This is a genomic window from Staphylococcus sp. EG-SA-10 (assembly GCF_017151945.1).
GTDB classification, from domain to species: domain Bacteria; phylum Bacillota; class Bacilli; order Staphylococcales; family Staphylococcaceae; genus Staphylococcus; species Staphylococcus aureus.
Window position 1 is genome coordinate 1 of the sequence record NZ_JACVZJ010000010.1, and the last position, 57671, is coordinate 57671.

59 protein-coding genes, 2 tRNA genes, 1 pseudogene and 1 riboswitch (1 of these 63 running past the window's edge) are annotated in these 57671 nt (G+C 31.2%); of the genes and pseudogenes, 41 read left to right on the forward strand and 21 right to left on the reverse strand.

What is annotated here, in order from left to right; translation table 11 throughout:
* Nucleotides 1–198: 198 nt before the first annotated feature.
* From spxA to pepF, 4 genes are all read left to right on the forward strand, one after another.
* Nucleotides 199–594, forward strand: a complete 396-nt coding sequence (spxA, locus tag IDG45_RS08710) for a transcriptional regulator SpxA (protein WP_000258003.1) — start codon at nucleotides 199–201, stop codon at nucleotides 592–594.
* A 380-nt stretch (nucleotides 595–974) separates the two neighbouring features.
* The gene (gene mecA / locus IDG45_RS08715; protein ID WP_001217725.1) at nucleotides 975–1694 is read left to right on the forward strand and encodes an adaptor protein MecA; all 720 of its coding nucleotides are present in this window, start codon (nucleotides 975–977) and stop codon (nucleotides 1692–1694) included.
* Between the two features lie 120 nt (nucleotides 1695–1814).
* Nucleotides 1815–2801 (forward strand): competence protein CoiA, encoded by a 987-nt coding sequence (locus tag IDG45_RS08720; RefSeq protein ID WP_000959278.1) that lies wholly within the window; start codon nucleotides 1815–1817, stop codon nucleotides 2799–2801.
* Nucleotides 2802–2848: 47 nt separating this feature from the next.
* The gene (gene pepF, locus IDG45_RS08725; RefSeq protein ID WP_000082725.1) at nucleotides 2849–4657 is read left to right on the forward strand and encodes an oligoendopeptidase F; all 1809 of its coding nucleotides are present in this window, start codon (nucleotides 2849–2851) and stop codon (nucleotides 4655–4657) included.
* Between the two features lie 460 nt (nucleotides 4658–5117).
* On the opposite strand, the gene yjbH is transcribed toward pepF, so the two are convergent.
* From yjbH to IDG45_RS08740, 3 genes are all read right to left on the reverse strand, one after another.
* On the reverse strand, nucleotides 5118–5924 hold the full coding sequence (gene yjbH, locus IDG45_RS08730; protein ID WP_000896694.1) for a protease adaptor protein YjbH: 807 nt from the start codon (nucleotides 5922–5924) through the stop codon (nucleotides 5118–5120).
* A 22-nt stretch (nucleotides 5925–5946) separates the two neighbouring features.
* Nucleotides 5947–6312 carry a truncated hemoglobin YjbI gene (locus IDG45_RS08735; RefSeq protein WP_000214067.1) on the reverse strand — a complete coding sequence of 122 codons (366 nt, stop codon included), beginning with the start codon at nucleotides 6310–6312 and terminating at the stop codon, nucleotides 5947–5949.
* 103 nt (nucleotides 6313–6415) lie between these two features.
* Entirely contained in the window at nucleotides 6416–7009 is a 594-nt protein-coding gene (locus tag IDG45_RS08740; RefSeq protein WP_000224616.1) for a CYTH domain-containing protein, read from the reverse strand.
* 185 nt (nucleotides 7010–7194) lie between these two features.
* Between IDG45_RS08740 and IDG45_RS08745 the strand changes: the two genes are divergently transcribed.
* The 7 genes from IDG45_RS08745 (at nucleotide 7195) to fabI (ending at nucleotide 14179) form a co-directional block, all read left to right on the forward strand.
* On the forward strand, nucleotides 7195–7542 hold the full coding sequence (locus IDG45_RS08745) for a UPF0738 family protein (RefSeq protein ID WP_001242107.1): 348 nt from the start codon (nucleotides 7195–7197) through the stop codon (nucleotides 7540–7542).
* 16 nt (nucleotides 7543–7558) lie between these two features.
* Nucleotides 7559–8194, forward strand: coding sequence for a GTP diphosphokinase (gene yjbM / locus IDG45_RS08750; RefSeq protein ID WP_001077683.1), 636 nt, complete (start codon nucleotides 7559–7561; stop codon nucleotides 8192–8194).
* A 16-nt stretch (nucleotides 8195–8210) separates the two neighbouring features.
* Nucleotides 8211–9020, forward strand: coding sequence for an NAD kinase (locus tag IDG45_RS08755; RefSeq protein WP_001270834.1), 810 nt, complete (start codon nucleotides 8211–8213; stop codon nucleotides 9018–9020).
* Nucleotides 9017–9871, forward strand: coding sequence for an RluA family pseudouridine synthase (locus IDG45_RS08760; protein WP_031927829.1), 855 nt, complete (start codon nucleotides 9017–9019; stop codon nucleotides 9869–9871). The genes IDG45_RS08755 and IDG45_RS08760 overlap by 4 nt, the downstream gene beginning before the upstream one ends.
* Before the next feature lie 20 nt (nucleotides 9872–9891).
* Nucleotides 9892–11277 carry a magnesium transporter gene (gene mgtE / locus IDG45_RS08765; RefSeq protein ID WP_000062408.1) on the forward strand — a complete coding sequence of 462 codons (1386 nt, stop codon included), beginning with the start codon at nucleotides 9892–9894 and terminating at the stop codon, nucleotides 11275–11277.
* A 9-nt stretch (nucleotides 11278–11286) separates the two neighbouring features.
* Nucleotides 11287–13131: a monovalent cation:proton antiporter family protein gene (locus IDG45_RS08770; RefSeq protein ID WP_000395153.1), complete on the forward strand. Its 1845-nt coding sequence runs from the start codon at nucleotides 11287–11289 to the stop codon at nucleotides 13129–13131.
* 277 nt (nucleotides 13132–13408) lie between these two features.
* On the forward strand, nucleotides 13409–14179 hold the full coding sequence (fabI, locus tag IDG45_RS08775; RefSeq protein WP_000933195.1) for an enoyl-ACP reductase FabI: 771 nt from the start codon (nucleotides 13409–13411) through the stop codon (nucleotides 14177–14179).
* 195 nt (nucleotides 14180–14374) lie between these two features.
* Here fabI and cozEa read toward each other — a convergent pair whose 3' ends face one another.
* Nucleotides 14375–15460 carry a lipoteichoic acid biosynthesis protein CozEa gene (cozEa, locus tag IDG45_RS08780; protein WP_000933105.1) on the reverse strand — a complete coding sequence of 362 codons (1086 nt, stop codon included), beginning with the start codon at nucleotides 15458–15460 and terminating at the stop codon, nucleotides 14375–14377.
* A gap of 341 nt (nucleotides 15461–15801) precedes the next feature.
* On the opposite strand from cozEa, the gene IDG45_RS08785 reads away from it, so the two are divergent.
* The 3 genes from IDG45_RS08785 (at nucleotide 15802) to IDG45_RS08795 (ending at nucleotide 18974) form a co-directional block, all read left to right on the forward strand.
* Nucleotides 15802–17370, forward strand: coding sequence for an alanine/glycine:cation symporter family protein (locus tag IDG45_RS08785; RefSeq protein WP_000570704.1), 1569 nt, complete (start codon nucleotides 15802–15804; stop codon nucleotides 17368–17370).
* Nucleotides 17371–17512: 142 nt separating this feature from the next.
* Nucleotides 17513–18271, forward strand: a complete 759-nt coding sequence (locus tag IDG45_RS08790) for an esterase family protein (protein ID WP_000889177.1) — start codon at nucleotides 17513–17515, stop codon at nucleotides 18269–18271.
* 193 nt (nucleotides 18272–18464) lie between these two features.
* The gene (locus IDG45_RS08795; RefSeq protein ID WP_000600387.1) at nucleotides 18465–18974 is read left to right on the forward strand and encodes a YjcG family protein; all 510 of its coding nucleotides are present in this window, start codon (nucleotides 18465–18467) and stop codon (nucleotides 18972–18974) included.
* A gap of 112 nt (nucleotides 18975–19086) precedes the next feature.
* Here IDG45_RS08795 and ltaA read toward each other — a convergent pair whose 3' ends face one another.
* Both ltaA and IDG45_RS08805 read right to left on the reverse strand, forming a co-directional pair.
* Nucleotides 19087–20277, reverse strand: coding sequence for a lipoteichoic acid biosynthesis MFS flippase LtaA (ltaA, locus tag IDG45_RS08800; RefSeq protein ID WP_181424279.1), 1191 nt, complete (start codon nucleotides 20275–20277; stop codon nucleotides 19087–19089).
* Nucleotides 20255–21430 (reverse strand): diglucosyl diacylglycerol synthase, encoded by a 1176-nt coding sequence (locus IDG45_RS08805; protein ID WP_000258650.1) that lies wholly within the window; start codon nucleotides 21428–21430, stop codon nucleotides 20255–20257. Before IDG45_RS08805 ends, ltaA begins: the two co-directional genes overlap by 23 nt.
* Nucleotides 21431–21862: 432 nt before the next feature.
* Here IDG45_RS08805 and IDG45_RS08810 point away from each other — a divergent pair, with 432 nt between their 5' ends.
* From IDG45_RS08810 to IDG45_RS08840, 7 genes are all read left to right on the forward strand, one after another.
* Nucleotides 21863–23347 carry a UDP-N-acetylmuramoyl-L-alanyl-D-glutamate--L-lysine ligase gene (locus tag IDG45_RS08810; protein WP_000340127.1) on the forward strand — a complete coding sequence of 495 codons (1485 nt, stop codon included), beginning with the start codon at nucleotides 21863–21865 and terminating at the stop codon, nucleotides 23345–23347.
* Nucleotides 23337–23588 carry a YueH family protein gene (locus tag IDG45_RS08815; RefSeq protein ID WP_000247588.1) on the forward strand — a complete coding sequence of 84 codons (252 nt, stop codon included), beginning with the start codon at nucleotides 23337–23339 and terminating at the stop codon, nucleotides 23586–23588. The genes IDG45_RS08810 and IDG45_RS08815 overlap by 11 nt, the downstream gene beginning before the upstream one ends.
* Nucleotides 23588–25150 carry a peptide chain release factor 3 gene (locus tag IDG45_RS08820; RefSeq protein WP_001049957.1) on the forward strand — a complete coding sequence of 521 codons (1563 nt, stop codon included), beginning with the start codon at nucleotides 23588–23590 and terminating at the stop codon, nucleotides 25148–25150. Before IDG45_RS08815 ends, IDG45_RS08820 begins: the two co-directional genes overlap by 1 nt.
* A 119-nt stretch (nucleotides 25151–25269) precedes the next feature.
* A riboswitch (yybP-ykoY riboswitch) is annotated at nucleotides 25270–25377 on the forward strand.
* Between the two features lie 74 nt (nucleotides 25378–25451).
* Nucleotides 25452–26255 carry a MeeY/MeeF family manganese export membrane protein gene (locus IDG45_RS08825; protein ID WP_000928413.1) on the forward strand — a complete coding sequence of 268 codons (804 nt, stop codon included), beginning with the start codon at nucleotides 25452–25454 and terminating at the stop codon, nucleotides 26253–26255.
* A gap of 218 nt (nucleotides 26256–26473) precedes the next feature.
* Nucleotides 26474–28798 carry a S1C family serine protease gene (locus tag IDG45_RS08830; RefSeq protein WP_072357901.1) on the forward strand — a complete coding sequence of 775 codons (2325 nt, stop codon included), beginning with the start codon at nucleotides 26474–26476 and terminating at the stop codon, nucleotides 28796–28798.
* A gap of 16 nt (nucleotides 28799–28814) precedes the next feature.
* On the forward strand, nucleotides 28815–30173 hold the full coding sequence (locus tag IDG45_RS08835; protein WP_000021872.1) for a TrkH family potassium uptake protein: 1359 nt from the start codon (nucleotides 28815–28817) through the stop codon (nucleotides 30171–30173).
* A gap of 138 nt (nucleotides 30174–30311) precedes the next feature.
* On the forward strand, nucleotides 30312–31823 hold the full coding sequence (locus IDG45_RS08840; RefSeq protein WP_000414179.1) for a bifunctional metallophosphatase/5'-nucleotidase: 1512 nt from the start codon (nucleotides 30312–30314) through the stop codon (nucleotides 31821–31823).
* Nucleotides 31824–32004: 181 nt separating this feature from the next.
* Here IDG45_RS08840 and IDG45_RS08845 read toward each other — a convergent pair.
* The 3 genes from IDG45_RS08845 to IDG45_RS08855 all read right to left on the reverse strand — a co-directional run bounded on the left by IDG45_RS08845 (nucleotide 32005) and on the right by IDG45_RS08855 (nucleotide 32881).
* Nucleotides 32005–32093: transfer RNA gene (locus tag IDG45_RS08845), tRNA-Ser, on the reverse strand.
* A gap of 2 nt (nucleotides 32094–32095) precedes the next feature.
* Nucleotides 32096–32170: transfer RNA gene (locus IDG45_RS08850), tRNA-Asn, on the reverse strand.
* A gap of 141 nt (nucleotides 32171–32311) precedes the next feature.
* Nucleotides 32312–32881, reverse strand: coding sequence for a competence protein ComK (locus IDG45_RS08855; protein WP_000287265.1), 570 nt, complete (start codon nucleotides 32879–32881; stop codon nucleotides 32312–32314).
* A gap of 209 nt (nucleotides 32882–33090) precedes the next feature.
* On the opposite strand from IDG45_RS08855, the gene IDG45_RS08860 reads away from it, so the two are divergent.
* Entirely contained in the window at nucleotides 33091–33309 is a 219-nt protein-coding gene (locus IDG45_RS08860) for an IDEAL domain-containing protein (protein ID WP_000876826.1), read from the forward strand.
* A gap of 80 nt (nucleotides 33310–33389) precedes the next feature.
* Here the strand turns inward: IDG45_RS08860 and lplA are convergent, their stop codons facing one another.
* On the reverse strand, nucleotides 33390–34376 hold the full coding sequence (gene lplA, locus IDG45_RS08865) for a lipoate--protein ligase (RefSeq protein WP_000668813.1): 987 nt from the start codon (nucleotides 34374–34376) through the stop codon (nucleotides 33390–33392).
* Nucleotides 34377–34574: 198 nt separating this feature from the next.
* Here lplA and IDG45_RS08870 point away from each other — a divergent pair, with 198 nt between their 5' ends.
* From IDG45_RS08870 to IDG45_RS08905, 8 genes and pseudogenes are all read left to right on the forward strand, one after another.
* Entirely contained in the window at nucleotides 34575–34751 is a 177-nt protein-coding gene (locus IDG45_RS08870) for a YkvS family protein (RefSeq protein ID WP_000214898.1), read from the forward strand.
* Between the two features lie 14 nt (nucleotides 34752–34765).
* Nucleotides 34766–35368 (forward strand): CPBP family glutamic-type intramembrane protease, encoded by a 603-nt coding sequence (locus IDG45_RS08875; protein ID WP_001033867.1) that lies wholly within the window; start codon nucleotides 34766–34768, stop codon nucleotides 35366–35368.
* A 315-nt stretch (nucleotides 35369–35683) separates the two neighbouring features.
* Nucleotides 35684–35746, forward strand: a complete 63-nt coding sequence (locus tag IDG45_RS13895) for a hypothetical protein (protein ID WP_228764722.1) — start codon at nucleotides 35684–35686, stop codon at nucleotides 35744–35746.
* A 538-nt stretch (nucleotides 35747–36284) separates the two neighbouring features.
* Nucleotides 36285–36383 (forward strand): annotated as a pseudogene (locus IDG45_RS08885) (hypothetical protein); the annotation flags it as partial.
* The gene (locus IDG45_RS14085) at nucleotides 36375–36662 is read left to right on the forward strand and encodes a lactococcin 972 family bacteriocin (protein ID WP_000478236.1); all 288 of its coding nucleotides are present in this window, start codon (nucleotides 36375–36377) and stop codon (nucleotides 36660–36662) included. The pseudogene IDG45_RS08885 and the gene IDG45_RS14085, both read left to right, overlap by 9 nt.
* Nucleotides 36663–36705: 43 nt before the next feature.
* Nucleotides 36706–38670 (forward strand): bacteriocin-associated integral membrane family protein, encoded by a 1965-nt coding sequence (locus IDG45_RS08895; protein WP_000870824.1) that lies wholly within the window; start codon nucleotides 36706–36708, stop codon nucleotides 38668–38670.
* 2 nt (nucleotides 38671–38672) lie between these two features.
* Nucleotides 38673–38993 (forward strand): YxeA family protein, encoded by a 321-nt coding sequence (locus IDG45_RS08900; RefSeq protein WP_000668628.1) that lies wholly within the window; start codon nucleotides 38673–38675, stop codon nucleotides 38991–38993.
* Entirely contained in the window at nucleotides 38990–39631 is a 642-nt protein-coding gene (locus IDG45_RS08905; protein WP_000571186.1) for an ABC transporter ATP-binding protein, read from the forward strand. The genes IDG45_RS08900 and IDG45_RS08905 overlap by 4 nt, the downstream gene beginning before the upstream one ends.
* An 87-nt stretch (nucleotides 39632–39718) precedes the next feature.
* Here IDG45_RS08905 and IDG45_RS08910 read toward each other — a convergent pair whose 3' ends face one another.
* On the reverse strand, nucleotides 39719–40009 hold the full coding sequence (locus tag IDG45_RS08910; protein WP_072357895.1) for a hypothetical protein: 291 nt from the start codon (nucleotides 40007–40009) through the stop codon (nucleotides 39719–39721).
* Nucleotides 40010–40350: 341 nt separating this feature from the next.
* Between IDG45_RS08910 and IDG45_RS08915 the strand changes: the two genes are divergently transcribed.
* Both IDG45_RS08915 and IDG45_RS08920 read left to right on the forward strand, forming a co-directional pair.
* Nucleotides 40351–40638, forward strand: a complete 288-nt coding sequence (locus IDG45_RS08915) for a hypothetical protein (protein ID WP_000415394.1) — start codon at nucleotides 40351–40353, stop codon at nucleotides 40636–40638.
* 5 nt (nucleotides 40639–40643) lie between these two features.
* Nucleotides 40644–42125, forward strand: coding sequence for a glycosyltransferase (locus IDG45_RS08920; protein WP_111063829.1), 1482 nt, complete (start codon nucleotides 40644–40646; stop codon nucleotides 42123–42125).
* 88 nt (nucleotides 42126–42213) lie between these two features.
* Here the strand turns inward: IDG45_RS08920 and IDG45_RS08925 are convergent, their stop codons facing one another.
* Nucleotides 42214–42570, reverse strand: a complete 357-nt coding sequence (locus IDG45_RS08925) for a DoxX family protein (RefSeq protein ID WP_000766009.1) — start codon at nucleotides 42568–42570, stop codon at nucleotides 42214–42216.
* Nucleotides 42571–43056: 486 nt separating this feature from the next.
* Here IDG45_RS08925 and IDG45_RS08930 point away from each other — a divergent pair, with 486 nt between their 5' ends.
* Complete coding sequence (locus IDG45_RS08930) at nucleotides 43057–44016, forward strand: ABC transporter substrate-binding protein (RefSeq protein WP_001081355.1); 960 nt, start codon at nucleotides 43057–43059, stop codon at nucleotides 44014–44016.
* A 45-nt stretch (nucleotides 44017–44061) separates the two neighbouring features.
* On the opposite strand, the gene IDG45_RS08935 is transcribed toward IDG45_RS08930, so the two are convergent.
* Nucleotides 44062–44193 (reverse strand): SAR1012 family small protein, encoded by a 132-nt coding sequence (locus IDG45_RS08935; protein WP_078098687.1) that lies wholly within the window; start codon nucleotides 44191–44193, stop codon nucleotides 44062–44064.
* 63 nt (nucleotides 44194–44256) lie between these two features.
* Nucleotides 44257–44472: a TM2 domain-containing protein gene (locus IDG45_RS08940; protein WP_000867357.1), complete on the reverse strand. Its 216-nt coding sequence runs from the start codon at nucleotides 44470–44472 to the stop codon at nucleotides 44257–44259.
* A gap of 164 nt (nucleotides 44473–44636) precedes the next feature.
* Between IDG45_RS08940 and IDG45_RS08945 the strand changes: the two genes are divergently transcribed.
* Nucleotides 44637–45188 carry a GNAT family N-acetyltransferase gene (locus IDG45_RS08945; RefSeq protein WP_000620941.1) on the forward strand — a complete coding sequence of 184 codons (552 nt, stop codon included), beginning with the start codon at nucleotides 44637–44639 and terminating at the stop codon, nucleotides 45186–45188.
* Nucleotides 45189–45238: 50 nt separating this feature from the next.
* Here IDG45_RS08945 and IDG45_RS08950 read toward each other — a convergent pair whose 3' ends face one another.
* Nucleotides 45239–46177: a 1,4-dihydroxy-2-naphthoate polyprenyltransferase gene (locus tag IDG45_RS08950; protein ID WP_000070966.1), complete on the reverse strand. Its 939-nt coding sequence runs from the start codon at nucleotides 46175–46177 to the stop codon at nucleotides 45239–45241.
* Between the two features lie 150 nt (nucleotides 46178–46327).
* On the opposite strand from IDG45_RS08950, the gene IDG45_RS13905 reads away from it, so the two are divergent.
* From IDG45_RS13905 to menB, 5 genes are read left to right on the forward strand one after another with little or no spacing between them, the layout of a single operon-like run.
* Nucleotides 46328–46405, forward strand: a complete 78-nt coding sequence (locus tag IDG45_RS13905; protein ID WP_072357920.1) for a hypothetical protein — start codon at nucleotides 46328–46330, stop codon at nucleotides 46403–46405.
* A complete protein-coding gene (locus tag IDG45_RS08955; RefSeq protein WP_223876175.1) occupies nucleotides 46398–47720 on the forward strand; it encodes an isochorismate synthase in 1323 nt (440 codons plus the stop codon). Before IDG45_RS13905 ends, IDG45_RS08955 begins: the two co-directional genes overlap by 8 nt.
* Nucleotides 47707–49380 (forward strand): 2-succinyl-5-enolpyruvyl-6-hydroxy-3-cyclohexene-1-carboxylic-acid synthase, encoded by a 1674-nt coding sequence (menD, locus tag IDG45_RS08960; protein ID WP_000526675.1) that lies wholly within the window; start codon nucleotides 47707–47709, stop codon nucleotides 49378–49380. Before IDG45_RS08955 ends, menD begins: the two co-directional genes overlap by 14 nt.
* Nucleotides 49367–50170, forward strand: a complete 804-nt coding sequence (gene menH / locus IDG45_RS08965; protein WP_000150207.1) for a 2-succinyl-6-hydroxy-2,4-cyclohexadiene-1-carboxylate synthase — start codon at nucleotides 49367–49369, stop codon at nucleotides 50168–50170. The genes menD and menH overlap by 14 nt, the downstream gene beginning before the upstream one ends.
* Nucleotides 50163–50984 carry a 1,4-dihydroxy-2-naphthoyl-CoA synthase gene (menB, locus tag IDG45_RS08970; RefSeq protein ID WP_000184945.1) on the forward strand — a complete coding sequence of 274 codons (822 nt, stop codon included), beginning with the start codon at nucleotides 50163–50165 and terminating at the stop codon, nucleotides 50982–50984. Before menH ends, menB begins: the two co-directional genes overlap by 8 nt.
* A gap of 236 nt (nucleotides 50985–51220) precedes the next feature.
* Here the strand turns inward: menB and sspC are convergent, their stop codons facing one another.
* The 5 genes from sspC to IDG45_RS08995 form a co-directional block, all read right to left on the reverse strand.
* Nucleotides 51221–51550 (reverse strand): staphostatin B, encoded by a 330-nt coding sequence (gene sspC, locus IDG45_RS08975; RefSeq protein WP_206171594.1) that lies wholly within the window; start codon nucleotides 51548–51550, stop codon nucleotides 51221–51223.
* Nucleotides 51551–51587: 37 nt separating this feature from the next.
* Nucleotides 51588–52769, reverse strand: coding sequence for a cysteine protease staphopain B (sspB, locus tag IDG45_RS08980; protein WP_001089098.1), 1182 nt, complete (start codon nucleotides 52767–52769; stop codon nucleotides 51588–51590).
* 81 nt (nucleotides 52770–52850) lie between these two features.
* Complete coding sequence (sspA, locus tag IDG45_RS08985) at nucleotides 52851–53924, reverse strand: Glu-specific serine endopeptidase SspA (protein ID WP_042908125.1); 1074 nt, start codon at nucleotides 53922–53924, stop codon at nucleotides 52851–52853.
* 527 nt (nucleotides 53925–54451) lie between these two features.
* The gene (locus IDG45_RS08990; RefSeq protein ID WP_000777561.1) at nucleotides 54452–55606 is read right to left on the reverse strand and encodes an aminotransferase class I/II-fold pyridoxal phosphate-dependent enzyme; all 1155 of its coding nucleotides are present in this window, start codon (nucleotides 55604–55606) and stop codon (nucleotides 54452–54454) included.
* Nucleotides 55607–55800: 194 nt separating this feature from the next.
* Nucleotides 55801–56811 carry an acyltransferase family protein gene (locus IDG45_RS08995; RefSeq protein WP_046463039.1) on the reverse strand — a complete coding sequence of 337 codons (1011 nt, stop codon included), beginning with the start codon at nucleotides 56809–56811 and terminating at the stop codon, nucleotides 55801–55803.
* A 152-nt stretch (nucleotides 56812–56963) separates the two neighbouring features.
* Between IDG45_RS08995 and IDG45_RS09000 the strand changes: the two genes are divergently transcribed.
* Together IDG45_RS09000 and IDG45_RS09005 are read left to right on the forward strand one after the other, a co-directional pair.
* Nucleotides 56964–57383 (forward strand): MarR family transcriptional regulator, encoded by a 420-nt coding sequence (locus IDG45_RS09000; RefSeq protein ID WP_111063825.1) that lies wholly within the window; start codon nucleotides 56964–56966, stop codon nucleotides 57381–57383.
* A 26-nt stretch (nucleotides 57384–57409) separates the two neighbouring features.
* A complete protein-coding gene (locus IDG45_RS09005) occupies nucleotides 57410–57520 on the forward strand; it encodes a hypothetical protein (protein ID WP_001788579.1) in 111 nt (36 codons plus the stop codon).
* A gap of 71 nt (nucleotides 57521–57591) precedes the next feature.
* Here IDG45_RS09005 and atl read toward each other — a convergent pair whose 3' ends face one another.
* Nucleotides 57592–57671, reverse strand: the 3' portion of a protein-coding gene (gene atl / locus IDG45_RS09010; protein ID WP_206171598.1) for a bifunctional autolysin. Its footprint extends 3700 nt past the window's final position; 80 of the gene's 3780 nt are visible here — the last part of the coding sequence; the start codon falls outside the window, past its right edge; its stop codon occupies nucleotides 57592–57594.

Here is a 57671-nt window from a genome sequence, read left to right on the forward strand (position 1 = left end):
ACTAACAAAGGGATTAATAATCTTTTTTATAAGTGTAGAAACTTATCTGAAAAATTAGGTTTTTCTCATTTAATTTTAATGTTAGATAGTTATAATAAATAGTAACGATTAAGAATTTTAGAAAAAAATGTTTTTTCTTGATCTATAACTAAATTTTAAGCAATGAATTTTATTCATTCAAATAGGAGAGTGAGATGTATGGTAACATTATTTACTTCACCAAGTTGCACATCTTGCCGTAAAGCGAAAGCATGGTTACAAGAACATGACATTCCGTATACGGAGCGTAATATTTTTTCTGAACATTTAACAATTGATGAAATTAAGCAAATATTAAAAATGACTGAAGACGGTACTGATGAAATCATTTCTACACGTTCTAAAACATACCAAAAATTAAATGTTGATATTGATTCACTACCATTACAAGACTTATATTCAATCATTCAAGATAATCCTGGCTTATTACGTCGTCCAATTATTTTAGATAATAAACGACTACAAGTTGGTTATAATGAGGACGAGATTCGACGTTTCTTACCTAGAAAAGTTCGTACGTTCCAATTACAAGAAGCACAACGTATGGTTGACTAATAACCATTTAACTATGTGTCATACTTTACTAAAAGATATGTCAAGCAACGCTATTTCTATAGTGTTGCTTTTTTGGTTTTAATTTTACAATAATTGCTTAGTATCTTTTAAAGGCTTTTAAATCAAATGTGCAATTGTTAATATAGCTCTATATTAGAGTGTTTTGGATGAAACATTTGCTATGATAAGGTAAAATTAAATTAAGAAAGTGCTTTAATGCTTTAACTGTATAAATCATTTAAATAGTTTTGCTACAACGAATATGTTATTATAAGTTACCAAAATATTTTAGAGAAAGAAATCAAACAAATATATTGTATTTTGTTTGATGCTTTAATACAATGTGGATACTATTCATCGACTGTAAGGAGTGAGATGATATGAGAATAGAACGAGTAGATGATACAACTGTAAAATTGTTTATAACATATAGCGATATCGAGGCCCGTGGATTTAGTCGTGAAGATTTATGGACAAATCGCAAACGTGGCGAAGAATTCTTTTGGTCAATGATGGATGAAATTAACGAAGAAGAAGATTTTGTTGTAGAAGGTCCATTATGGATTCAAGTACATGCCTTTGAAAAAGGTGTCGAAGTCACAATTTCTAAATCTAAAAATGAAGATATGATGAATATGTCTGATGATGATGCAACTGATCAATTTGATGAACAAGTTCAAGAATTGTTAGCTCAAACATTAGAAGGTGAAGATCAATTAGAAGAATTATTCGAGCAACGAACAAAAGAAAAAGAGGCTCAAGGTTCTAAATGTCAAAAGTCTTCAGCACGTAAAAATACAAGAACAATCATTGTGAAATTTAACGATTTAGAAGATGTTATTAATTATGCATATCATAGCAATCCAATAACTACAGAGTTTGAAGATTTGTTATATATGGTTGATGGTACTTATTATTATGCTGTACATTTTGATAGTCATGTTGATCAAGAGGTCATTAATGATAGTTACAGTCAATTGCTTGAATTTGCTTATCCAACAGACAGAACAGAAGTTTATTTAAATGACTATGCTAAAATAATTATGAGTCATAACGTAACAGCTCAAGTTCGACGTTATTTTCCAGAGACAGCTGAATAACGATATTAATTAAGCAACGCACTATGAAAGGAGACTCTTTGGAGTCTCTTTTTTTATTGATTTCAAAAGCTGAAAAAGTAATAGTAGTTAAACTTACGTGTAATATTTTGAGGTGAAGATATGTTAGTAGCTTTAAATGAAGAAAAGGAACGCGTGTTAGCAACTACTGCATTGAGAAAGACACAATATTTTTGTCCGGTGTGTGGCAAGCAAGTTATTTTAAAGCGTGGGCTCAAAGTAATTAGTCATTTTGCACATAAACATTTAGCGGAACAAAAATGTTTTAATAATGAATCGATTAAACATTATAAAAGTAAATTGATTTTAGCACAGATGATACAGCAACAAGGATGTAAAGTAGAGATAGAGCCATTTTTAAAAGAAATAAAACAAATTCCGGATATTTTGATTAATAATAAATATGTTATTGAGCTACAGTATTCGCCAATTCCTTATAAACAGATTCTTCAACGAACGGAAGGTTTAAAGAAAATGGGATATAAAGTAAGTTGGTTATTAAATGATGTTGATTATTGTCATAATAAAGTGAAGTTCAATCATTTTCAAAGTATGTTTATTAATCCAATCACTCGAAAACTTCATACGTTTAATTTAGAGAAAAAACAAATAATGATGTTTCAACAAATACAATATATAGGCGGGCACAAATATGTCGCTGAAAAAGGGAATGCCAAAATTAGTGAGTTGTTTAATGAGGCGCCTTGTGATTATCATGCTGTTTATAAATTATCAAAGTTTGCAATTAATCAATATATCAAATATTGTCGCTGGCAAAATTCTGTTTTAGAACCCACTTTAAGTGCAATGTATCAGTTACAGTTAACTGTTCAAGAAGTAGTGCACAATTATGGTTATATTTTTCCAGAGCAAATTTATATTGAAAATCATCCAATTGAGTGGCAATTACAAGTTGATTTATGGTTAAAGAATGGAAAAAGCAAATTACTAAGTGACAATCTTAATTATTTTAAACTGAAAAAGTTTATTGTTGCTCTAGATAGCAAAACAGCAATTATAGAAAAACTTATTAACAATTATTTAAATATTTGTTCAGATAGAGGTAATGACGTGCAAATTTTGTTCTAAAATGAGAAAATTATATCAATTATATTTTATTAGGAGGTTTACTACATATGAGTCAACAATTATCGAGAGAAGAACAGGAACGTAAATATCCTGAATATACATGGGACTTAACAACAATTTTCAAAGATGATGAAGCTTTTGAGGCTGCATTTAAAGAAGTTGAAAATGAGTTAGGCAAAGAAGAACAATTTAAAGGACACATTGGTGATAGTGCTGAAACATTATACAATGCGTTAGAATTAGAAGATACATTAGGTACTAAATTAGAAAAAGTATATGTATACGCGCACCTAAAACAAGACCAAGATACAACGAACGACAAGTATACTGGTATGGAGTCAAGAGCACATCAATTAATTATTAAATTTAGCTCGGCATGGAGTTTCTTAGTGCCAGAGATTTTACAAATTGATGAAGATAAAATTCAATCATTTGTAAATTCATATGATAAATTACAAAAATTCGCATTTGATTTGAAGTTGATTAATGAAAAACGTCCTCATATTTTAGATGCTGAAACTGAAAAGTTATTAACAGAAGCGCAGGACGCGTTATCAACGCCATCAAATGTATACGGTATGTTTAGCAACGCTGATTTAGTATTTGAAGATGCGATTGATAAAGATGGAAATGCACACCCGTTAACACAAGGTACATTTATTAAGTATTTAGAATCAGATGATCGCAAACTAAGAGAAAGTGCTTTTAGAAATGTATATAAAGCATATGGTGCTCATAATAATACGCTTGGCGCTACGCTAGCAGGTGAAGTGAAGAAAAATGTATTTAATGCTCGTACACACAATTACAAAACTGCAAGAGAAAAAGCATTGAGTAATAATCATATTCCAGAAAATGTATATGACAATCTAGTAAAAACTGTACATAAATATTTACCATTGCTACATAGATATACTGAATTGCGCAAAGAATTGCTAGGTTTAGATGACTTGAAAATGTATGATTTATATACACCATTAATTAAAGATATTAAGTTTGAAATGCCTTATGAAGAAGCTAAAGAGTGGATGTTAAAAGCTTTAGAACCAATGGGTGAAGAATATTTAAATGTAGTTAAAGAAGGCTTAAACAATCGTTGGGTCGATGTCTATGAGAATAAAGGTAAACGTTCAGGTGGCTATTCATCAGGTGCACATTTAACTAATCCATTTATTCTACTTAACTGGTCTAATACTATTTCAGACTTATACACATTAGTTCATGAATTTGGACATTCAGCACATAGTTACTTCAGTAGAAAATTCCAACCGTCAAATTCTAGTGACTACACTATTTTTGTCGCTGAAGTAGCATCAACTTGTAACGAAGCACTTTTAAGCGATTATATGGATAAACATCTTGATGATGAAAAACGCTTATTATTATTAAACCAAGAATTAGAACGTTTCAGAGCTACATTATTCCGACAAACAATGTTCGCAGAATTTGAGCATAAAATTCATGCAATTGAAGAAGCAGGTGAACCATTAACGCCAACTAGAATGAATGAAGAATATGCCAAATTAAATAAATTATACTTCGGTGATTCTGTAGAAACTGATGAAGATATTAGTAAGGAATGGTCACGTATTCCACACTTCTATATGAATTATTATGTATATCAATACGCAACTGGTTACAGTGCAGCTCAAAGCTTAAGTCATCAAATTTTAACAGAAGGTAAGCCAGCAGTAGATAGATATATTAATGAATTCTTGAAAAAAGGTAGCTCAAATTATCCAATTGAGATATTAAAAAATGCTGGTGTAGATATGACAACACCTGAACCAATTGAACAAGCTTGTGAAGTTTTTGAACAAAAATTGAACGCTTTTGAAAAATTAATGAAAGCTTAGTACTATTGTATTCGCTTACATTATGAACAGATTGTGACAATTTAAATTAAGTACTATTAAAAGGTTGAAATGGGAGAGATAGCGTGTTATATTATGAACATGAAATTAATCACATAACAAACATACCCCTTTGTTTGAAGTGAAAAATTTCTCCCATCCCCTTTGTTTAGCGTCGTGTATTCAGACACGACGTTTTTTTTATGTTCTTTTTTAATAAGAGGGAAGTGAAGTTATATAAAAATGTATTAAATATACACTTTTTATACATTAATGATTAATATATGTCTATTATGTACCAAATTCATAATTTGTATAATTTTCGAACCGCTTAAATTCGAAAAACATCACTAATATTTTTAGATCGATGCGTAACATTACGTTCTAATAATTTAATGTTGCAAAATTAAGTGTCAATAAAAAGACCTCGTTACATTTATGGTGTACGAGGTCTTTAAGTTATTTATTTTGATTTGATTTTAGGCATTTTAGATTTCCAGAAATCGCCATCTGGATATTTAAGTTTTTCAATTTTTTGTTGAATAGCTAACTTCTTTAACTCCTTGTTTAAAAGTTTTTCTGGCCATTCATAAATAGTAAGTAATTCTTCCATCGTTACAAGTTGTTGTTGCTGTATATAAGTTTCTAGTTTAGGAGGAAGATTCTTTTCGATAGGTTTACCCATCAATTCATTAATTATATAAGTATAGATGTGATATGGGTATAATCCTTCGACTTTTAAACCTTCTTCATGAACATCTTCGCTAAAGAAAACGAGAGAAGGGGCTTTTTCGATTTCCATTTCTCTTGCAATATGCAAATCAATTTTCAAGCTTTCAGTTAGTTTACTTTTTTGTAAGTCGTCTTTAAATACTTCTAAATCAATACCAGCATTTTGAATACAGTCACAAATCATTGATTCTGTAATAATATCTCTTTTAGGTATGATTTCATTTTGCATTAAATGTATAAATCGTTCGGCACGTACACGACCTTGTAACTCAGCTGCTTTATAAGCTAGGGCGATGTTATCAAAGTTGGATGTACTTTGAGCTTGGCATTTCGTTAATACTTTTAACGAAGGATTTAATATATGTCTGATACGTATATATTGATTATATTCAATTCTTAATTTGGATAAGATTGCTGATAATTTGAAGCAATCGGAGCTAAATGGATCGAAAAATGAATAAATTTCGATTTTACTTACAGGTGATAGATTAATATCTTCACGACTCTTATTTTCCATTATTCGTAATTCTCCAGCCATGTTTATTCACCTACAATTAATTTTAGGAATTCACCATATGATTAGCAGTTAATCTTAAGCGCTCAAATAAATAATCTCCAACACCTTGTGGAAACGCAGCGCGATTAATTGCTGTCTGCATATTTTCTAACCATGCATCTCTTTCAAATTCAGTGATTGTAAACGCCATATGTCTTTTTCTTAGCATAGGATGTCCGTGTTCTTCGGTATAAATGTTTGGACCGCCCAAAAACTGTGTTAAAAATTGTTTTTGTTTACGACTTGTTTCTGCAAAATCCCCTGGAAACAGGTGATTAAGTCGTTCATCTTTTTCTACAAGGGTGTAAAAATAATCAATCATATCGTATAACGCTTCTTTACCAATGATGTCATATGGTGTTGTTGTCATTTAATCACCCATTTTCAAAAATTTACTGTTACGAACTTAAGTTAATATATAACTAATATAACATGATTTTAAACATTTGAAAGAAATATGCATATTTGCCAATTTAATTTATATTGTTTGAAAGTGTTTCTTTTTTCTTAAAAAAACGTTGAACTTTATTTAAAGGTTGATGATGTTCGAGGTTTAGTTCGTTTAATAAAGATTGGAACTTTTGTGAACCTTGATTATAGTCTTTAACTTCGAACTCTAACTCATAATCCGTAGTATCGAAATACTCACTTTTATCTAAAACAAGTAAATCACCTTTATATTTAGTTTCTTGGCGATATGTCGTTAATGCGCCAAGTATTGATAAAGTTGTATCCTTTACACCAAACTGTTCAACTATAATTTGACGAATGTCATCTGGAAGATTGTCGTTTGAAATAATCAAGTTCATCTCTGGTTTAATGTCGACGATATAGTTGTATTCTATTAGACCAACCTTTGCTGGTGTCTTTAAAGTCATTTCATATTGATTGTCTTTAACTCTTATGCGTAGTGCAGAGCGATGTTCCTTTAATTTGAAATCGGGTGTATCAATATAGTAATTGACTTGCTTAAACAGCACACTGTCTTTAAAATATTTCTCTTGCAATTTATTATAGATTGATGCAGTTATCATTTGTTTAAATTCTATTTCATGATTTGTTGCCATGATATGTATACACCTCGTATCAAATTCAATTTATCTTAACTATATTATGAATGACAAAGTTGAATTTTAAAAGTAATTTCCTTTATCTATTATCAATGTTAATTTGACCATTAAAAATAGTGTTCGTAAGTGTTTTGTATTATTGAATTGTGTTAAAATGTTATGGAATAAGAGGAGGATTAAGCATGCGTTTATATATTAATGAAATTAAAATTAAAGATGACACACTTTATTGTTATACAGAAGATTCTATTAAAGGATTATCTGAAGTAGGACAAATGCTCGTTGATAGTGATAATTATGCCTTTGCGTATACATTAGATGATGGTAAAGCGTATGCTTATCTCATTTTCGTACAAGAAACATGGACGATGTTGCATGAAAACATGACTAAAAAAATTATTATCAATGATGAACTAGAATTGACTGAATTCCACCAAGAACTTACTTATATTTTAGACAACATAAAAGGAAATAATAATTATGGTAAGGAATTTGTTGCAACCGTTGAAGAAACATTCGACATTGAATAAAGCGGGGTGAAGCACTATGAATCAATGGGATCAGTTCTTAACACCTTATAAGCAAGCGGTTGATGAGTTGAAAGTGAAACTTAAAGGCATGCGCAAACAATATGAAGTTGGTGAACAAGCGTCGCCAATAGAATTTGTTACTGGTCGTGTTAAACCAATCGCTAGTATTATAGATAAGGCAAACAAACGACAAATACCATTTGATAGGTTAAGAGAAGAAATGTACGATATCGCTGGTTTAAGAATGATGTGCCAATTTGTTGAAGATATTGATGTTGTCGTCAATATTTTAAGACAAAGAAAAGATTTTAAAGTAATTGAAGAACGAGATTATATTCGTAACACTAAAGAAAGTGGTTACCGCTCGTATCATGTCATTATTGAATATCCAATCGAAACATTACAAGGCCAAAAATTTATATTGGCTGAGATTCAGATTCGTACATTAGCAATGAATTTCTGGGCAACGATTGAACATACTTTACGATATAAATATGATGGTGCTTATCCGGATGAAATTCAACATCGTTTGGAAAGAGCGGCAGAAGCAGCGTATTTACTTGATGAAGAGATGTCTGAAATTAAAGATGAAATTCAGGAAGCTCAAAAATATTACACGCAAAAACGTTCTAAAAAACATGAAAATGATTAACGAGGTGTTATAAATCATGCGTTATACAATTTTAACTAAAGGTGACTCCAAGTCTAATGCCTTAAAGCATAAAATGATGAACTATATGAAAGATTTTCGCATGATTGAGGATAGTGAAAATCCTGAAATTGTTATTTCAGTTGGTGGTGATGGTACATTACTACAAGCATTCCATCAGTATAGCCACATGTTATCAAAAGTGGCATTTGTTGGAGTTCATACAGGTCATTTAGGATTTTATGCGGATTGGTTACCTCATGAAGTTGAAAAATTAATCATCGAAATTAATAATTCAGAGTTTCAGGTCATTGAATATCCATTGCTTGAAATTATTATGAGATACAACGACAACGGCTATGAAACAAGGTATTTAGCATTAAATGAAGCAACGATGAAAACTGAAAATGGCTCAACACTTGTTGTGGATGTTAACTTAAGAGGGAAACACTTTGAGCGATTTAGAGGCGATGGATTATGTGTATCAACACCTTCGGGTTCAACGGCTTATAACAAAGCGCTAGGTGGCGCACTGATACACCCTTCACTTGAAGCAATGCAAATTACAGAAATTGCCTCAATAAATAATCGTGTGTTTAGAACGGTAGGATCACCACTTGTATTACCAAAGCATCATACATGTTTAATATCACCAGTTAATCATGATACCATTAGAATGACGATAGATCATGTTAGTATCAAACATAAAAATGTTAATTCAATACAATACCGTGTAGCAAATGAAAAAGTGAGGTTTGCACGTTTTAGACCATTCCCATTCTGGAAACGTGTACACGATTCTTTCATATCAAGTGATGAAGAACGATGAAATTTAAGTATCATATATCACACCAAGAAACTGTTAAAACTTTTTTAGCACGACATGATTTTTCTAAGAAGACAGTGAGCGCCATTAAAAATAATGGCGCTTTAATTGTTAATGATGAACCAGTCACAGTGCGTAAGCAATTAATGCCAAATGATATATTAGAAATTCATTTACCGCGAGAAATACCGAGTGTTAATTTAATACCTTATGCTCGTAAGCTAGAAGTATTGTATGAAGATGCTTTTATCATCATAGTTACTAAACCAAACAATCAAAATTGTACGCCTTCGAGAGAACATCCTCATGAAAGTTTAATCGAACAGGTACTATATCATTGTCAGGAACATGGTGAAAATATTAACCCACATATTGTTACGCGTCTAGATCGTAATACAACTGGTATTGTGATATTTGCTAAATATGGACATATCCATCATTTATTTTCTAAAGGAAACTTGAAAAAAATATATACTTGCCTTGTATATGGTAAAACTCATACATCTGGTATTATTGAAGCTAATATTAGACGGTCAAAGGATAGTATTATAACTAGGGAAGTTGCCTCGGATGGTAAATACGCTAAAACATCTTATGAAGTAATAAATCAAAATGATAAATATAGTTTGTGTAAAGTTCATTTGCATACGGGACGTACACATCAAATTCGTGTACATTTTCAACATATTGGGCATCCAATTGTGGGAGATTCTTTGTATGATGGTTTTCATGATAAAATTCATGGTCAAGTACTGCAATGTACGCAAATATATTTTGTTCATCCAATCAATAAGAACAATATTTATATTACAATTGATTATAAGCAATTACTTAAATTATTCAATCAACTCTAATTCACACAGGGGGTGTAAGTATGTCAATGAACACAGATGAAAAAGAGCGTGTTCAAGAGGAATTATATGATGAGACATTATTAGATCAATACTTAGAAAATGATGATATTGATCAATTTAGAGATGAATTTCTAGCATTACACACATATGAACAAAGTGAGTATTTTGAAGATACTACCGATGAAAATAGACAAAAGATTTTTCAATATTTATCACCTGAAGAGGTTGCAAATTTCTTTGATCAATTAGATATTGATGACGATGAATATGAGTTGCTATTTGATAAGATGAATGCGACATACGCTAGTCACATATTAGAAGAAATGTCATATGATAATGCAGTAGATATTTTAAATGAGTTGACTAAACCAAAAGTTGCTAGTCTTTTAACATTGATGAATAAAGATGACGCGAATGAAATCAAAGCGCTACTTCACTATGATGAGGATACGGCCGGCGGTATTATGACGACGGAGTATTTATCACTTAAAGCGCATACGCCTGTTAAAGAAGCGTTATTATTGGTCAAAGCGCAAGCGCCAGACGCAGAAACAATCTATGTGATTTTTGTCGTTGATGATGTTGGTAAATTAGTAGGTGTTTTATCGCTAAGAGATTTAATTGTAGCTGAAAATGATGCTTATATTGAAGATATTATGAATGAACGTGTCATTAGTGTGAATGTAGCAGACGACCAAGAAGATGTTGCTCAAGTTATGAGAGACTATGATTTCATGGCTGTACCTGTTATAGATTACCAAGAACATTTGCTTGGTATCATCACGATTGATGATATTTTAGACGTTATGGATGAAGAGGCTAGTGAAGACTACTCTCGTTTAGCCGGGGTTTCAGATATTGATTCGACTAATGATTCAATCATCAAAACAGCATTAAAACGTTTACCATGGTTGATTATTTTAACATTTTTAGGAATGATTACTGCGACAATTTTAGGGAGATTCGAAAAAACATTAGAAAATGTAGCGCTACTCGCAGCGTTTATTCCTATTATTAGTGGTATGTCAGGAAATTCAGGTACACAGTCTTTAGCCGTTTCAGTTCGTAACATTACGACAGGGGAAATTAATGAGCAAAGTAAATTTAGAATTGCATTAAGAGAAGCGGGAAGTGGTGTATTATCGGGTGTTGTATGTTCAACAATATTATTTACAATTATTGTTGCAATATATCATCAGCCACTTTTAGCATTAATCGTTGCAGGAAGTTTAACTTGTGCGATGACAGTGGGGACGTTTGTAGGTTCGATGATTCCATTATTGATGAATAAGTTGAATATCGATCCAGCAGTGGCTAGCGGACCATTTATTACAACAATTAATGATATTATTAGTATGTTGATTTATTTTGGTTTAGCTACATCATTTATGGCTTACTTAATTTAAGGAGGAGTTATGGAGTTTTTATCTTTAGTTATTGTTGTTTTAGCAGCGTTTTTAACTCCAATAATTGTCAATCGATTAAATATTAATTTCTTGCCAGTTGTTGTTGCAGAAATTTTGATGGGGATTGTGATTGGAAATTCATTTCTAAATATAGTAGAAAGGGATTCAATTCTAAATATTTTATCAACGTTAGGCTTTATCTTTTTAATGTTTTTAAGTGGTTTAGAAATTGATTTTAAAGCTTTTAAAAAAGATAAACGCGCACGTCAAGGACAAAATGATGATGAATCCTCAATTCCAGGGCATCTTAATCTAGCGTTAACTGTATTTGCATTTATTATGATTATTTCGATTCTTTTAGCGTATGTATTTAAATGGCTTGGATTAGTGGATGATGTGTTATTAATGGTGATTATCATTTCAACTATTTCCTTAGGCGTAGTTGTTCCAACCTTAAAAGAAATGAATATTATGAGAACAACTATAGGGCAATTTATCCTATTAGTAGCAGTACTTGCGGACTTAGTAACTATGATTTTATTAACGGTCTATGGTGCAATCAATGGTCAAGGCGGCAGTACAATATGGTTAATAGGTATATTAGTTGTTTTCACAGCAATTTCGTATATTTTAGGTGTTCAATTTAAAAGAATGTCATTTTTACAAAAATTGATGGATGGTACGACGCAAATCGGTATTCGTGCGGTGTTTGCATTAATAATATTATTAGTAGCCCTAGCAGAGGGAGTTGGCGCAGAAAATATATTAGGTGCATTCTTAGCCGGTGTCGTTGTTTCATTATTAAATCCAGATGAAGAAATGGTTGAAAAGTTAGACTCATTTGGTTACGGGTTCTTTATTCCTATTTTCTTCATAATGGTTGGTGTAGATTTAAACATACCTTCATTAATTAAAGAACCGAAATTACTAATTATCATACCGATTTTAATCGTTGCATTTATCATTTCAAAATTAATTCCAGTCATGTTTATTCGACGTTGGTTTGATATGAAAACAACGATTGCATCAGCATTTTTATTAACATCAACATTATCGCTCGTGATAGCTGCAGCCAAAATTTCAGAAAGATTAAATGCTATTTCAGCTGAAACGTCAGGTATATTAATTTTAAGCGCAGTCATTACATGTGTATTCGTTCCGATTATTTTCAAAAAACTGTTTCCAGTTCCAGATGAGTTTAACCGTAAAATTGAAGTTAGTTTAATTGGCAAAAATCAATTAACGATTCCTATAGCGCAAAATTTAACATCTCAGTTATATGACGTGACATTATATTATCGCAAAGACTTGAGTGATCGTCGTCAATTGTCGGATGATATCACTATGATAGAAATTGCTGATTATGAACAAGATGTTTTAGAACGACTAGGTCTGTTTGACCGAGACATAGTTGTTTGTGCCACGAATGACGATGATATTAACCGAAAAGTTGCTAAATTAGCCAAAGCACATCAAGTTGAGCGTGTCATTTGCAGACTTGAAAGCACAACGGACGATACAGAGTTAGTTGATTCAGGTATTGAAATTTTCAGTAGCTACTTAAGTAATAAAATCTTATTAAAAGGTTTAATTGAAACACCTAACATGTTGAATTTATTAAGTAATGTTGAAACGTCACTATATGAAATCCAAATGTTAAATTATAAATATGAAAATATTCAATTACGTAATTTCCCATTCGGAGGAGACATCATCTTCGTGCGTATTATCCGTAATAATGAGTCGATTGTTCCGCATGGAGATACACAATTGCGATATGGTGATCGCTTAATTGTTACCGGTGCTAAAGAATACGTTGATGAATTGAAGCAAGAGTTAGAATTTTATTTTTAACAATAATGATATTAAAATGCAGGCTTATTTTAGTACGACGTAAAATTAATGATTTTAAAATGCTTGTATGTATATGATTTTGATAAATAAATGCTTTTTACGTAAATCAAGTTTGATACAGAAAGGACTAAATCAAACATTTATCGTTGTAATACGTTTAAATAACTTTATTAAAAAGTCATAATAGTGTTAAAATGTATTGACGAATAAAAAGTTAGTTAAAACTGGGATTAGATATTCTATCCGTTAAATTAATTATTATAAGGAGTTATCTTACATGTTAAATCTTGAAAACAAAACATATGTCATCATGGGAATCGCTAATAAGCGTAGTATTGCTTTTGGTGTCGCTAAAGTTTTAGATCAATTAGGTGCTAAATTAGTATTTACTTACCGTAAAGAACGTAGCCGTAAAGAGCTTGAAAAATTATTAGAACAATTAAATCAACCAGAAGCGCACTTATATCAAATTGATGTTCAAAGCGATGAAGAGGTTATTAATGGTTTTGAGCAAATTGGTAAAGATGTTGGCAATATCGATGGTGTATATCATTCAATCGCATTTGCTAATATGGAAGACTTACGCGGACGTTTTTCTGAAACTTCACGTGAAGGTTTCTTGTTAGCTCAAGACATTAGTTCTTACTCACTAACTATCGTTGCTCATGAAGCTAAAAAATTAATGCCAGAAGGTGGTAGCATTGTTGCAACAACATATTTAGGTGGCGAATTCGCAGTTCAAAACTACAATGTGATGGGTGTTGCTAAAGCGAGCTTAGAAGCAAATGTTAAATATTTAGCATTAGACTTAGGTCCAGATAATATTCGCGTTAATGCAATTTCAGCTGGTCCAATCCGTACATTAAGTGCAAAAGGTGTGGGTGGTTTCAATACAATTCTTAAAGAAATCGAAGAGCGTGCACCTTTAAAACGTAATGTTGATCAAGTAGAAGTAGGTAAAACTGCGGCTTACTTATTAAGTGACTTATCAAGTGGCGTTACAGGTGAAAATATTCATGTAGATAGCGGATTCCACGCAATTAAATAATATCATTCAACAGCTTTGTTCACGTTATTATATATGTGAGCAAAGCTTTTTTTGCTTTTATAATAATCGGACTGATGGAAAATTATTTGATATTTCATCTGACTGATTTTTTATGCACAAAAAAATCGCCTCAAAAGCTGTAGTTTCAACTTTTGAGGCGATAGTATCTTATATTATTAAAAGACATCCACAGAATTAGTCCTTAACATTACTGTTTGCTTTATCAATAATGCGTTGGCGGTATTTGAAAATATTACTAACAACCGTTTTAAGTACAGCATATAATGGCACTGCAATCAGAACTAATGTAAAGCCACCTAAATCTCCTGCTGCTAAAATAACAACGATAATTGTTAAAGGATGGATACTTAAAGATTTACCCATTACATTTGGTGTAATGATATTACCTTCAAGTTGGTGTGCAATTAATGTAATGATACAAACCCATATAAATGTAGTAGGACTATCTATAATACCGAGTATTGCTGCAGGTGCAAATGATAACCATGAACCTAAGAAAGGAATTAAGTTTGCGACACCAGCAAATAGTACTAATAAAGGAATATATGGTAAGTCAATAATTGAATAACCGATATATAAGAATATACCTAAAATAACACTGACAGTTACTTGACCTTGAATGTAAGATTTTAATGTAAAGTTTAAATCAGTTAATAAATCTACGAAAAATACTTTACGTTCACCTTTGAAAAATTTAGCAACAGCTGGGATAAATTTTTCATGGTCTTTTAACATATAAATTAAGAAGAATGGAACCATAATCAATAAGAAGATGGTTGAAATTAATGATGTAATGTACTGCAATGAATTAGATAAAATATTAGTAACGCCATCACCCATTGATTTGACCATATTTGTAATTCTACTTGTTACATCTTCAGGTAATTTATCCATTTGAGCTAGTGCGAATTTAATAATTTGCTCTGCTTCTTTTTGTAGGGCAGGTGTTTGACTAATTAAATTGTTGATATTTGAAATGATGATAGGTGCAACAAACGCAACAATTAAGCCGATAATAGCAAACAAAGCTAACATGATTGTTGTTATACTAGCCCATCTTGGAAAACCGACTTTTTCAAGTAAGTTTTGAAAAGGTAGACAGATATAAAATAAAAAACCACTAATTAAAAATGGAAGAAATACAGAACCGATGATTGTAGCTATTGGAGTAAATACTTCGTGCACTTCCATAAATAGTTTGATGAGAATGAACAGCATAATCAGAGCGATGCCAGTTCGGAACCAAACCTTGTTTAACATAAACGATGTTCCTCCTATTTTTCTAAACTTAGTTATTATTTAGTATATCCTAAATAGCAGTGCTTAAAAAGGTTAATATTTTTTAAATATACTTAAATTAACCATTCACTTTCTATTTTAAGATATTTACTTTCAATTGTTTGTGAGACTTTTCAATGACTCGTAAGTCTGCAAATGGATCAAACATTACCAATTTATATGAATAACTTATTTTAATATTAAACGTGATTAAATAATGAAATGATCATATTATTATTTATAAGAATATTCTGAAAAATATATTGAAGTGTCTCGTGCTTAATCGTATAATATTTTTATGTTTAAACAATAGGGGGAATCTTATGATTGAAAAATTAGTAACCTTTTTAAATGAGGTTGTTTGGAGTAAGCCATTAGTTTATGGTTTGCTAATTACTGGTGTGCTATTTACATTGCGTATGCGATTTTTTCAAGTTAGACATTTTAAAGAAATGATTCGATTAATGTTTCAAGGAGAGAAGTCTCCTAATGGTATTTCAAGTTTTCAAGCGATAGCCATGTCTTTAGCAGGCAGGGTTGGTACAGGTAATATTGTCGGTGTATCTACTGCAATATTTATAGGAGGACCTGGTGCAGTATTTTGGATGTGGATTACTGCGTTTTTAGGTGCAAGTAGTGCTTTTATTGAATCTACACTTGGTCAAATATTCAAGAGAGTTGAAAATAATGAATACCGTGGTGGACCAGCGTATTATATAGAATATGGTATTGGTGGTAAATTTGGTAAAATTTACGGAATTATCTTTGCTATTGTTACGATTATCTCAGTAGGTCTATTGCTTCCTGGTGTGCAATCTAATGCTATAGCAAGTTCTATGCATAATGCGATTCATGTTCCACAATGGTTAATGGGTGGTATTGTTGTAGTTATTTTGGGATTAATTATTTTTGGTGGTGTACGTAGTATTGCCAATGTTGCAACAGCCGTTGTACCATTTATGGCAATTATTTACATACTAATGGCTGTCATTATCATTTGTATCAATATACAAGAAGTGCCAGCGTTATTTGCATTAATTTTCAAATCAGCATTTGGATTACAATCTGCTTTTGGTGGTATCGTTGGCGCAATGATAGAGATTGGTGTTAAACGTGGATTATACTCAAATGAGGCTGGTCAAGGTACAGGTCCACACGCAGCAGCGGCAGCAGAAGTATCACATCCAAGTAAACAAGGTCTAGTACAAGCATTTTCAGTTTATATTGATACATTATTTGTATGTACTGCAACTGCTCTGATTATACTTATTTCTGGTACATATAATGTGACTGATGGTACGGTTAATGCGAATGGCACACCGCATTTAATTAAAGACGGTGGGATTTATGTTGAAAATGCAACAGGCAAAGATTATTCAGGTACTGCGATGTATGCACAAGCCGGCATTGATAAAGCGTTCCATGGCAGTGGTTATCAATTTGATCCTACTTTCTCTGGCGTAGGTTCGTACTTTATTGCATTTGCTTTATTCTTCTTTGCATTTACTACAATTTTGTCGTACTACTATATTACAGAAACAAATGTTGCTTATTTAACGCGTAATCAAAATAATCAAGTTTCATCGGTATTTATTAATATTGCTCGTGTGATTATTTTGTTCGCTACATTTTACGGTGCAGTTAAAACAGCTGATGTAGCATGGGCATTCGGTGATTTAGGTGTAGGTCTAATGGCTTGGTTAAATATCATTGCGATTTGGATTTTACATAAGCCTGCCGTAAATGCTTTAAAAGATTATGAAATTCAAAAGAAACGTTTAGGCAGCGGTTATAATGCAGTTTATCAACCTGATCCGAATAAATTACCTAATGCTGTCTTTTGGTTGAAGACATATCCAGAACGTTTAAAACAAGCACGTGCCAAAAAGTAGTCAACTTTTAGTTATGGTATATGTAGTGATCATTTGATTAAAAAGAAAAAGTATTGAGAATTTTAGGTGCTCAGAAATTTGAATTTTAAAATATAGTGTCTCTTGGTACAATAATAATACAATTACTAGGGGGCACTTTTTTATGTTGGAATTTAAAGCTGGAAAGATTAATAAACATGTTTTATATAGTGATATTTTAAATAGAGATGTCACACTAAGTATTTATTTGCCAGAATCTTATAATCAACTTGTTAAATATAATGTCATTCTTTGCTTTGACGGATTAGATTTTTTACGTTTCGGGAGAATACAACGTACATATGAATCGTTAATCAAAGAAGCGCGTATTGATGATGCGATTATTGTCGGATTCCATTATGAAGACGTTGATAAGCGTAGAGAGGAATTTCATCCACAAGGAAGTCGTTCTCATTTAACTATTCAATCAGTCGGTAAAGAAATATTGCCATTTATTGACTCGACGTTTTCTACACTGAAAGTAGGTAATGCAAGGTTATTAGTAGGGGATAGTTTAGCGGGTAGTATTGCCTTATTAACGGCGTTGACCTATCCAACGATTTTTAGTCGTGTAGCAATGTTAAGTCCACATTCAGATGAAAAAGTATTAGATAAGCTAAATCAATGTGCTAATAAAGAACAATTGACAATTTGGCATGTCATTGGTCTGGATGAAAAAGATTTCACTTTACCAACAAATGGTAAGCGTGCCGATTTCTTAACACCGAATAGAGAATTAGCTGAACAAATTAAGAAATATAATATAACTTATTATTACGATGAATTTGAAGGTGGTCACCAATGGAAAGATTGGAAACCATTGCTGTCAGATATATTATTGTATTTTTTAAGTAAAAACACAGATGATAAACTTTATGAATAATTTACATTAGTAGATTTAGTATGAATTGTCTTCATATAGTCTGGTCTATAATATAATTTATAAAAGATTTTACTGTTTAATTTAATTTAAATTTGTCGAAATTGCAAAAGATGTATAATGAATTATTTTTAATGTAACGGTTTTCAAAGAAATTTGATATAATAGCAATAGGTTAAACAAAGGAGGAATTCAGATGATTTTAGGATTAGCATTAATTCCATCAAAGTCATTTCAAGAAGCGGTGGATTCTTACCGTAAAAGATATGATAAACAGTATTCACGAATTAAACCACATGTGACAATTAAAGCGCCATTTGAAATTGAAGATGGTGATTTAGATTCTGTCATTGAACAGGTTAGAGCTCGTATTAATGGTATACCAGCAGTAGAAGTTCATGCTACAAAAGCTTCTAGCTTCAAACCAACGAACAATGTGATTTACTTTAAAGTTGCGAAGACGGACGACTTAGAAGAATTGTTTAATCGCTTTAATGGAGAAGATTTCTATGGAGAAGCTGAACATGTTTTTGTGCCACACTTTACAATAGCACAAGGGCTATCTAGCCAAGAATTCGAAGATATTTTTGGTCAAGTAGCATTAGCTGGGGTAGACCATAAAGAAATTATCGATGAATTAACTTTGTTACGTTTTGACGATGACGAAGATAAATGGAAAGTTATTGAAACGTTTAAATTAGCTTAAGTAACATAATAGTATTGTTAATCGTAGTATGTTTGAATTAATAAGAAAATGGTCATTTTTATTGAATGTAATAAAAATGACCATTTTCTTTATTTTAAAATACGTTTTAAACTTACTTAGCTTTTTCTCTATTTGCTATAAAGTAGCTTCCATAAAATACAGCTAAGACTAAAAAGATTAATGCCGAGAAATAAAATGTATTGTTTAAATTGTTGGTAAATTGTGTAATTAATCCGCCAAATAATGGCCCGATCATTGAGCCGAATCCTTGGATACTATTAAAAACACCCCAGGTTTCTTCTTGTTCATCTGATTTGATAAATCGTGCCATAAAGGTATTCCATGCTGGTAATAAGATGCCATACATTAGACCGATAGCTAAAGCGATAATCCACACGATGTGAATATTAACAATCATAGATAGAGTGAAAATTAATATCATGTATAAAATAAATCCGCTTAGAATAACACCATACATAAAGTTTCTGCTGCGGTTATCTATTAGTTTCGATAAAAATAGCATCGAAACTGCACAGCCGATACCACCAATAATGATTGCAACAGTATATTCAATTGTGCTTACGTTAATAACCTTAGTAGCATATGTTGGTAATATAGGAACTAGGGCAGCAATTGCGGCACCTTGTAAAAGAATACCAGGGAACAACAATAAATGGCGCTTTGTCACATCAACAATTTGTCTCAATTGAGCTTTAACTGGACGAGTATTATAATTTGTTAACTTTACATCGACAAAATAATATAATATCCATGCAATTAAAACGACTAAAGACATCATGAAGGCAAAGCGTGTTGGGTGCACTTTGATAAGTAGATTCATAAAAACCATACCTATCAATAGGCCTAACAACCATGAAAAATAAACATAGCCCATTTGTTTGCCACGTTTATCTTCTTCAACACTGGATAACATAATGACCCAAATAGGACTAACTGCAATACCGAGCATCATAGCACTAAATATGATTATAAAAGGTGATGCTGGAAACCAAATAACTAAAAATAAACTTGTAAATGCTAAAATAAATCCAGTCGTTAAAACGATTTTTGTGCCGAATTTTTTCAGTAAAAAGCCTATAACAAAGTTTGTAGATGCATCAGCAATAAAATGTATTGAAAATGCTAGAGACGTTATTGCTACAGCAATGGATGTAACTGTTGGCAAGAAATTAATATAGCTTAGGATATACATGCCTCTCGCAAATTCCATTAAAAATAAGATAATAAGCATTAAAATGAAATTTTTATGATTAGCGTAATTATTTAACGAAGAATCTTGCATATAAAGGAACCTTTCCATAAATCTCTTGTGGTTGTGATGAATGACCGATTAAATCAAGTAAGTCCCTACATATTGTCTGTGTAGCATACTTAATTTTATCTTGTTCCATTGTACTAATCATGTTAGTTAATTGCTCATTACCATTCGTTAAACTAGCTACAATTTTTATTGCTTCTTCTGGAGTATCAGCGATTTTACCAAAACCTTTTTCTTCAAAGTAAAGGGCATTTTCAAGCTCTTGACCAGGTGCAGGATTTAGGAAAATCATTGGAATACAACGGGCGAAACCTTCAGTTATTGTGATACCACCAGGTTTCGTAATCATAAGTTGACTTGATGCCATCCATTCATTCATGTGTTTGGTATAACCTAGAATCAATACATTCTCGTTAGATTTAAACTTAGCTGTTAAAGAACGCTTTAGCTCTTTGCTCTTACCACAAATCATAACTACTTGTGCATTTGCACTTTTCGCTAATATATCAGTGATCATCGTGTCAAAACCTTTAGATACACCAAATGCACCAGCTGACATTAAAATAGTTTGCTTATCTGGATCTAAGTTGTTGTCTATTAACCACTGCTTTTGATTAATAGGTGTTTCAAATTTGTTATCAATAGGAATACCTGTCACTTTAACTGTTGAAGGATCAATACCTACGTCTATGAAGTCTTGTTTCGTTTCTTTTGTTGCCACATAATATCTTGTTGAATACGGCGTAATCCAGTTTTTATGTAAGCGATAGTCTGTCATCACTGTAGCAACTGGAATATTAATGTTAAATTGCTCAGTTAGTACCGACATAACTGGTGTAGGAAACGTTAATAATATTAAATCTGGCTTTTCTTTTATCAATAAATTAATTAATTTATTAAGTCCATAGTATTTGTAGAAACATTTGTCTAGTTTATCTGGGCGGCTGTAATAAAACCCTTTGTACATATTTCTAAAATATTTAAAGCTATTGATATACCATTTTTTACAAATAGAAGTCAAAATTGGATGAGCTTCCATAAATAAATCGTGCTCAATGACGCTTAAATGGTCTAGATTCATATCATTAAGTTGATTAACGATACTCTGTGTAACTTGCATATGACCGTTACCGAATGAGCCAGTAATAATCAATATCTTTTTATTTTGAGTAACCATTAATAGCCACCCTCCGTTAGTTTGAAAATTTTATTTAAGTGTAACTTATTTTACGGCATTATAAAAGAAATAAAGACGCAAAGTCGTTACATTTATAGCAATTTTAATCAATAGTTGAATTGATACAAAATAAAACGTTATTTTATAAAGCAATTTATTGTTCTATGTTTTATTTGTATATTTAAAATTATCCAGTATACAATTATAGCATATTTTTGGAAACAATTATGATATTATACCATGTTACAAGATGGTTTTAATAATTTAAGATGAGCCATAATTGTGAAACTAATTCATAATACCTTAAGTTTTATTTTTAATAGTAGAAATTAGAAAATGCTGATTAGTAGGATATATCAGTGAAATTATAAATTTATTAACATCAACAAAACGTGTATAATAAACATATTGTAGAAAAAGGAGCGGTTCAGTTTGGATGCAAGTACGTTGTTTAAGAAAGTAAAAGTAAAGCGTGTATTGGGTTCTTTAGAACAACAAATAGATGATATCACTACTGATTCACGTACAGCGAGAGAAGGTAGTATTTTTGTCGCTTCAGTTGGATATACTGTAGACAGTCATAAGTTCTGTCAAAGTGTAGCTGATCAAGGGTGTAAGTTGGTAGTGGTCAATAAAGAACAATCATTACCAGCTAACGTAACACAAGTGGTTGTGCCGGACACATTAAGAGTAGCTAGTATTCTAGCACACACATTATTTGATTATCCGAGTCATCAGTTAGTGACATTTGGTGTAACGGGTACAAATGGTAAAACTTCTATTGCGACGATGATTCATTTAATTCAAAGAAAGTTACAAAAAAATAGTGCATATTTAGGAACTAATGGTTTCCAAATTAATGAAACAAAGACAAAAGGTGCAAATACGACACCAGAAACAGTTTCATTAACTAAGAAAATTAAAGAAGCAGTTGATGCAGGCGCTGAATCCATGACATTAGAAGTATCAAGCCATGGCTTAGTATTAGGACGACTGCGAGGCGTTGAATTTGACGTTGCAATATTTTCAAATTTAACACAAGACCATTTAGATTTTCATGGCACAATGGAAGCGTACGGACACGCGAAGTCTTTATTGTTTAGTCAATTAGGTGAAGATTTGTCGAAAGAAAAGTATGTCGTGTTAAACAATGACGATTCATTTTCTGAGTATTTAAGAACAGTGACGCCTTATGAAGTATTTAGTTATGGAATTGATGAGGAAGCCCAATTTATGGCTAAAAATATTCAAGAATCTTTACAAGGTGTCAGCTTTGATTTTGTAACGCCTTTTGGAACTTACCCAGTAAAATCGCCTTATGTTGGTAAGTTTAATATTTCTAATATTATGGCGGCAATGATTGCGGTGTGGAGTAAAGGTACATCTTTAGAAACGATTATTAAAGCAGTTGAAAATTTAGAACCTGTTGAAGGACGATTAGAAGTTTTAGATCCTTCGTTACCTATTGATTTAATTATCGATTATGCACATACAGCTGATGGTATGAACAAATTAATCGATGCAGTACAGCCTTTTGTAAAGCAAAAGTTGATATTTTTAGTTGGTATGGCAGGCGAACGTGATTTAACTAAAACGCCTGAAATGGGGCGAGTTGCCTGTCGTGCAGATTATGTCATTTTCACACCGGATAATCCGGCAAATGATGACCCGAAAATGTTAACAGCAGAATTAGCCAAAGGTGCAACACATCAAAACTATATTGAATTTGATGATCGTGCAGAAGGGATAAAACATGCAATTGACATAGCTGAGCCTGGGGATACTGTCGTTTTAGCATCAAAAGGAAGAGAACCATATCAAATCATGCCAGGGCATATTAAGGTTCCACATCGAGATGATTTAATTGGCCTTGAAGCAGCTTACAAAAAGTTCGGTGGTGGCCCTGTTGGTCAATAAAAGACTTATTGATGAAGGTAAAACTATTGATGTTTATTTATTCGAAGCATTAAATGACCAGATAATCATTGCTATACCAGATTGGTTTTGGTCATATCAGATGGCAATGACATTAGATGAAGAAACTTGTTTTGAAGCAATACTCATGCAATTGTTTGTTTTTAAAGAAGAGGAAGAGGCAGAATCGATTGCATCACAACTAACAGATTGGATAGAAACATATAAAAAGGAGAAAGACTAATGAACTTAAAGCAAGAAGTTGAGTCTAGAAAGACTTTTGCGATTATTTCACATCCCGATGCAGGGAAAACAACGTTAACTGAAAAACTATTGTACTTCAGTGGTGCCATTCGTGAAGCGGGTACAGTTAAAGGGAAGAAGACTGGTAAATTTGCGACAAGTGACTGGATGAAAGTTGAACAAGAGCGTGGTATTTCTGTAACAAGTTCAGTAATGCAATTTGATTACGATGATTATAAAATCAATATCTTAGATACACCAGGGCATGAAGACTTTTCAGAAGATACGTATAGAACATTAATGGCAGTTGACAGTGCTGTCATGGTCATTGACTGTGCAAAAGGTATTGAACCACAAACATTGAAGTTATTTAAAGTTTGTAAAATGCGTGGTATTCCAATCTTTACATTCATTAATAAATTAGACCGAGTAGGTAAAGAACCATTTGAATTATTAGATGAAATCGAAGAGACATTAAATATTGAAACATACCCTATGAATTGGCCAATTGGTATGGGACAAAGTTTCTTTGGCATCATTGATAGAAAGTCTAAAACAATTGAACCATTTAGAGATGAAGAAAATATATTACATTTGAATGATGATTTTGAGTTGGAAGAAGATCATGCAATTACAAATGATAGTGCTTTTGAACAAGCGATTGAAGAATTAATGTTGGTTGAAGAAGCGGGTGAAGCCTTTGATAATGACGCGCTGTTGAGTGGAGACTTAACACCTGTATTTTTCGGTTCAGCTTTAGCTAACTTTGGTGTACAAAATTTCTTAAATGCATATGTTGATTTTGCGCCAATGCCAAATGCGAGACAAACAAAAGAAGAGGTTGAAGTAAGCCCGTTTGATGATTCATTTTCAGGATTTATCTTTAAAATTCAAGCCAACATGGACCCTAAACACCGTGATAGAATTGCCTTTATGCGTGTCGTTAGTGGTGCATTTGAACGTGGTATGGATGTTACTTTGCAACGTACTAATAAAAAGCAAAAGATCACACGTTCAACGTCATTTATGGCAGACGATAAAGAAACTGTGAATCATGCTGTAGCAGGCGATATCATTGGACTATATGATACTGGTAATTATCAAATTGGAGATACTTTAGTTGGGGGAAAACAAACCTACAGTTTCCAAGATTTACCACAATTTACGCCAGAAATTTTTATGAAAGTTTCTGCTAAAAACGTCATGAAACAGAAGCATTTCCATAAAGGTATTGAACAATTAGTACAAGAAGGTGCGATTCAATACTATAAAACATTACACACAAACCAAATTATTTTAGGTGCTGTTGGTCAGTTACAATTTGAAGTTTTCGAACATAGAATGAAAAACGAATATAATGTTGATGTTGTTATGGAACCAGTAGGCCGTAAAATTGCACGTTGGATTGAAAATGAAGACCAAATTACAGATAAGATGAACACATCAAGATCGATTTTAGTGAAAGATAGATATGACGATTTGGTATTCTTATTTGAAAATGAATTTGCAACAAGATGGTTCGAAGAGAAATTCCCTGAAATTAAATTGTATAGTTTACTTTAACGGCTCAATTGTATAATCGAATTTGTTACTTTAAAAATAATTGTTTCGTTGAAGAAAAATAAATTGTATATTTTAAAAGAAAAAGGTATACTATGATGTATCAAATGAATAACCTATGGCATTTTGTCAGAGGGGAGTAACTTAAGAATCATGACCGTATAAATGATTCGACACTTTATCGTCATTACGAAGATATCTTCCGGTAAAGTGGGCAATTTAAATTGCTTAGTGAGACCTTTGCTATTTATTTAGCATAGGTCTTTTTGTTTGTACTTAACTTATTTATTTAAAGGAGTTGTACATGTTAATGGATCCAAGTTTGATCTTACCTTATTTATGGGTACTTGTCGTTTTAGTATTTTTAGAAGGCTTATTAGCAGCAGATAACGCGATTGTTATGGCTGTAATGGTTAAGCATTTACCACCCGAACAACGTAAAAAAGCTTTGTTTTACGGTTTGTTAGGTGCATTTGTATTTAGATTTTTAGCATTATTCTTAATTAGTATTATCGCGAACTTTTGGTTTATTCAAGCTGCAGGAGCGGTTTACTTAATTTATATGTCAATCAAAAATCTGTGGCAGTTCTTTAAACACCCAGAAATTGAAAGTCCTGAAGCTGGAGATGATCATCATTATGATGAATCTGGTGAAGAGATTAAAGCAAGTAACAAATCATTCTGGGGAACTGTGTTGAAAATAGAATTTGCAGATATCGCATTTGCCATTGATTCTATGCTTGCTGCTTTAGCTATTGCTGTAACACTTCCTAAAGTTGGTATTCACTTTGGTGGTATGGACTTAGGTCAGTTCGTAGTCATGTTCCTAGGTGGAATGATTGGTGTTATTCTAATGCGTTATGCAGCAACATGGTTCGTAGAGCTATTAAACAAATATCCAGGACTTGAAGGTGCTGCCTTCGCGATCGTTGGTTGGGTAGGTGTTAAGTTAGTTGTCATGGTATTAGCGCACCCAGACATCGCTGTATTGCCTGAGCACTTCCCACATGGCGTATTATGGCAATCTATTTTCTGGACAGTACTAATTGGATTAGTAATTATCGGTTGGTTAGGTTCAGTTGTTAAAAATAAAAAATCGCATAAATAATTGATGTGAAGCGGACAATCTTAATTTAGTTTAAGGTTGTCCTTTTTCATTTAATAGAGTGACTTATGAAAAATGGATTTTGAAGAATATGAATCAAAAGATGCGATATAGCATTAAGAAAATGTGCCTTTTATATTTAGCATTTTTTCAATAGAAATTATATAGATTTTAAAGCAAATTAAGTGTTAATGTGTCATAATGAAAAGTGATTTTATTGAATGGAGTGGACATTAGTGGATATTGGTAAAAAACATGTAATTCCTAAAAGTCAGTACCGACGTAAGCGTCGTGAATTCTTCCACAACGAAGACAGAGAAGAAAATTTAAATCAACATCAAGATAAACAAAATATAGATAATACAACATCAAAAAAAGCAGATAAGCAAATACATAAAGATTCAATTGATAAGCACGAACGTTTTAAAAATAGTTTATCATCGCATTTAGAACAGAGAAACCGTGATGTTAATGAGAATAAAGCTGAAGAAAGTAAAAGTAATCAGGATAGTAAGTCAGCATATAACAGAGATCATTATTTAACTGACGATGTATCTAAAAAACAAAATTCATTAGATTCAGTGGACCAAGATACAGAGAACTCAAAATATTATGATCAAAATACTGAAGCGACTTTATCAACTAAATCAACCGATAAAGTAGAATCAACTGACATGAGAAAGCTAAGTTCAGATAAAAACAAAGTTGGTCATGAAGAGCAACATGTACTTTCTAAACCTTCAGAACATGATAAAGAGACTAGAATTGATTTTGAGTCTTCAAGAACTGATTCAGACAGCTCGATTCAGACAGAGAAAATAAAAAAAGACAGTTCAGATGGAAATAAAGGTAGTAATCTGAAATCTGAAGTAATATCAGACAAATCAAATACAGTAACAAAATTGTCGGAATCTGATGATGAAGTAAATAATCAGAAGCCATTAACTTTGCCGGAAGAACAGAAATTGAAAAGACAGCAAAGTCAAAATGAGCAAACAAAAACTTATACATATGGTGATAGCGAACAAAATGACAAGTCTAATCATGAAAATGATTTAAGTCATCATACACCATCGATAAGTGATGATAAAGATAACGTTATGAGAGAAGATCATATTGTTGACGATAATCCTGATAATGATATCAATACACCATCATTATCAAAAATAGATGACGATCGAAAACTTGATGAAAAAATTCATGTCGAAGATAAACATAAACAAAATGCAGACTCGTCTGAAACGGTTGGATATCAAAGTCAGTCAAGTGCATCTCATCGTAGCACTGAAAAAAGAAATATGGCTATTAATGACCTTGATAAATTAAACGGTCAAAAACCAAATACAAAGACATCGGCAAATAATAATCAAAAAAAAGCTACATCAAAATTGAACAAAGGGCGCGCTACAAATAATAATTATAGTGATATTTTGAAAAAGTTTTGGATGATGTATTGGCCTAAATTAGTTATTCTAATGGGTATTATTATTCTAATTGTTATTTTGAATGCTATTTTTAATAATGTGAACAAAAATGATCGCATGAATGATAATAATGATGCAGATGCTCAAAAATATACGACAACGATGAAAAATGCCAATAACACAGTTAAATCGGTCGTTACAGTTGAAAATGAAACATCAAAAGATTCATCATTACCTAAAGATAAAGCATCTCAAGACGAAGTAGGATCAGGTGTTGTTTATAAAAAATCTGGAGATACGTTATATATTGTTACGAATGCACACGTTGTCGGTGATAAAGAAAATCAAAAAATAACTTTCTCGAATAATAAAAGTGTTGTTGGGAAAGTGCTTGGTAAAGATAAATGGTCAGATTTAGCTGTTGTTAAAGCAACTTCTTCAGACAGTTCAGTGAAAGAGATAGCTATTGGAGATTCAAATAATTTAGTGTTAGGAGAGCCAATATTAGTCGTAGGTAATCCACTTGGTGTAGACTTTAAAGGCACTGTCACAGAAGGTATTATTTCAGGTCTGAACAGAAATGTTCCTATTGATTTCGATAAAGATAATAAATATGATATGTTGATGAAAGCTTTCCAAATTGATGCATCAGTAAATCCAGGTAACTCGGGTGGTGCTGTCGTCAATAGAGAAGGAAAATTAATTGGTGTAGTTGCAGCTAAAATTAGTATGCCAAATGTTGAAAATATGTCATTTGCAATACCTGTTAATGAAGTACAAAAGATTGTAAAAGATTTAGAAACAAAAGGTAAAATTGACTATCCGGATGTAGGTGTTAAAATGAAGAATATTGCCAATCTAAATAGTTTTGAAAGACAAGCAGTTAAATTGCCAGGAAAAGTTAAGAACGGTGTTGTTGTAGATCAAGTTGACAACAATGGTTTAGCAGATCAATCTGGTCTGAAAAAAGGTGATGTAATTACTGAATTAGATGGCAAACTTTTAGAAGATGATTTACGCTTTAGGCAGATTATATTTAGTCATAAAGATGACTTGAAATCAATTACAGCGAAGATTTATAGAGATGGTAAAGAGAAAGAAATTAATATTAAACTAAAATAATGTTGAGGTGAACAACGTGTCAATTTTTAGCCAGTTTTTAAAAAGATCAAGCCCTCAACAAGGTATTGTATTGTACTATATCGTCGCAATTGTCGTTGCATTTTTATTATTAAACTTACCGTATGTTCATAAACCAGGTGTAGAAGTAAATCCAATTGACACATTATTTGTTGCCGTATCCGGAATTAGTGTTACTGGATTGTCTCCGATAAGTATTGTCGATACCTATTCTACATTTGGACAATTAATTATCCTCGTGATATTAAATATTGGTGGAATTGGCGTCATGGCAATTGGTACGATGTTATGGGTGGTACTAGGTAAACATATTGGAATTAGAGAACGTCAGTTAATTATGTTAGATAATAACAAAAACACAATGAGTGGTACCGTCAAATTGATTATTGATATTGTAAAATCAATATTTGTAATCGAACTCGTAGGAGCCATGTTATTAGCATTTTACTTTTATCGAGATAATCCAGATTTAAAATATGCAATCATGCAAGGTGTTTTTGTTTCTATTTCTGCTACTACCAATGGTGGATTAGATATTACAGGTAAGTCATTAATTCCTTATGCACATGATTATTTTGTACAAGCGATAGTTATATTTTTAATAATTTTAGGATCAATCGGCTTCCCAGTATTATTAGAAGTTAAAGCTTATATTCAAAATAGGGTTACTAATTTTAGATTTTCATTATTTACTAAAATTACGACATCAACATATTTATTCCTATTTATTGTTGGGGTATTAGCCATTCTATTATTTGAACATAACCATGCGTTCAAAGGATTAAGTTGGCATCAATCGTTATTCTATTCACTGTTTCAATCAGCGACTACAAGAAGTGCGGGTCTTCAAACAATTGATGTGACAACACTAAGTGACCCTACGAATATTATCATGGGTATTTTAATGTTTATAGGTTCTTCGCCAAGTTCGGTTGGTGGCGGTATTCGTACAACAACATTCGCTATTTTAATTTTGTTTTTAATTAACTTTAGTAATAATGCCGATAAAACATCCATAAAAGTATACAATAGAGAAGTACACATTATGGATATTCAACGTTCATTTGCAGTATTTACAATGGCGACAATTTTAACATTTTTAGGAATGCTAATTATATCAGCTACTGAAAATGGTAAACTTACATTTTTACAAGTATTTTTTGAAGTCATGTCTGCATTTGGAACTTGTGGACTATCGCTTGGTGTCACAAGTGATATTAGTGATATTTCCAAGGTCGTACTAATGGTACTCATGTTTATAGGACGTGTTGGCTTAATATCATTTATCATTATGATAGCAGGACGTCGAGAACCAGATAAATTCCATTATCCAAAAGAACGTATTCAAATAGGATAATATAATAGCAATCTAAGTTTAGTTAATGTAGATTTTAACTGGAACTTAGATTGCTTTTTTAGTTTGTATTTTTAACTTATTTTATAAGACGATTGGTTTTGAAAATGGTAAACTAGTAACAATGAGAGGTGTAACATGATGGAAAAAAATGAAAACATTAATGTAGAGATTTTAACTACGTCAGATATGCATAGTCATTTCTTAAATGGTGATTATGGTTCAAATATTTATAGAGCTGGTACTTATGTTAACCAAGTAAGAGCACAAAATCATCGCGTCATTTTATTAGATAGTGGCGGAAGTTTAGCTGGCTCGTTAGCGGCCTATTATTATGCTATTGTTGCACCTTATAAACGACATCCAATGATAAAGTTGATGAACAGAATGCATTATGATGCTAGCGGTGTGAGTCCAAGTGAATTCAAGTTTGGTTTATCATTTTTAACTCGTTCAATTGCTTTGGCACGTTTTCCATGGTTATCAGCAAATATTGAATACAATGTTACTAAGGAGCCTTATTTTTCAACTCCATATTGTATTAAACATTTTGGTGACTTAAAAATTGCTATCGTAGGCGTTACAGCAGATGGTTTAATGGAAAATGAGTATTCTGAAATGGAGCAAGATGTATCTATTGAAAAGACATTAGTTGCATCAAAACGTTGGATTAGATATATCCATGAAGTTGAAGAGCCGGATTTTTTGATTGTAATTTATCATGGTGGATTGAATAAAATTAGTAATAGCACGAAAAATAAAAAGGCAAGTTCGAATGAAGCTGAAAAATTAATGGAAGAACTCGGTGTTATAGATTTAATGATTACAGCTCATCAGCATCAAACAATAGTAGGTCAAGATCATGAAACGTATTATGTTCAGGCTGGTCAAGATGCAAAAGAGCTTGTACATCTTTCGATTAATTTTAAAAAGAGAACAACAACTTATGATGTTGAAAGTATTGATTCTAAAGTGATTGACTTAAATGAGTATGAAGAGGATCAAGAATTATTAGATTTAACATTCTATGATAGAAAAGCAGTGGCTTATTGGTCACAGGAAATCATAAGTGATAAAGGTTTGATGTTATCAGTAAATGGGTTACAAGATTTAGTCTGTCAAACACATCCATTTTCGCAATTATTACATGATGCAATTCACCTTGCATTTGATAATGATATAACATGTGTCCACGTGCCTATGAACGGAGAGAAGGGGTTGAGTGGACAGATTCGAAATGAAGATTTGTATCATGCATACCCTTATCCAGATAAGCCAATGGATATGACAATTAGTGGTCAAAATATCAAAGATATATTGGAGTATAGTTATTCACATTTAGATTTTGTTAACGAGCAATTAAGCTTAACAATTATTGATGAAACATTATGTACAATGTGGCAAGGATTCAATTATGAAATTGATATGAATCAAAAACCTGGGCAAAGAGTAATGTTAGATCAAATTGATTTGACTAAGAGTTATAGAGTTACAATGACTGACTATTGTTATCGTAACTACAAGAATTATTTGAAAAATGCTATTATACATGAATCATACGATGAAACAATGAGTACATTAATTGCAGAGAAGTTAAGAGATCCGAATTATCGTATTTCATGTAGTGATAATTTTGTAGTTAAAAACAGGTAAATATTACTATGTAATAAATTAATTATAAGTTTAACAAGTATAAAAACCTTTCTTAGAGAAGATTATCTAGGAAAGGTTTTTAGAATTTTAAAATTGATATAAAAGAACAGTGAAATTCTCATTCATTATATATATAAGTAAACAAAAAAGCTTAAATGGTATACACCATTTAAGCAAGTAACGGAAACGGAGGGATTCGAACCCTCGCGCCGCTTTCGCGACCTACACCCTTAGCAGGGGCGCCTCTTCAGCCAACTTGAGTACGTTTCCAATGGCTCCACAGGTAGGACTCGAACCTACGACCGATCGGTTAACAGCCGATAGCTCTACCACTGAGCTACTGTGGATTAATTTGTATGTGTTTGAATATCAAGCACAAATATTATTATAACAAGATTAAGTTAATTTGCAATAGATACCTTAAAAAAATATGCAGAACATTTACACTATATTTATAAAACATTCCGCATATTTTAAAAATAAACAATTTATTTATCTTCAAATAAAGAATAGCGTGTCAATGCTTCAAACACATTCAATGTGGCTTTATTATAATCTATTGGTTGGTCGGGATTTTTTGATATCATGCGAGATTGTTTATCTACCATGTAATAGTAAAAAATGGAATTGTTATATTGATGCCATAAACTGTGGTATGAAACATGAAGAATGATTGATTCATTATTAATAAATGTCACTTTACATTTACGATTTTTTAATTCTTTAATACTTTCGATATAATGCATATTTAACCAAATATTTTCATTTTGTCTGTCAGAATGTGTTGGGAAAAAATAAGTTGGAAATAATGGTGTTAGTAAAATAGGTGGTTTACTAGAAATGCCAGTAATGCGGTTTGTCTCTGCTTTCTTGCCAAGATAAGTATTACCATAAAATTTGCAAGAGCGTTCAATGATTTTCTGGACTTTAAAAGGATTTTGAATACGCGTTTTGTCAAACCGAATTATTTCACTACCGTTTCTTTGATCGTCATCATCAAATGCTGGTCGAATAACCATGTCTCCTTTGCGTATCACATAAATATTTTGAGAATACATAAGCAAAACCTCGCTTTATTAAGTTTTAAACCATTAATATAAAAATACAATTAATGATATAAAGATATTTTATAATAAAATTCTGAGTTGTCAAGTTATTATTTTGGTGAAAATGTACAATATTTTTTAACTAATAGTCAGAATATTCATTGATTTCAAAATTAGAAAAATGTATACTTATTATAAATTAAAGAAAGGTAGTGGTTTCTATGAAATACAATACTAATGTTAAACATACAACTTTAGAAGCGTTTGTCACAACCGTCAATGATTTGGGTATTGAATTAATTATCAATGAAGCACTTCGAGAGGTAAGAAAACGACAGCTCATAGAACTTATAGATGACGCACTCGTCAATAAAGATGAAGCAGCATTTAATCAATATACGGCAGAATACAAAAATTTGGAGGCATTTCTCGGTGAATAACATTGATTCGAATTCCATAACGCAATCATAAAAGGACTATTCTTAACATCTCATACATGTAAGAATAGTCCTTTAATCGTTTATGACATTAATCTAATTAATTCATGTCTATCTATGTCACCGAAATAGTGATATAAATCATATTCTGATAGTGCTTCTTCTATGTGCTCAAAGTCGTGTAGACAGCCAACTAATGCATTTTCAAGATCAATGACATCTCCGACACCAAAGAAATCACCGAAAATTTTTGCATGTTCGATTTTACCTCGTTTAACATCAAACTTGATTTGTACAAATCCTTTTTCAAATTTTTCCTCGCGTTCAAAGTTATATTTAGGGTTTCTTCCATAATTCCATTCCCAAGTTCTATATTTGTCGTTACTTAACTTTTCAATATTTTCCCAATCTTCATCCGTTAATTTATATTCTTCTACTTCAGTTTCTCCAAAGATAGTTTTCAAGATGATTTTTTTAAATTCTTCAATTTCTAAAGGGGCATTTAAAAATTCTTGAATGTTTGCTACTCGTTTACGAACAGATTTAATACCTTTTGATTTAATCTTAGCTGGATTAACTTTTAGTGCATTCTGAACTTCGTCTAAATCACTATTTAACATCAACGTACCATGACTAAACATTCTATTTTTAACTTTAACCATGGCATTTCCCGAGATTTTCGCTTGTCCAACTTGAATATCGTTACGACCAGTTAATTCAGCATTTACGCCTAAAGATTGTAATGCTTGAACAATTGGTTCAGTGAATTTTTGGAAATTGTGGAAACTGTTACCATCATCATCTGTTATAAAACTAAAGTTTAAATTGCCAGTATCATGATAAACAGCGCCACCACCAGAAATTCTTCTTACTACATCGATGTTATGAGCATCTATATATGTCTGATTTACTTCCTCTATCGTATTTTGATTCTTTCCAACAATGATAGATGGTCTATTTATGTAAAATAAAAAGTAACTTTCTTCTGCTGGTAAATTTTTTAAAACATATTCTTCCATTGCTAAGTTTAAAGTTGGATCTGTAATATTATTATTACTAATGAATTTCATTACAATCTCTCCCTTATATCTATATATATTCTCTACTTATTTATGCCTTAACTTTGCTCAAAATGCCAATTATATACTCACAAATCATTCTAAATATCGGCTTAAAGTTACATTTTATTATTTTTGATTGTTAATAGTTTATTTGTTAAGTGAATTTTAGTACAATATAATTTAGTTATGATTTAAGGAGGACTTAAAATGACTGTTGCAGAAGTGGGTAACATTGTTGAGTTTATGGATGGATTAAGAGGTCGTGTTGAAAAAATCAACGATAACTCTGTTATTGTTGACTTAACAATTATGGAAAATTTTAATGACCTTGATTTACCGGAAAAAACTGTTATCAATCATAAACGATATAAGATTGTTGAATAAGAAGGTAAGTTATAATGAATAAAATCTCGAAGGCTTTAACTTGGTTTATTATAAGTTTCATTATATTTCATCTCATATTATTTATTATGTGGGGCGAACACCAAGAATACTGGTATTTATATACAGGTATAATGCTAATTGCTGGTATCAGTTATGTATTTTATCAAAGAGATATTGAATCTAAGAGGTTGCTTACATCAATTGGTGTTGGTATTATTACGGCAATTATTTTAATTATGCTTCAACTTTTATTCTCACTTATAACATCTAATTTAAGTTATAGTTCATTAATTAAAGAATTAGCAAGAACAGGTGTCAATTGGAAGTGGCAAATGTTAGTAACTTTACTTTTTGTCATTCCATGTCACGAGTTATATATGAGAACTGTTTTACAAAAAGAATTAACACATTTTTCAATACCGAAATGGGTAGCTATATTAATAACTGCAATTTGTTCTAGTTCATTATTTATTTATTTAGATAATTGGTGGATAGTAACATTTATATTTGTTGCACAAGTGATATTATCATTAAGTTATGAGTATACTCGACGTATAGCAACAACATCCGTTGCACAAATTGTAGCTATTATATTGTTATTAATTTTTAATGCTTAAATAAGCTTTTCTTAGACGTATGTGTTCTAAGAAAAGCTTTTTTGCTTAAGAAAAGCACTACGAAGATTCAAGGCTTGCTTTATTATAGTGTATACATTTTTAACGGCAAGCAGTTATTATTGAGGTTATATTTTAGTCAGTTTTTTATTACTAAATATTTTATAAAAATGGTATAATATTTTGTAGGCAAGTTGAATTGATGGTGGCTATCTGAGTAAAGGGGGGGGTGCCTATGGCATTACTTAACACTTTTGAAAGGAAAAGCCTATTGTGATATCTATTGCAAACGCATTACATTTAATGTTAAGTTTCGGTATGTTTATCGTCACTTTCATTGGTATAGTAGTCGCAATAATAAATTTAAGCAATAAAAAATAACCATCATTTCAAAACTTTGACATAGAATGATGGTTAAAGAAAATCTCATTTAGTCACCGTCTTTTTAACGGGCTCATTAGGCGACATGTTCCTCCATGTCGTCTTTTTATATTTTTATAGTAACATATCTTTTATTTAATTGTCTATTTTTATTAGATGTGTAACAAAATTTTGAAGTATTTTCCTTATATTGCCTGCTAAACATGTCAGATTTGAAAGGAAAATCATACTATGGTAGAAATCACTTATGATTCTATGGCAGTACTTATACATAAGTGATTTCTATTGAATATGTAATGAAGTTCATATATTAATATAACTTTCATTGGTATAGTATTCGCAATGATTAATTTAAACAATATAAAACAACCATCATTTCAAAACTTTGACAAAGAATAATGGTTAAAGCAAATCTCATTTAGTCACCGTCTTTTTAACGGGTTCAATAGGCGACATGTTCCTGCATATCGTCTATTTATGCACTGCGCAATTTAATAATAATACAATTATACTTTGATGTCCATTTAACATAAAGTAGTTGAAATTTGCAGCAAATAAATTAATCTTGACTATTTTCAGAAAATTCTGTATAAATAACGAAAAAGAGATATGGATTAAATATGAAGAGGTGTTTTTAGAGAAGAACAAAATTTATGGCGCTATATTATATTTATCTTTAGCACTTGGATTATCAACAGCAGCTTTTGCATCTACAGAATACGCAGAAGGAGGCACTTGGAGTCACGGTGTCGGCAGTAAGTATGTTTGGTCTTATTATTATCATGGTCATAAAGGACATGGTGCAACAGCTATTGGAAAATACAGATCATTTAGTGGTTATACAAGAGCTGGTGTAAAAGCATCAGCTACTAAAAATAATTGGTGGGTCAATAGAGCATATTATAACATTTATTAAATACTAAATAATCATACAAAATAAACAACGCAAGAGGTACAACATGAAATGGTTCAAATTAATACTTGATGTTACAATCTTCATTCTGATTGCTATATTGTTATTTGTTTATACATATAAAGAAAACCAAGAAATATTGCCTGATACTAAATACCCTATAGCGGTAACTGACTGGAATAAAAAATATAGTAAAAATGAGATTTATAAACGTATAAATCAGTTCGCTAAAAAAGAGAACGTAGCAATCTATAAATCAACTTCAAATTATACAAACAAAAATGTAGATAAAGATATATATGTATTTAATAAATCAAAAGCAACAACTATCACTCCTTTTAATGCTAAATATAACATTCATTATTTAAGTGATGACGAATTATTAAAAAAAGATATCAAAGGGAGTTATTTTGTAAAAGACAAAAATTTTGACGTGTCTAAATTCATAAATTTTTTAAAAGAATATGGTGTTACTGCTGAATCATACAAAATAGATCATATGATGATTGCCGTTGGTGTCATTAAACAAATGAATATAGTAGTTCCGTTATCCGCACTTTTAATCGTTTATTTTATTTATTATATTTTCGAAAAGAACATTAATTTCAAAACGTATGCGATTAAGTATTTACATGGTTTTACATTAAGAAAAATAATTTTTGAAAATTTTTCAAAGAAATGCACGTATTGGGTAACGTTAATCATAACTCAAATTCTTTTAACTACAAGTGTACTTTGGATATTAAATTACACGGGTAATTTAGATTTATTCATATTAAGATTAGTTCTGCTTTCATGTCTTTTCATTTTAACGATTAGTGTTATTAATTTATGGACTTTCTTAATGTTACTAAATTTAAATATTGCCAATATGATTAAAGGTAAGCAGCACTTTAAAACGATTCGTTTTATTAATACAGTTTGTAAAAGTATTCTCTTAGTACTAATAGCTAGTGTAATGATAGAAAATACTAGTGTTATTAAAGATTTGAATAAAATAAAGGAAACTGAGAAGTATTGGAATATATTAGATGATTATTACACGATTGAATTTGCACCTTATCACGAAACGAAACAAAGTTTGATTGATAATATGCTGCGATCAGAACAATTAGTAAAGGCTAGTGAAGCAGAAAATAATGCGATTTTATTCAAACCAAAGGGTGACTCCGTTGACAATGACAACTTTTCACCTGATGAGGGGAATGTAATATTAGTAAATAATCAGTTTTGGTCGATTTATCACAAGCAGTTTCAACCTGATATTCCGATAAAAAATCAAAAAAATAATGTCGAAGTAATTATTCCGCAAAAGTTTCATGCAATGCGTAATGAAATCAATCAAGCGTATCATTCATGGTTTGAATTTGTACAAAATAAAAATAATAAAGAGAATAAGTTATCTTTACAGTTTATCAACAAAAATGATTATCGAATTTTTACATTTGATGCACGAGATAGTCGCCATTTGTCATTTATAGAGGCGCCAATCATTGTGAATGTTCAGGCATCAGATTTATCGAATGATTTTTATTATGCCATGATTAGTCAAGGCGGCTATTTATTCAAAAATTATGACGCACTGGTAAAAAATATTGAAAAGTATCATCTTGATGGGGAAATCAGTGGAATAACCAATTATAAAGATAGCGTGATGGAAATGTATCATGAAAATAATTTGAAATTAACAGTACTCAACTTTTCACAAATCATTATCGCAATCATTTTAATAATTATTATTTTATTTGATGTGAAATATTATTTTGAACAACATCGAAAATTACTCGTAATCAAAAAGCTATATGGTTATTCAACATTAAGAGCCAATTACCGATACTTATTAATAAATAATATAGTTGTTGTTTTTATTGGAATATTTACGAATGTAATTTTACATTCTCACTATATAATGATGATATTTGCAACGATCCTTGTCGTTCAAATATTATTGCAGATTTGCAGCCTATACTATCATGGCCGACGTTTTAATGAAGTTATCAAGGAGTTTTAACTATGAAATTTATCATTGCAATATTATTAGGATTAATCGTATCCATTACTATTGCTTTTACAATCATACATCATCCTATACTAGATCGTTTTAATCCTTTCTTAAAAACGGAGTATAGTTATGCCAAAGTGCCAAAAGGTACGCAACAATATGTTAATATTACGGCTTATAGTGAAAGAGGGGAAAAGCTTGATTATAAATTAACATTTAATGGATTTTCACCTAGTAGAACGTATGTCGAAATAAAGCATAAAGGGCAATATGTTATATCGATTACATATGTTGAAAAAGAGGATACACCAAAAGAGGTAAGACAAGAATGATAGAATTAAAAGATTTAACCATACAAAAAGGTAATACACATATTTTGAAGAAACTTAATTTGAAATTTCAATGTGGAAAATCATATGCACTTATTGGTAAAAGTGGATGCGGTAAATCTACATTATTAAATACTATTGCTGGACTTGAAAAAACAGGGAAACAATATGTCTATTTTAATGGTCAATTAGAACAATTTAAATCTAATTTTTACAGAGATAAATTAGGGTATTTATTTCAAAATTATGGATTAATCGATAATCTGACAGTAAATGAAAATTTAGATATTGGATTAGCATATAAAAAAATAAGTAAGAAAGAAAAAGAACAATTAAAGATACGTTATATAGAACAGTTTGGTCTGTCAAACAGTTTAAAAAGAAAAGTTCATACGCTAAGTGGAGGTGAACAACAACGTGTCGCTTTAATTAGAATGATGTTAAAAGATCCGATTGTTATGTTAGCTGATGAACCAACGGGTGCGTTAGATCCTAAAACAGGACAGATGATTATTCAATCATTATTTAATTTGGTCAATGAAAATAAAGTGCTAATTTTAGCAACACATGATATGGCTATTGCAAATCAATGTGATGAAATAATAGATTTAGAACAGTATAGAAAAGTAGCATCTATGTGATATCCAAAAGATAAAATTAAAAGCCAATCAATTGGGAATGTTAATTTCAACACTCCGTTTGATTGGCTTTTATAATGCGTTGCTATGTTATGAAAGTAATAACGGCAAACTGAAAAAAAGCAATATAATAATATTTAATACGATTAGTAATAAATGTAATTGATTTTTCGTTTTAATATAGCAAAAAACAATGACTAAAGATAACAACAATATCATGATTGCACCTGGGAAGAACCATAATGCTGAAGCTGTGTACCAAATCATTGGTAACGCCATAATAATAAAAGATATAAGACAAGAAAGGATACCAATAATATTACAAGTTCTAGTCAAAATTACACCTCCAATTTTCATTTTAAAATGACATGCGTAAAACAATCATTTTAAATACATCATACAATAAAATTAAATTGTATGATAGATGAATTTGAAATTAAATTGAATTGGCGTATCTTTCGTAAACATTATTATGACGTAACAATCCTTATAAGTGGAACGAGTGTAATTATACCATCTGTATAGAGAGTCGTATCAATCATAAAATTTAATCTATGTTGTTATTGATTTTTATACTACAAATACCGCTCTAACATTGTGTGAAATATTATTTCAATCAAATAAACGAAATAAAATATTTTAATTATTGTATATATAGTTGCTCTAAATGGTTGCGGAGTATAAAATATATTTCGTTAAATATTTTTATTAAGAGGTGCACAATGGAAAAAAGGATTGTTAACTATGATGATGCCAACATTTTAAAATTAGATATGAACCAAGTAAGGTGTAATAAATTAGTAGTCGACGATATATTTAAAGATTATGAGCAAATAAAGCCAACGATAGAAATAGAAAAGGGAAATGCAATTTTAAAATTGAATGGTTATTTTGTTGCATCTATTTTAGAAACGTTGAATTTGAATAGAGTTAAAAAGTTATATGTTGATGAAGATTATTATTATACATATAACGAATTAATTGTTAAATATACTGAGGTAAAGGAATAATTATAATGAAAAAAATATTTATGATGGTACATGAGTTAGATGTCAATAAAGGTGGTATGACCTCTTCGATGTTCAATAGAAGTAAAGAGTTTTATGATGCGGACATACCTGCTGATATAGTTACTTTCGATTACAAAGGAAACTATGATGAAATTATTAAAGCTTTGAAAAAACAAGGTAAAATGGATCGAAGAACGAAAATGTATAATGTATTTGAGTATTTTAAACAAATTTCAAATAATAAACATTTTAAGTCTAATAAATTGTTATATAAACATATTTCAGAAAGACTAAAAAATACGATTGAAATTGAAGAGAGTAAAGGTATTTCAAGATATTTTGATATAACGACTGGTACATATATTGCCTACATTAGAAAAAGTAAATCTGAAAAAGTGATTGATTTCTTTAAAGATAATAAACGAATTGAACGGTTTAGTTTTATAGATAATAAAGTGCATATGAAGGAAACATTTAATGTAGATAATAAAGTTTGTTATCAAGTATTTTATGATGAAAAGGGATACCCATATATTTCTAGGAATATCAATGCAAGTAACGGCGCAGTTGGTAAAACATATTTAATAGTATGTAAAAAAGAGTTTAAAAATAATCTTGCACTATGTGTTTACTACTTAGAAAAACTTATCAAAGATAATAAGAATAGTATTATGATTTGTGATGGACCAGGTAGTTTTCCTAAAATGTTTAATACAAAACATAAAAATGCTCAAAAGTATGGCGTTATCCATGTTAATCATCATGAAAATTTTGATGATAGTGGAGTATTTAAGAAAAGTGAGAAATTTATTATTGAAAATGCTGATAACATAAATGGTGTTATTGTGTTAACAGATGCACAACGTTTAGATATTCTTCAACAATTTGATGTGAAAAATATATTTACTATTAGCAATTTTGTGAAAATACATAAAGCACCTAAGCAATTTCAGACTGAAAAAATTGTTGGTCATATTTCTAGAATGGTTCCAACTAAAAGAATAGATTTACTTATTGATGTTGCTGAATTAGTTGTTAAAAAAGATGAAACAGTTAAATTCCACATTTATGGTGAAGGGTCAGTAAAAGAAAAAATTGCGAAAAAAATTATCGACAAAAAATTAGAGAATCATGTTTTGTTAAAAGGGTATACAACCACTCCACAAAAATGTTTAGAAGATTTTAAATTAGTTGTTTCTACATCTCAATATGAAGGTCAAGGGTTAAGTATGATAGAAGCAATGATTTCTAAAAGGCCTGTTGTTGCCTTTGACATCAAATACGGGCCAAGTGATTTTATAGAAGATAATAAAAATGGTTATTTAATAGAAAACCATAATATTAACGACATGGCTGATAAAATACTTCAGCTTGTTAATAATGATGTATTAGCAGCGGAGTTTGGTTCGAAAGCGAGAGAAAACATTATAGAAAAATATTCAACGGAATCAATATTAGAAAAATGGTTAAATCTTTTCAATAGCTAAATGAAAAAATCCTAGGTATTCATGAGTGCCTAGGATTTTTACGTATGATATATACAAAAAAAGAGAGGATAGTCCTCTCAAATAATAGTTAATAAAATTGTAGCCATTTCTTCCAGCTGTAACTACTAATACAAGCTAAGTTCATAACGATATGTATGATTTCAAACTCATAACCACTTACATATCCTCTTGTAAGTTTAAGTGTGAAGATTGAGCCTAACATAACACAAATATAAAAAACATTAACATAAGGCGTTAAAAAGCCGATAATAAGTGCTAAACCTCCAACAACTTCACCAATTGACATCAATACTGCGATGGTAGGTGGTAAACCTAAAGAGCCTAAGAAGTGAATTGTTCCATCTAAATCAACAAATTTCAAAGTACCGTGCACTAAGAATGATGTTGCTAACATCCATCTAATTAAAAGCATACCTAATTTCATCATGTCACCTCCAACATTCGTATTTTAAAACATAGTCCAAATTATATTTGTAAAGATGTGGAAAGTAAAGATTATTTATAAAAATAATTATTAAATATTTATTAAATGTTCTATTGTATTGAACAATTGTTGTAGAAAGACGTTTAAGTCATCAGTTACATTTTGTATTTATAAATAAAGATTAGCACAGCATAGTACAAAGTTTAGAGGTAAATGAATTAATTATGGCATCGCTATTTATGAATCGTAAACACTATTATGAAATTGCAAGAGTAGTATGGACAATTAGAATGATGGTTTGAGATAAATGCGTGTTATTAACCAGTCCGTCATTTTCAAAATTAGAGGCCATTTGCTGTTTATAATATGATGATTTGATAATCAACTATGATAAGAAAAAATAATAACCTCCTAAATATATCACAAACAAATTAAATGATAAAATAATAATATAGTTTTCTACTAAAGTTGTTTGGAGGTATATGTGTGAATAGGAATATCGTTAAACTAGTTGTGTTTATGCTAATCTTAGTTGTAGCAGTAGCGGGTTGTGGTCAAAAAGATACTGAAGAGAAAACTGAAATGACGACAATAAAAGATGAATTAGGAACTGAAAAAATTAAGAAAAATCCTAAACGTGTTGTTGTATTAGAATATAGTTATGCTGATTATTTAGCAGCATTAGATATGAAACCTGTTGGTATTGCAGATGATGGCAGCAGTAAAAATATAACAAAGTCAGTAAGAGATAAGATTGGGGCATATGAATCGGTTGGATCTAGACCGCAACCGAATATGGAAGTGATAAGTAAATTAAAACCGGATTTGATCATTGCAGATGTCAGCAGACATAAGAAAATCAAATCAGAATTGAGCAAAATTGCGCCGACAATTATGTTAGTCAGTGGTACGGGAGATTACAATGCAAATATTGAAGCATTTAAAACAGTCGCTAAAGCAGTTGGCAAAGAGAAAGAAGGCGAAAAGCGTCTGGAAAAGCATGATAAAATATTAGCGGAGATTAGAAAGAAAATTGAACAGAGTACGTTAAAATCTGCATTTGCATTTGGTATCTCAAGAGCAGGTATGTTTATTAATAATGAAGATACATTTATGGGACAATTCTTAATTAAAATGGGTATTCAACCTGAAGTCACAAAAGACAAAACTGCGCATGTTGGTGAACGCAAGGGTGGCCCTTATATTTATTTAAATAATGAAGAACTTGCCAATATCAATCCAAAAGTTATGATTTTAGCCACTGACGGAAAAACGGACAAAAATAGAACGAAATTCATTGATCCTGCAGTTTGGAAATCATTAAAAGCTGTGAAAGATAACAAAGTTTATGACGTTGACCGAAATAAGTGGTTGAAATCAAGGGGTATTATCGCAAGTGAAAGTATGGCAGAAGATTTAGAAAAAATTGCAGAAAAAGCAAAATAAAAATACAGCGCCACTCGTAATTCATATCAGAGTGGCGCTGTATTTTTAATTATGTTTATTATCTGTCGGATGTGATGATTTACCTGAAAGTTTATTTCGAATAAATTTAATTACATAACCGACAAGGATTGTTTTAACAATTCTTTTAATGAATTGGCGCATCGTTACATAACTCATTTCTCTATATGTTACGAACTATATACCCATTCATATATGCTTTTTAAACGTCATTGTCACAATTTAATTTTTAGGGAATATAATATAACCATCTTTATCTGCTTTTTTAGTAAAAATGACAAAAATGGCATGTATTATTGAGATGATGGTAGGGATACCTGTCCAGAAAAATAATAAGTGAAAAAGACCTTGTCCAAATTTATCAGCATAAAATTTATGAATACCTAAACCTCCAAGAAATAATGCAACAATAACATAAATGGCTTTATTGACTTTCATTTGTAAATCCTCCTTAACTATAATTCTACTTAAATTCGTTGTGAAAACCAATATTTCTAACTTTAGAATTTTCAAACTTTCTAAAATTATAAGTATATCTTTTTAAAATAAGCTAGAATTTCTATATAATAAATGTTAATAACGTAAAAGGGAATGATGACATAGTGATACGTCAAGCACGTCCAGAGGACCGATTTGATATTGCGAAGTTAGTTTATATTGTTTGGGATGATATGGAATTAGAATTGGTAAAGCATCTACCAAAAGACATGGTATTAGATGCAATTGAAAAAAGCTGTGTTGATGCAACATATCGAACTTTTTATCAGCATATTTTAGTTTATGAAGTAGAAAATAAAGTAGCAGGTTGTATTATTAGCTATAGCGGTGAAAATGAATTGAAATATGAAAAAGCATGGGAAATACTTGACTTGCCAGAAGAAATAAAACAATATGGCACGCCATTACCTGTAAAAGAAGCTAAAGACGATGAGTATTATATAGAAACAATTGCGACATTTGAAGCATATAGAGGTAGAGGCATCGCAACAAAGTTATTAACGTCATTACTTGAATCAAATACACATGTTAAATGGAGTTTGAATTGCGATATTAATAATGAAGCAGCATTAAAGTTATATCAAAAAGTAGGCTTTATATCTGATGGACAGATTGAATTATACAATCACATGTATCATCATTTAATTGTTAAATAAAAAACTCGACAGTTCGATGTAAGTCGATTGCCGAGTAGTATCATTTTCTATTAAATGCCTGCAAATAATGCACTAATATAAATACCTAATGCATATAATAAACCGAAAAATGTATTTGTTTTACCAGCAGCAGCCATTGCTGGCATCATTGTAGGCGGTGTATCATTCTTCTTGAAACGTCTGATAACTTTAACAGGCATTGGGAATGATAACAACGCAAGTAAGTAAAATAATGAGCCACCAGGTTTAATAATGATTGTAAGTACAATAAATGCATAAGCGATAAAGTACATGATTGCCATAAATGTTAAAGAAGCATTTTTACCTAATAGAATGGGTAAAGTTTTTCGACCACTTGCTTTATCTTTGACACGGTCGCGAATATTATTAGCCATATTAATTAAACCGATAGTGATTACTATAGGTACACTTAACCAAATTACATAGCTTTGAATATTGCCAGTTTGAATAAAGAATGCAATAACGATAATAAACATACCCATAAATACGCCTGAGAATAATTCACCGAAAGGCGTCCATGAAATAGGGAAAGGGCCACCTGTATATAGGTAACCAACAGCCATACATACTAATCCAACTGGTAATAACCAAAATGAAGAGTTAGCAGCTAAAAACAAACCTAATATTGCTGCTAAGATGTAAAATGCAATGGCTAATCGTAGCACAAGCTCTGGGCTCATACCGTTGCGTACAATGGCACCACCAATGCCTACAGATTCATGATCATCAAGGCCTTTTTTATAATCATAGTATTCGTTAAACATATTAGTTGCTGCTTGAATAAGTAAGCATGCTAGTAACATGGCAATGAATAGGCTGATTTTAATATGATCTTCGCTACCAAGAAAATATATTTTAGATGCTGCTGTACCAACTAAAACGGGTACTACGGAAGCAGTTAATGTATGAGGACGCATTAAATGCCAATATTTCTTAACTGTAGAATATTGCTGATATTGATTACTCATTGAATACAAAACCTCTTTAAATCATATTTTTTATAACAAAGATATTTTAATAGAAAGTAGCATAAAGGTCAATTGACGTGAAAAATTGCAAGATAAGTTTAAGCAATTCTTGTAACACAATTATCCAAAAATGATACAATATAATAATGAGTGAAAAAAGACGAAGAAAGAAGTGAAATGGATGGCTACGGGCGTATTAGAGGACGATATTGTCAAAGAGATATATGACAGCTCAAAGGAATGGGTTTCAGTTGAAGTGAAATTATCACAGTCACTAGACCCGAGCACATTATTTCATCTCACTGACAATGAGGCAGGAGATCGCTTTTATATGCGTTTGAATGATAATCGAACGTCATATTTTGGCTACAAAGCAATTCAATTATTCAAAAATAATTCTAAAAATAAACAATCTATTTTTAAAGACTGGGAAAAATTAAAACATAACATCACATTTATACATCCGCAATCTGAGAAACATCATCTTCGAGTTGTTGGAGGATTCCAATTTTCAAGTCATAAATCAGATGATGAATGGCGAGAGTTCGGACTAAATCATTTTGTATTACCTGAAGTTTTAATTTCAACTGATAATAATGGGACATTTTTAACTTATACAGTTAAAAGGGAAAGTTTTACTGTTGAGGCATTGAACGATTTAATGGATTTGTTCAACAATATATCGGATATAGATGTGGACGAGCAAATTGGGGAAATTACTAGAAATGAAGATATTTATAAAGATGACTGGCGTCAACTTGTAGTAGAAGCAATAGAATCTATTAATAATGAAGAAAAAATTGTACTAGCACGTAGACGGTTAATAAAGTTCGATAAAGATATCAGTATTCCATATATTCTAAAGCAAGCATATTCTAAAGAAAAAAACAGTTATATATTCTTGTTAGAATCACAAGATTCTATATTCTTTTCACAAACACCTGAACAATTAATAAAGGTCAATAATAAAATACTATCGACTAAAGCTGTAGCAGGTACAATTAAACGTTCACAAGATGAGGACGAAGATACAAAAAATGTTGAAGCATTTTTAAAAGATAATAAAAACTTAATCGAACATCGATTTGTTGTTGACAGTATTTTACATGATATTAAACCTTATATCACTGAATTACATTATGATAAGATGCCTAAAATTCTAAAAAATGATCATTTATATCACTTGTACACTGAAATAAAGGCGCCACTGAAGGATGATTCGTATATTAGTTTAATTGATAATTTACATCCAACACCTGCTTTAGGTGGCTATCCAAAAGAATTTGCGATGGATTTTATTGAACAGAAAGAATTTGGTACACGAGGATTATATGGTGCGCCGGTTGGCTATATAGATATATATGATGATTGTGAATTTATTGTTGCAATTCGTTCGATGCTTATTAAGAAAGCACAAGCAACTTTATTTGCAGGGTGTGGCATTGTTAAAGATTCTGATCCAGATAGTGAATTGGCAGAAACGAACCTTAAGTTCACACCTATGATGAATGCATTAGGAGTCGATATGAATGGGAAATCATAAAGCAGCTTTAACGAAGCAAGTTTTTACATTTGCATCTGAGTTATATGCGTACGGCGTAAGGGAAGTAGTTATCAGTCCGGGATCACGCTCAACGCCACTTGCACTTGCATTTGAAGCACATCCAAATATTAAAACATGGATACACCCCGATGAGCGAAGTGCAGCGTTTTTTGCAGTTGGGTTAATTAAAGGCAGTGAAAGACCTGTCGCTATATTATGTACATCAGGTACAGCAGCAGCGAATTATACGCCAGCAATTGCTGAAAGCCAAATTAGTAGAATTCCATTAATCGTTTTAACAAGTGATCGTCCACATGAATTAAGAAGTGTAGGCGCACCACAAGCGATTAATCAAGTAAATATGTTTAATAATTATGTAAGTTATGAGTTCGATATGCCTATTGCGGATGATAGTAAAGAGACCATTGATGCAATTTACTATCAAATGCAAATTGCTAGTCAATATTTATATGGACCACATAAAGGGCCGATTCATTTTAACTTGCCATTTAGAGATCCGTTAACACCTGATTTGAATGCAACAGAATTGTTAACTTCTGAGATGAAGATTTTACCGCACTATCAAAAAAGTATAGATGCATCGGCATTAAGACACATTTTAAATAAGAAAAAAGGTTTAATTATTGTAGGGGATATGCAGCACCAAGAAGTTGATCAAATACTGACGTATTCAACGATATATGATTTGCCTATTTTAGCTGATCCTTTAAGTCATTTAAGAAAATTTGATCATCCGAATGTTATCTGTACATATGATTTGTTGTTTAGAAGCGGCTTAGACTTAAAAGTGGATTTCGTAATTCGTGTTGGGAAACCAGTGATTTCTAAAAAGTTGAATCAATGGTTAAAGAAAACTGATGCATTTCAAATATTAGTGCAAAACAATGATAAGATTGATGTCTTTCCAATAGCACCAGATATTTCATATGAAATATCTGCGAATGATTTCTTTAGGTCATTAATGGAAGACACGACAGTTAATCGTGTAAGTTGGTTAGAAAAATGGCAATGCTTAGAGAAAAAAGGGCGTAAAGAAATTAAATGTTATTTGGAACAAGCTACAGATGAGAGTGCATTCGTTGGTGAATTGATTAAGAAAACATCTGAAAAAGATGCATTATTTATTAGTAATAGTATGCCTATCAGAGATGTAGATAACTTGTTATTGAATAAAAATATAGATGTCTATGCGAATCGTGGTGCGAATGGTATTGATGGTATCGTTTCAACTGCACTGGGTATGGCTGTGCATAAACGAATAACATTATTGATAGGTGATTTATCATTTTATCATGATATGAATGGACTATTAATGTCGAAATTAAATAATATTCAGATGAATATTGTATTATTGAACAACGATGGTGGCGGTATTTTTTCATATTTACCACAAAAAGAAAGTGCAACCGACTATTTTGAACGGTTGTTTGGCACACCGACGGGATTGGATTTCGAGTATACAGCTAAGTTATATCAATTCGATTTTAAACGTTTTAACAGTGTTTCAGAATTTAAAAATGCCACATTGTTATCTGAAACTTCGACGATTTATGAATTGATAACGAATCGCGAAGATAACTTTAAACAGCATCAAATTTTATATCAGAAATTGAGTGAAATGATTCATGACACATTATAATTACTATGAAGCAAACGTTGAGACCAATCAAGTTTTAGTATTACTGCATGGTTTTCTTAGCGACAATCGTACTTATCATAATCACATCGATAAATATACTGATATCTGTCATGTCATCACTATAGACTTACCAGGACATGGCGAAGATCAGTCTTCAATGGATGAAACGTGGGATTTTGATTATATTACGACGTTGTTAGACCGAATTTTAGATAAATATAAAGATAAATCAATAACATTGTTTGGATATTCAATGGGTGGGCGTGTTGCATTATATTATGCAATTAATGGTCACATCCCTATATCTAATTTGATATTAGAAAGTACGTCACCAGGTATTAAAGAAGAAGCAAATCAATTGGAACGTCGCCTTGTTGATGAAGCGCGTGCTAAAGTATTAGACATAGCAGGTATTGAATTATTTGTTAATGATTGGGAAAAGTTGCCATTATTTCAATCGCAACTAGAATTACCAGTTGAAATACAACATCAAATAAGACAACAACGATTGTCTCAATTGCCACAGAAAATGGCCAAAGCATTAAGAGATTATGGTACAGGTCAAATGCCAAACTTATGGCTGCGCCTGAAAGAAATTAAAGTACCAACATTAATATTAGCTGGAGAATATGATGAAAAATTTGTACAGATTGCGAAAAAAATGGCAAATTTAATTCCTAATAGTAAATGTAAATTAATTTCTGCTACAGGTCATACAATTCATGTGGAAGATAGTGATGAATTTGATACAATGATATTAGGATTTTTAAAGGAGGAGCAAAATGACTAACAGACAATGGGAAACACTTAGAGAATATGATGAAATCAAATATGAATTTTACGAAGGGATTGCTAAGGTAACAATAAATCGCCCTGAAGTACGCAATGCGTTTACACCTAAAACAGTTGCTGAAATGATTGACGCATTTTCACGTGCACGTGATGATCAAAACGTTTCAGTTATCGTATTAACTGGTGAGGGTGATTTAGCATTCTGTTCTGGTGGTGACCAGAAGAAACGTGGACATGGTGGTTATGTAGGTGAAGACCAAATCCCTCGCTTAAATGTATTAGATTTACAGCGTTTAATTCGTATTATTCCAAAACCGGTTATTGCGATGGTAAAAGGTTATGCTGTAGGTGGCGGTAATGTACTAAATGTTGTTTGTGACTTAACGATTGCTGCTGATAATGCTATTTTTGGACAAACTGGTCCTAAAGTAGGTTCATTTGATGCGGGTTATGGTTCAGGATATTTAGCACGTATCGTTGGACATAAGAAAGCACGTGAAATCTGGTACTTATGTCGTCAATACAATGCACAAGAAGCTTTAGATATGGGCCTAGTAAATACAGTGGTACCTTTAGATAAAGTTGAAGATGAAACTGTGCAATGGTGTAAAGAGATTATGAAACACTCACCAACAGCTTTACGATTCCTTAAAGCAGCTATGAATGCTGACACAGATGGTTTAGCTGGTTTACAACAAATGGCTGGGGATGCAACATTGCTTTATTACACAACTGATGAAGCGAAAGAAGGCCGTGATGCGTTTAAAGAAAAACGTGATCCTGACTTCGATCAATTCCCTAAATTCCCATAAGTTATTTTGAATATGATATTAAGTCACTTGCGTCGTTTGTTTGCGATGTCGAGTGGCTTTTTTATTTTATAAGAATTTAAAAGGGCATTTTTATTAATTATCATAAAGATAAGTTAGTTTGAGAAAAAATTAATAGAGAAAGAATAAATGTTAAAGATTATTACAATGAAAAAACGAGCTGGTGAGAAATTGAATTCTCGCCAACCCGCTTTATGAAGTGAAACCATTTAAATTAGTTATACTAAGCGCTCATAAACGATTGGTCGCGAAGTGCCAATACCTTGTTTGGATGACGTTTGCATGAGGATATGCTGTGTATCATCATAATCAAGAATATTAATGATTTCTTCATTATCAATAGATGAAAATTTAATGCGTTGATGTGCCGTATCTATAAAAAGAATATGATATTGATTGTGACTTGTATCATCGCCATGACGTATACAAATTGATTTTTGTAATTGATGATTACTCCAATTACCAATAAATAAATTGATATTGGTTTGTTCTAGATGTGTGAGTTTGGTTGTGTCGTAAACTAAATTTATAAATTGTAGTTGATACATAGTTTTACCTGCCTTTAATCAATATCTATATTACTTTTTAGTAACCTATCATTGAACCATACCAGTTATAATCACGATTGAATGATAAATGTAATAGGCTTGAATCTGCATCTTGGATTGATAATTCTGTATCCCAAGGATTCCAGTAGATAAGTTTTTCTTGGTCATTAATTTTAGCATTACCAACAACTGCTAGGGCATGTCCTAAATGTGGGTCATTAGGGTTTTGAGATACACTTTGTGCAAGAATCATAATTCCTACATTATCTTTTGTAAGTTGATCAACTTGTTCATATGATGGTACGCCTTCTTGATAATGAATATCTCTGCCTTGTGATTTACCGTATTCAATCATTTGATTAGGGAATGTTGAGCAATTAGGAAGGTCTTGCTCACTTACTTCAGGGTATAATGTACGCATAATATCATGTGCATTATAAGTGTCTGTATTTTTAGTTGCATTTAATAATGCTGCTATACTAAATCCTGCACACCATGAGTTATCGAATTGTTGTTCTCTAATTTTGAAGTTTTTTAATGTGTTTTCATATTGAACTTGATCTTCTTGTATCGCTTCGTTTTCTTCAACTTTAGTAGGTGTTACTGTATTTTTTAATTCTTGTTTCAATTTTGCTGAAACTGTTTTAGCACTTTCTTTTTCTTTTACATTACCAGGTAGTGGCGTAGCTTTTACTAATCTAACTTTGCCATCTTCTTCAAAATAAAATCCTTTTTCATCAGTAAGAACAGTGATATTTGAATTTTTATCTTTAATTTGGTCTAAATCTTTAGCGATGAAGTTTGAAATTTTAACACTGTAATTCATGTCTTCTTTTGATTTGTTTAAATCATCTTTATTTTTAGGGCTAAGTGTTAAAGTATAAACAATTTTACCGTCTTTTATAACTGGATAATAGTAACTATTATCTTCTTCACCATTAAATTTATAAATTTTAAAAGCTTCGCCAAGTTCATATTTACCAGTCTTTGCATTACTTTGTTTATCTAATGCTTTAGCATAACCAGCAAATTGTTGTTGTGCTAGATCTTTTACTTTTTGAGGTACTTTGTCACTCTTAACATTAATTTCTAGCTGTTTAGAGTGTGAATCAGCTTTGGCTTTATTGCTATTAGCAAATGCGCCTAGTGATAAAATAAGCATTGAAACCATTATGATGCTTATAATATTGAATACTCTAGATTTATATGAACTATTCATATAATACCCTCCATTTAAGTCAAAATATTTTGCGTTGCTAAGTCTTTGCTTCTATTTATTAAATCCAAATTAAGATGAAGTTTATGCAGCGTCAGGGTTGTCTGAATTATTGTTATCGCCATTGTCTGTATTATCAGGGTTATCAGGGTTATTTGGTTCGTCTGGGTTGTTAGGGTTGTCAGGATTGTTAGGGTTATCTGGATTATTAGGTTGGTCTGGGTTGTTAGGATTGTCAGGGTTATTTGGTTCATCTGGGTTGTTAGGGTTGTCAGGGTTATCTGGATTATTAGGTTGGTCATCGTTGGCAAAATTGATATCTTCAATATTTTGTTTTAAGAAGTTGCGCACATTTTCGTTAATAAATACTGCACCATTAAATTCATTTGGTACACCGCCCCAATGAATTCCAATCACTTCATTTTTCTCATTAAATACAGGTGATCCAGAGTTACCACCAGTTGTACTTAAATCATATTGCATTGCTTCACCTTTTAAGTATGTTATTTTTCCTTTACTTTCCCACATTGTTGCGACAGGTTTATCACCTGGATATCCTGTTACAGTAATATTTTGGTTAACTTGTGTTTCAGCATTATTACTCATTGTTGCTGGTTTAACTACTTCGCCAATATGTTTGTTTTGCTCATTAGGGGAGAATTTAACTATTGCTAAATCACCTTCGCCTGAATATTTAGTGATTTGTTCAGCAGTGAAACCACCATTTGGATAATTGTCTTGGTTAATTGCAGAAGGGAATGCTTTTAAAGCATGAGGATCACCGTGCGTAGCATCTACGACGTGTTTATTTGTTAAAAGAGTATCTTTACCTACAACTACACCGGAAGCAATAAATGTACCAGTAGGTGCTTCAACTTGAATATAAGTTACGGGTGCATAATGACCATTCGTTGTATCTGTAATTTGGTGACGATCGTTATTTGGTAATATAACATTTGCGTGTTCACGTTGTTCTAATGGTTTAAGGTTACCGCCTTTTTGAATCTTAGGTGTTTGCTGTTTGTCTGTTTGCGTTTGTTGTGGATGATTGTCCATAGCTTTTGAAGATAACGCATTTGCTGCTGGAGAACTCACAAGTGTCGCTGTTGTCAAAGTTGCAACGAATAAAGAACTAACTTTTAAAAATTTACCTTTCATCTAAAAACCTCCAAAAAATTTATTTATAAGTTAAATATAACACTAAAAATTTTTAAGTCAATAAGAATATATAAATAAATTAAAAAGTTTTTGTAAAGATTAGAGTTTACAAAAACATTAAGGGAATTAAAATTGAATTGTATTATACTTTATTCGATTGAGTTAAATTGATAAGGTCGTCAATTGTTTGCATTTATCTAAAAGAATAAATAAGAAAGGAATTGAGAGCGAAGGGAAAGTATTTGTTTATAATAATAAATAGTAACGTTTGAATAATAATTGTTTGGCGAAAGGTAGTTTAATATGAATGGTGATATATTATTTGAGTGCTTAAGTTTCGAAGAACAATTATAAGTTAGCATATTAAAAGCTTTTGATAGAATCATTTTGAGTGAGGTGTTTAAAGGAGAGGAATATAACTCGGTAGTATTTACAGTCTCTTTATAGTATTATTTAAAACTTATAGAATATAAAAAACTGAACGTACTATGAATTTAGTTCACGACGTCCAGTTCAACATATCATTTTTATTTAGTATTTAAATATTTAGCAAGTCTCTTCATACCTTCTTTTAAAACATCCATTTCATAAGCATAGGAAATCCTCACAAATCCTTTACCGAATTCTGTAAAGGATGAGCCTGGAACGATTGCTAAATGTGTTGATTCAAGTAAATCAACACAAAATTCGAAATCGTCATCGGTGATATGCTTAATACTTGGAAAAATATAAAACGCGCCTTCAGGTTGAGCAGTAATCTCAAAACCTAATTTAGTTAATTCGGATACTAAATAATTTCTTCGTTCTACATAAGCTTCATTCATATATTTAGGAGCTTCTAATCCTTCGTTAAGTGCTGTTATACATGCTATTTGAGCTGGAACATTGGCACAAATACAATTATAGGCGTGCATAAATGTTAATTTATCAATCAAATATTGAGGTCCTAATAGAAAACCAATTCTTATTCCGGTTGCTGAGTGTGATTTACTTAAACCACCAATTAATATTAATTGATCACGAATGTCTTCAAATTCAGCGAAGGATACATGTTTACCACTAAATGTATTTTCAGCATAAATCTCATCGCTAATAATAAATATCGGATATTTTTTTAATACATTTACGATATTTAAAACTTCATTTCTTTTTAAAACTACGCCAGTTGGATTAGTCGGATAATTTAACAAGACAGCTTTTGTCTTTGGAGAAATATGACTTTCTAACGCATCAGGTGTAATTTTGAATTGTGTTGCTGTTGTATCAATATAAATTGGTTTACCACCTAGTACTTCGATGAGTGGTATGTAGCCTGCATAAATTGGTCCCGGTATTATAATTTCATCTCCAGGGTCTATGATAGAACGTAACGTTGTGTCTATTGCTTCACTTGCTCCATTTGTCACAATAATTTCTTCAGGATCATAGGAAAAATGATAACGATTTTTGAAGTATTGACTAATTGCTTCGCGAGTTTCTAATAACCCTTTATTGTGAGAGTATGATGTCTTGTCATTGTTAATAGCATCAACATATGCCTTTTTCACAACATCAGGCAAAGGGAAGTCTGGTTGGCCAATAGTTAAATTAACACAATCATCAAGTCCTTTCATGCGGTTTGAAAATTGACGAATGCTTGGTGCTCTTAAAAATTTAGAATTAGAGTTTAAAGAAAGTTTCATCGTGACACCTCAAATATAAATCAAATATTGTCTAAAAATTTAGAAATTAATAATATCATAACATACTTTTAAAGCAAAAAAGGGTAAATTACTTAAGCTTTATTTGAAAAACGAAAAATGTCTAAATACACTGTAGTAACTACTTTTCAAAATGAATGAAGTGGTTACAGTTAATGTACTTAGACATTAAATAATTATGAGTCTTTAAACTGTGATGGTCTTTGTAAATTAATTATTGGATTTGTCCATTTACAAACAAAGTTTGTAGATAATACATATACGATGATTACAGATATACTTATTAAATAAAGATACGTCATTAATGATATAGGATTATCGAATGGGTACCATTCAAATCCTCTAACAATGCCAATAATTAAACCATGTAATAAATATACGTATAGCGTACGACTACCAATATAAGTATATAATTTTTTCTTTGTTGACATTAAATTTAGAAACGCAGTCATTGCGATTAATATAATTCCATATAATATAAGTCGTTTAAAAGGACTGAATACACTCTGTCCTTCATTTTCAAGTGAAGTATATGGTGAACTTCCTAATAACCAATCTGCATTGATAGGATGAATCACGTAAATGATAAAAAACAAAATAAAGGTAATGATAGATAATGGTATTAGTTTTTTATTTTTAAAAATAGCCGTATGTTTTTTGGTGAAAATGTAACCTAGGTAAAATATTGGGAAAAATACGATTGTCCTTGAAATGCTTAAGTAGCTATCGATGTTATCTGAAAAACCTGCTCCAATAGATATAATAATTGAAACCGATAGCACTTTATATGGATTAAGTCTTCTAACTATTACTAAAATGACATGAAAGAAAAATAGCGTGATCAAAAACCATAACGCAAATACTGGGTTAAAAGGATCAAGTTGTAATTCGTCACTTTTACCTGTTAAGAAATAATATATTGAAAAGAATGCAAAAAATATCATATAAGGTACTATCAAACGTTTTGAAATTTTTTCTAAATAGTATGGTTTATCAATATTTTTCGCGAAATAACCAGATATAAACAAAAATGTTGGCATATGGAAACTATAAATAACTAGGTATAATGCTGATAAATATTTATCGCCACTAGTGTAGGGTTGTAACATATGTCCAAATACGACTAATAATATTAAAATTGCTCTTGCGTTGTCAAAAAAATAATCTCTCTCTTTTAATGAAGTCATATTTTATCTCCTTTATGTCCATAAGACTCTTACTAATTTATTATATTTTGTATTAGTTATGCAACAAATTTGTCTATTGTGTCGAATAGTATTGTAAAAATTATAAAAAAAGCATATAATATTATAAATAATATGTAGTGGAGTAGAACAACATGTATAAACAACTTGAAAAACTTATTACACTGACTAACAATGACTTAAACTTAGTGAATAGAAGATTTGGACAACGCACGGATATCACATCTGAACAGCTAGAACTTCTCCGTATTTTATTTAATTACGATCGCTTATCACAGTATGATTTGACGGTGAAGATTAGCAGGGAACAATCTATAGTTTCAAGGTGGATTAAGAAATTAGTTTTGAAAGGGTACATCACAAGTCAACAATCTAGCGAAGATTTAAGATGTAAAGAATTAATTTTGACTGATCAAGCACGTACATTAATTTCACAAATAAATAATGCACGTTGCGAATTGATTGAAGCAAGATGTCAATGTTTATCGGAAGTCGAATTAGATAATTTAAATCAATTACTTGATAAGTTAAATCAACGACGCATTTCATTGTAACACGGCAATAGCAAACACATAATTTAGTGTCATTGTGCACACAACAAAAATTGAATCATGAATTACAAGCAAAAGTAGCGGTGATTGTTAAAATTGATGGTAAACAATCACCGCTATTTTTGCTTGTGTATGTATAAAAAAGGGATCAAAGGTCATCCCCCATGATTGATAGTGGGGAGGATGACTTTTGATCCTATGTTCATGTTGCTTATTTATATTGTGGGATGTCGAAGTATTTGCCGACTTCGCCAATTTTATCATAGTAGCCTTTGATGATTTTAGCATTGA

Bases quoted from the DNA above. Each gene is read 5' to 3' on its own strand.
- spxA (WP_000258003.1), top strand. From the start codon at position 199: ATGGTAACATTATTTACTTCACCAAGTTGCACATCTTGCCGTAAAGCG.
- mecA (WP_001217725.1), top strand. From the start codon at position 975: ATGAGAATAGAACGAGTAGATGATACAACTGTAAAATTGTTTATAACA.
- IDG45_RS08720 (WP_000959278.1), top strand. From the start codon at position 1,815: ATGTTAGTAGCTTTAAATGAAGAAAAGGAACGCGTGTTAGCAACTACT.
- pepF (WP_000082725.1), top strand. From the start codon at position 2,849: ATGAGTCAACAATTATCGAGAGAAGAACAGGAACGTAAATATCCTGAA.
- yjbH (WP_000896694.1), bottom strand. From the start codon at position 5,924: ATGGCTGGAGAATTACGAATAATGGAAAATAAGAGTCGTGAAGATATT.
- IDG45_RS08735 (WP_000214067.1), bottom strand. From the start codon at position 6,312: ATGACAACAACACCATATGACATCATTGGTAAAGAAGCGTTATACGAT.
- IDG45_RS08740 (WP_000224616.1), bottom strand. From the start codon at position 7,009: ATGGCAACAAATCATGAAATAGAATTTAAACAAATGATAACTGCATCA.
- IDG45_RS08745 (WP_001242107.1), top strand. From the start codon at position 7,195: ATGCGTTTATATATTAATGAAATTAAAATTAAAGATGACACACTTTAT.
- yjbM (WP_001077683.1), top strand. From the start codon at position 7,559: ATGAATCAATGGGATCAGTTCTTAACACCTTATAAGCAAGCGGTTGAT.
- IDG45_RS08755 (WP_001270834.1), top strand. From the start codon at position 8,211: ATGCGTTATACAATTTTAACTAAAGGTGACTCCAAGTCTAATGCCTTA.
- IDG45_RS08760 (WP_031927829.1), top strand. From the start codon at position 9,017: ATGAAATTTAAGTATCATATATCACACCAAGAAACTGTTAAAACTTTT.
- mgtE (WP_000062408.1), top strand. From the start codon at position 9,892: ATGTCAATGAACACAGATGAAAAAGAGCGTGTTCAAGAGGAATTATAT.
- IDG45_RS08770 (WP_000395153.1), top strand. From the start codon at position 11,287: ATGGAGTTTTTATCTTTAGTTATTGTTGTTTTAGCAGCGTTTTTAACT.
- fabI (WP_000933195.1), top strand. From the start codon at position 13,409: ATGTTAAATCTTGAAAACAAAACATATGTCATCATGGGAATCGCTAAT.
- cozEa (WP_000933105.1), bottom strand. From the start codon at position 15,460: ATGTTAAACAAGGTTTGGTTCCGAACTGGCATCGCTCTGATTATGCTG.
- IDG45_RS08785 (WP_000570704.1), top strand. From the start codon at position 15,802: ATGATTGAAAAATTAGTAACCTTTTTAAATGAGGTTGTTTGGAGTAAG.
- IDG45_RS08790 (WP_000889177.1), top strand. From the start codon at position 17,513: ATGTTGGAATTTAAAGCTGGAAAGATTAATAAACATGTTTTATATAGT.
- IDG45_RS08795 (WP_000600387.1), top strand. From the start codon at position 18,465: ATGATTTTAGGATTAGCATTAATTCCATCAAAGTCATTTCAAGAAGCG.
- ltaA (WP_181424279.1), bottom strand. From the start codon at position 20,277: ATGCAAGATTCTTCGTTAAATAATTACGCTAATCATAAAAATTTCATT.
- IDG45_RS08805 (WP_000258650.1), bottom strand. From the start codon at position 21,430: ATGGTTACTCAAAATAAAAAGATATTGATTATTACTGGCTCATTCGGT.
- IDG45_RS08820 (WP_001049957.1), top strand. From the start codon at position 23,588: ATGAACTTAAAGCAAGAAGTTGAGTCTAGAAAGACTTTTGCGATTATT.
- IDG45_RS08825 (WP_000928413.1), top strand. From the start codon at position 25,452: ATGTTAATGGATCCAAGTTTGATCTTACCTTATTTATGGGTACTTGTC.
- IDG45_RS08830 (WP_072357901.1), top strand. From the start codon at position 26,474: ATGGAGTGGACATTAGTGGATATTGGTAAAAAACATGTAATTCCTAAA.
- IDG45_RS08840 (WP_000414179.1), top strand. From the start codon at position 30,312: ATGGAAAAAAATGAAAACATTAATGTAGAGATTTTAACTACGTCAGAT.
- IDG45_RS08855 (WP_000287265.1), bottom strand. From the start codon at position 32,881: ATGTATTCTCAAAATATTTATGTGATACGCAAAGGAGACATGGTTATT.
- IDG45_RS08860 (WP_000876826.1), top strand. From the start codon at position 33,091: ATGAAATACAATACTAATGTTAAACATACAACTTTAGAAGCGTTTGTC.
- lplA (WP_000668813.1), bottom strand. From the start codon at position 34,376: ATGAAATTCATTAGTAATAATAATATTACAGATCCAACTTTAAACTTA.
- IDG45_RS08870 (WP_000214898.1), top strand. From the start codon at position 34,575: ATGACTGTTGCAGAAGTGGGTAACATTGTTGAGTTTATGGATGGATTA.
- IDG45_RS08875 (WP_001033867.1), top strand. From the start codon at position 34,766: ATGAATAAAATCTCGAAGGCTTTAACTTGGTTTATTATAAGTTTCATT.
- IDG45_RS08895 (WP_000870824.1), top strand. From the start codon at position 36,706: ATGAAATGGTTCAAATTAATACTTGATGTTACAATCTTCATTCTGATT.
- IDG45_RS08900 (WP_000668628.1), top strand. From the start codon at position 38,673: ATGAAATTTATCATTGCAATATTATTAGGATTAATCGTATCCATTACT.
- IDG45_RS08905 (WP_000571186.1), top strand. From the start codon at position 38,990: ATGATAGAATTAAAAGATTTAACCATACAAAAAGGTAATACACATATT.
- IDG45_RS08915 (WP_000415394.1), top strand. From the start codon at position 40,351: ATGGAAAAAAGGATTGTTAACTATGATGATGCCAACATTTTAAAATTA.
- IDG45_RS08920 (WP_111063829.1), top strand. From the start codon at position 40,644: ATGAAAAAAATATTTATGATGGTACATGAGTTAGATGTCAATAAAGGT.
- IDG45_RS08925 (WP_000766009.1), bottom strand. From the start codon at position 42,570: ATGAAATTAGGTATGCTTTTAATTAGATGGATGTTAGCAACATCATTC.
- IDG45_RS08935 (WP_078098687.1), bottom strand. From the start codon at position 44,193: ATGAGTTATGTAACGATGCGCCAATTCATTAAAAGAATTGTTAAAACA.
- IDG45_RS08940 (WP_000867357.1), bottom strand. From the start codon at position 44,472: ATGAAAGTCAATAAAGCCATTTATGTTATTGTTGCATTATTTCTTGGA.
- IDG45_RS08950 (WP_000070966.1), bottom strand. From the start codon at position 46,177: ATGAGTAATCAATATCAGCAATATTCTACAGTTAAGAAATATTGGCAT.
- menD (WP_000526675.1), top strand. From the start codon at position 47,707: ATGGGAAATCATAAAGCAGCTTTAACGAAGCAAGTTTTTACATTTGCA.
- menH (WP_000150207.1), top strand. From the start codon at position 49,367: ATGACACATTATAATTACTATGAAGCAAACGTTGAGACCAATCAAGTT.
- menB (WP_000184945.1), top strand. From the start codon at position 50,163: ATGACTAACAGACAATGGGAAACACTTAGAGAATATGATGAAATCAAA.
- sspC (WP_206171594.1), bottom strand. From the start codon at position 51,550: ATGTATCAACTACAATTTATAAATTTAGTTTACGACACAACCAAACTC.
- sspB (WP_001089098.1), bottom strand. From the start codon at position 52,769: ATGAATAGTTCATATAAATCTAGAGTATTCAATATTATAAGCATCATA.
- sspA (WP_042908125.1), bottom strand. From the start codon at position 53,924: ATGAAAGGTAAATTTTTAAAAGTTAGTTCTTTATTCGTTGCAACTTTG.
- IDG45_RS08990 (WP_000777561.1), bottom strand. From the start codon at position 55,606: ATGAAACTTTCTTTAAACTCTAATTCTAAATTTTTAAGAGCACCAAGC.
- IDG45_RS08995 (WP_046463039.1), bottom strand. From the start codon at position 56,811: ATGACTTCATTAAAAGAGAGAGATTATTTTTTTGACAACGCAAGAGCA.
- IDG45_RS09000 (WP_111063825.1), top strand. From the start codon at position 56,964: ATGTATAAACAACTTGAAAAACTTATTACACTGACTAACAATGACTTA.